General features: G+C 64.5%; 58 protein-coding genes (1 of these 58 cut by a window edge). 26 read left to right on the plus strand and 32 right to left on the minus strand.

What is annotated here, in order from left to right:
- Positions 1-147 precede the first annotated feature (147 nt).
- On the plus strand, positions 148-957 hold the full coding sequence (locus E3O25_RS12320) for an aminoglycoside 6-adenylyltransferase (protein WP_092112951.1): 810 nt from the start codon (positions 148-150) through the stop codon (positions 955-957).
- Between the two features lie 125 nt (positions 958-1,082).
- Here the strand turns inward: E3O25_RS12320 and E3O25_RS17535 are convergent, their stop codons facing one another.
- The 3 genes from E3O25_RS17535 to E3O25_RS12335 all read right to left on the minus strand — a co-directional run bounded on the left by E3O25_RS17535 (position 1,083) and on the right by E3O25_RS12335 (position 3,426).
- Positions 1,083-1,958, minus strand: coding sequence for a helix-turn-helix transcriptional regulator (locus E3O25_RS17535; protein ID WP_241988586.1), 876 nt, complete (start codon positions 1,956-1,958; stop codon positions 1,083-1,085).
- A 255-nt stretch (positions 1,959-2,213) separates the two neighbouring features.
- Entirely contained in the window at positions 2,214-2,405 is a 192-nt protein-coding gene (locus E3O25_RS12330) for a hypothetical protein (RefSeq protein ID WP_092112954.1), read from the minus strand.
- A 436-nt stretch (positions 2,406-2,841) separates the two neighbouring features.
- Positions 2,842-3,426 (minus strand): recombinase family protein, encoded by a 585-nt coding sequence (locus tag E3O25_RS12335; protein WP_134361286.1) that lies wholly within the window; start codon positions 3,424-3,426, stop codon positions 2,842-2,844.
- A gap of 817 nt (positions 3,427-4,243) precedes the next feature.
- On the opposite strand from E3O25_RS12335, the gene E3O25_RS12340 reads away from it, so the two are divergent.
- The 5 genes from E3O25_RS12340 (at position 4,244) to E3O25_RS12360 (ending at position 8,257) form a co-directional block, all read left to right on the plus strand.
- Positions 4,244-4,669 (plus strand): hypothetical protein, encoded by a 426-nt coding sequence (locus E3O25_RS12340; protein WP_241984094.1) that lies wholly within the window; start codon positions 4,244-4,246, stop codon positions 4,667-4,669.
- Between the two features lie 229 nt (positions 4,670-4,898).
- Positions 4,899-5,657: a hypothetical protein gene (locus tag E3O25_RS12345; RefSeq protein WP_134361287.1), complete on the plus strand. Its 759-nt coding sequence runs from the start codon at positions 4,899-4,901 to the stop codon at positions 5,655-5,657.
- Positions 5,654-6,187, plus strand: a complete 534-nt coding sequence (locus E3O25_RS12350; RefSeq protein WP_092112962.1) for an RNA polymerase sigma factor — start codon at positions 5,654-5,656, stop codon at positions 6,185-6,187. Before E3O25_RS12345 ends, E3O25_RS12350 begins: the two co-directional genes overlap by 4 nt.
- 557 nt (positions 6,188-6,744) lie before the next feature.
- Positions 6,745-7,338: an RNA polymerase sigma factor gene (locus E3O25_RS12355; protein WP_092112965.1), complete on the plus strand. Its 594-nt coding sequence runs from the start codon at positions 6,745-6,747 to the stop codon at positions 7,336-7,338.
- Entirely contained in the window at positions 7,304-8,257 is a 954-nt protein-coding gene (locus E3O25_RS12360; protein ID WP_134361288.1) for a hypothetical protein, read from the plus strand. Before E3O25_RS12355 ends, E3O25_RS12360 begins: the two co-directional genes overlap by 35 nt.
- Before the next feature lie 559 nt (positions 8,258-8,816).
- Here the strand turns inward: E3O25_RS12360 and E3O25_RS12365 are convergent.
- The gene (locus E3O25_RS12365; protein ID WP_134361289.1) at positions 8,817-9,212 is read right to left on the minus strand and encodes a hypothetical protein; all 396 of its coding nucleotides are present in this window, start codon (positions 9,210-9,212) and stop codon (positions 8,817-8,819) included.
- 158 nt (positions 9,213-9,370) lie between these two features.
- Here E3O25_RS12365 and E3O25_RS12370 point away from each other — a divergent pair, with 158 nt between their 5' ends.
- Positions 9,371-10,003 carry a LysE family translocator gene (locus E3O25_RS12370; protein ID WP_134361290.1) on the plus strand — a complete coding sequence of 211 codons (633 nt, stop codon included), beginning with the start codon at positions 9,371-9,373 and terminating at the stop codon, positions 10,001-10,003.
- 227 nt (positions 10,004-10,230) lie between these two features.
- Here the strand turns inward: E3O25_RS12370 and E3O25_RS12375 are convergent, their stop codons facing one another.
- The 5 genes from E3O25_RS12375 to E3O25_RS12395 all read right to left on the minus strand — a co-directional run bounded on the left by E3O25_RS12375 (position 10,231) and on the right by E3O25_RS12395 (position 13,934).
- Complete coding sequence (locus tag E3O25_RS12375; protein ID WP_092108203.1) at positions 10,231-10,542, minus strand: transcriptional regulator; 312 nt, start codon at positions 10,540-10,542, stop codon at positions 10,231-10,233.
- Positions 10,532-11,002: a hypothetical protein gene (locus E3O25_RS12380; RefSeq protein WP_092108205.1), complete on the minus strand. Its 471-nt coding sequence runs from the start codon at positions 11,000-11,002 to the stop codon at positions 10,532-10,534. Before E3O25_RS12380 ends, E3O25_RS12375 begins: the two co-directional genes overlap by 11 nt.
- 723 nt (positions 11,003-11,725) lie before the next feature.
- Entirely contained in the window at positions 11,726-12,619 is an 894-nt protein-coding gene (locus E3O25_RS12385; protein ID WP_092108207.1) for a dihydrodipicolinate synthase family protein, read from the minus strand.
- Between the two features lie 101 nt (positions 12,620-12,720).
- Complete coding sequence (locus E3O25_RS12390) at positions 12,721-13,377, minus strand: GNAT family N-acetyltransferase (protein ID WP_134361291.1); 657 nt, start codon at positions 13,375-13,377, stop codon at positions 12,721-12,723.
- A gap of 116 nt (positions 13,378-13,493) precedes the next feature.
- Positions 13,494-13,934: a VOC family protein gene (locus E3O25_RS12395; protein WP_092108211.1), complete on the minus strand. Its 441-nt coding sequence runs from the start codon at positions 13,932-13,934 to the stop codon at positions 13,494-13,496.
- Between the two features lie 177 nt (positions 13,935-14,111).
- Between E3O25_RS12395 and E3O25_RS12400 the strand changes: the two genes are divergently transcribed.
- The gene (locus E3O25_RS12400) at positions 14,112-14,657 is read left to right on the plus strand and encodes a hypothetical protein (RefSeq protein ID WP_134361292.1); all 546 of its coding nucleotides are present in this window, start codon (positions 14,112-14,114) and stop codon (positions 14,655-14,657) included.
- Positions 14,658-14,666: 9 nt separating this feature from the next.
- Positions 14,667-15,215 (plus strand): hypothetical protein, encoded by a 549-nt coding sequence (locus E3O25_RS12405; protein WP_092108215.1) that lies wholly within the window; start codon positions 14,667-14,669, stop codon positions 15,213-15,215.
- A 166-nt stretch (positions 15,216-15,381) separates the two neighbouring features.
- Here E3O25_RS12405 and E3O25_RS12410 read toward each other — a convergent pair whose 3' ends face one another.
- The 4 genes from E3O25_RS12410 to E3O25_RS12425 are packed head-to-tail and all read right to left on the minus strand — an operon-like array spanning position 15,382 to position 19,555.
- A complete protein-coding gene (locus E3O25_RS12410) occupies positions 15,382-15,774 on the minus strand; it encodes a RidA family protein (RefSeq protein WP_092108615.1) in 393 nt (130 codons plus the stop codon).
- 16 nt (positions 15,775-15,790) lie between these two features.
- Positions 15,791-16,342 (minus strand): dihydrofolate reductase family protein, encoded by a 552-nt coding sequence (locus E3O25_RS12415; RefSeq protein WP_092108217.1) that lies wholly within the window; start codon positions 16,340-16,342, stop codon positions 15,791-15,793.
- A 37-nt stretch (positions 16,343-16,379) separates the two neighbouring features.
- A complete protein-coding gene (locus tag E3O25_RS12420) occupies positions 16,380-17,306 on the minus strand; it encodes a Ppx/GppA phosphatase family protein (protein WP_092108219.1) in 927 nt (308 codons plus the stop codon).
- Positions 17,307-17,332: 26 nt separating this feature from the next.
- Complete coding sequence (locus E3O25_RS12425) at positions 17,333-19,555, minus strand: hypothetical protein (RefSeq protein WP_134361293.1); 2,223 nt, start codon at positions 19,553-19,555, stop codon at positions 17,333-17,335.
- A 211-nt stretch (positions 19,556-19,766) separates the two neighbouring features.
- Between E3O25_RS12425 and E3O25_RS12430 the strand changes: the two genes are divergently transcribed.
- The gene (locus tag E3O25_RS12430; protein WP_092108223.1) at positions 19,767-21,224 is read left to right on the plus strand and encodes a glycoside hydrolase family 1 protein; all 1,458 of its coding nucleotides are present in this window, start codon (positions 19,767-19,769) and stop codon (positions 21,222-21,224) included.
- 10 nt (positions 21,225-21,234) lie between these two features.
- On the opposite strand, the gene E3O25_RS12435 is transcribed toward E3O25_RS12430, so the two are convergent.
- Both E3O25_RS12435 and E3O25_RS12440 read right to left on the minus strand, forming a co-directional pair.
- Positions 21,235-21,969, minus strand: a complete 735-nt coding sequence (locus tag E3O25_RS12435; RefSeq protein WP_134361294.1) for an ABC transporter permease — start codon at positions 21,967-21,969, stop codon at positions 21,235-21,237.
- Positions 21,966-22,715, minus strand: a complete 750-nt coding sequence (locus tag E3O25_RS12440) for an ABC transporter ATP-binding protein (RefSeq protein WP_134361295.1) — start codon at positions 22,713-22,715, stop codon at positions 21,966-21,968. Before E3O25_RS12440 ends, E3O25_RS12435 begins: the two co-directional genes overlap by 4 nt.
- A 218-nt stretch (positions 22,716-22,933) precedes the next feature.
- Between E3O25_RS12440 and E3O25_RS12445 the strand changes: the two genes are divergently transcribed.
- Entirely contained in the window at positions 22,934-23,500 is a 567-nt protein-coding gene (locus E3O25_RS12445; RefSeq protein WP_092108227.1) for a LemA family protein, read from the plus strand.
- Positions 23,501-23,511: 11 nt separating this feature from the next.
- A complete protein-coding gene (locus E3O25_RS12450) occupies positions 23,512-24,396 on the plus strand; it encodes a M48 family metalloprotease (RefSeq protein WP_092108229.1) in 885 nt (294 codons plus the stop codon).
- Between the two features lie 5 nt (positions 24,397-24,401).
- Here E3O25_RS12450 and E3O25_RS12455 read toward each other — a convergent pair whose 3' ends face one another.
- Positions 24,402-25,622: a winged helix-turn-helix domain-containing protein gene (locus E3O25_RS12455; RefSeq protein ID WP_134361296.1), complete on the minus strand. Its 1,221-nt coding sequence runs from the start codon at positions 25,620-25,622 to the stop codon at positions 24,402-24,404.
- 114 nt (positions 25,623-25,736) lie between these two features.
- On the opposite strand from E3O25_RS12455, the gene E3O25_RS12460 reads away from it, so the two are divergent.
- Entirely contained in the window at positions 25,737-27,146 is a 1,410-nt protein-coding gene (locus E3O25_RS12460; protein WP_241983886.1) for an AI-2E family transporter, read from the plus strand.
- 3 nt (positions 27,147-27,149) lie between these two features.
- Positions 27,150-28,385 carry a threonine ammonia-lyase gene (gene ilvA / locus E3O25_RS12465; RefSeq protein ID WP_092108233.1) on the plus strand — a complete coding sequence of 412 codons (1,236 nt, stop codon included), beginning with the start codon at positions 27,150-27,152 and terminating at the stop codon, positions 28,383-28,385.
- Positions 28,386-28,583: 198 nt separating this feature from the next.
- Here the strand turns inward: ilvA and greA are convergent, their stop codons facing one another.
- Together greA and E3O25_RS12475 are read right to left on the minus strand one after the other, a co-directional pair.
- A complete protein-coding gene (gene greA / locus E3O25_RS12470; RefSeq protein ID WP_092108235.1) occupies positions 28,584-29,075 on the minus strand; it encodes a transcription elongation factor GreA in 492 nt (163 codons plus the stop codon).
- 95 nt (positions 29,076-29,170) lie between these two features.
- Positions 29,171-29,659, minus strand: a complete 489-nt coding sequence (locus tag E3O25_RS12475) for a DUF4307 domain-containing protein (RefSeq protein WP_092108237.1) — start codon at positions 29,657-29,659, stop codon at positions 29,171-29,173.
- Between the two features lie 81 nt (positions 29,660-29,740).
- On the opposite strand from E3O25_RS12475, the gene mca reads away from it, so the two are divergent.
- Positions 29,741-30,607, plus strand: a complete 867-nt coding sequence (gene mca / locus E3O25_RS12480) for a mycothiol conjugate amidase Mca (protein ID WP_241983887.1) — start codon at positions 29,741-29,743, stop codon at positions 30,605-30,607.
- Entirely contained in the window at positions 30,604-30,861 is a 258-nt protein-coding gene (locus E3O25_RS12485) for a hypothetical protein (RefSeq protein ID WP_092108239.1), read from the plus strand. The genes mca and E3O25_RS12485 overlap by 4 nt, the downstream gene beginning before the upstream one ends.
- A gap of 14 nt (positions 30,862-30,875) precedes the next feature.
- Here E3O25_RS12485 and E3O25_RS12490 read toward each other — a convergent pair whose 3' ends face one another.
- Complete coding sequence (locus tag E3O25_RS12490) at positions 30,876-31,577, minus strand: hemolysin III family protein (RefSeq protein ID WP_092108241.1); 702 nt, start codon at positions 31,575-31,577, stop codon at positions 30,876-30,878.
- Positions 31,578-31,646: 69 nt separating this feature from the next.
- Between E3O25_RS12490 and E3O25_RS12495 the strand changes: the two genes are divergently transcribed.
- The 3 genes from E3O25_RS12495 to E3O25_RS12505 all read left to right on the plus strand — a co-directional run bounded on the left by E3O25_RS12495 (position 31,647) and on the right by E3O25_RS12505 (position 35,200).
- Positions 31,647-32,432, plus strand: a complete 786-nt coding sequence (locus E3O25_RS12495; RefSeq protein WP_092108243.1) for an isoprenyl transferase — start codon at positions 31,647-31,649, stop codon at positions 32,430-32,432.
- A gap of 64 nt (positions 32,433-32,496) precedes the next feature.
- Complete coding sequence (locus E3O25_RS12500; protein ID WP_134361297.1) at positions 32,497-33,618, plus strand: aminotransferase class V-fold PLP-dependent enzyme; 1,122 nt, start codon at positions 32,497-32,499, stop codon at positions 33,616-33,618.
- 271 nt (positions 33,619-33,889) lie between these two features.
- Complete coding sequence (locus tag E3O25_RS12505; RefSeq protein ID WP_241983907.1) at positions 33,890-35,200, plus strand: PhoH family protein; 1,311 nt, start codon at positions 33,890-33,892, stop codon at positions 35,198-35,200.
- 58 nt (positions 35,201-35,258) lie between these two features.
- On the opposite strand, the gene E3O25_RS12510 is transcribed toward E3O25_RS12505, so the two are convergent.
- The 5 genes from E3O25_RS12510 to xseA all read right to left on the minus strand — a co-directional run bounded on the left by E3O25_RS12510 (position 35,259) and on the right by xseA (position 39,549).
- A complete protein-coding gene (locus tag E3O25_RS12510) occupies positions 35,259-36,683 on the minus strand; it encodes an aspartate ammonia-lyase (RefSeq protein WP_092108247.1) in 1,425 nt (474 codons plus the stop codon).
- Positions 36,684-36,750: 67 nt separating this feature from the next.
- A complete protein-coding gene (locus tag E3O25_RS12515) occupies positions 36,751-37,401 on the minus strand; it encodes a carbonic anhydrase (RefSeq protein ID WP_092108249.1) in 651 nt (216 codons plus the stop codon).
- Positions 37,398-38,051 (minus strand): DUF4245 domain-containing protein, encoded by a 654-nt coding sequence (locus E3O25_RS12520; RefSeq protein ID WP_092108251.1) that lies wholly within the window; start codon positions 38,049-38,051, stop codon positions 37,398-37,400. Before E3O25_RS12520 ends, E3O25_RS12515 begins: the two co-directional genes overlap by 4 nt.
- Positions 38,048-38,302 carry an exodeoxyribonuclease VII small subunit gene (locus tag E3O25_RS12525; protein ID WP_092108253.1) on the minus strand — a complete coding sequence of 85 codons (255 nt, stop codon included), beginning with the start codon at positions 38,300-38,302 and terminating at the stop codon, positions 38,048-38,050. Before E3O25_RS12525 ends, E3O25_RS12520 begins: the two co-directional genes overlap by 4 nt.
- 5 nt (positions 38,303-38,307) lie before the next feature.
- A complete protein-coding gene (gene xseA, locus E3O25_RS12530; RefSeq protein ID WP_134361298.1) occupies positions 38,308-39,549 on the minus strand; it encodes an exodeoxyribonuclease VII large subunit in 1,242 nt (413 codons plus the stop codon).
- A 147-nt stretch (positions 39,550-39,696) separates the two neighbouring features.
- Here xseA and E3O25_RS12535 point away from each other — a divergent pair, with 147 nt between their 5' ends.
- Positions 39,697-40,737 (plus strand): 4-hydroxy-3-methylbut-2-enyl diphosphate reductase, encoded by a 1,041-nt coding sequence (locus E3O25_RS12535; RefSeq protein ID WP_092108625.1) that lies wholly within the window; start codon positions 39,697-39,699, stop codon positions 40,735-40,737.
- 36 nt (positions 40,738-40,773) lie between these two features.
- Here the strand turns inward: E3O25_RS12535 and E3O25_RS12540 are convergent, their stop codons facing one another.
- Positions 40,774-41,364, minus strand: a complete 591-nt coding sequence (locus E3O25_RS12540) for a DUF6264 family protein (RefSeq protein WP_134361299.1) — start codon at positions 41,362-41,364, stop codon at positions 40,774-40,776.
- A gap of 39 nt (positions 41,365-41,403) precedes the next feature.
- The gene (fbaA, locus tag E3O25_RS12545; RefSeq protein ID WP_134361300.1) at positions 41,404-42,429 is read right to left on the minus strand and encodes a class II fructose-bisphosphate aldolase; all 1,026 of its coding nucleotides are present in this window, start codon (positions 42,427-42,429) and stop codon (positions 41,404-41,406) included.
- A gap of 208 nt (positions 42,430-42,637) precedes the next feature.
- Between fbaA and glpX the strand changes: the two genes are divergently transcribed.
- Positions 42,638-43,570, plus strand: coding sequence for a class II fructose-bisphosphatase (gene glpX, locus E3O25_RS12550; RefSeq protein WP_092108627.1), 933 nt, complete (start codon positions 42,638-42,640; stop codon positions 43,568-43,570).
- A gap of 100 nt (positions 43,571-43,670) precedes the next feature.
- Here glpX and rmuC read toward each other — a convergent pair whose 3' ends face one another.
- Positions 43,671-45,110 (minus strand): DNA recombination protein RmuC, encoded by a 1,440-nt coding sequence (rmuC, locus tag E3O25_RS12555; RefSeq protein ID WP_092108262.1) that lies wholly within the window; start codon positions 45,108-45,110, stop codon positions 43,671-43,673.
- Positions 45,111-45,182: 72 nt separating this feature from the next.
- Positions 45,183-45,797, minus strand: a complete 615-nt coding sequence (locus tag E3O25_RS12560; RefSeq protein ID WP_092108264.1) for an exonuclease domain-containing protein — start codon at positions 45,795-45,797, stop codon at positions 45,183-45,185.
- A 76-nt stretch (positions 45,798-45,873) separates the two neighbouring features.
- Here E3O25_RS12560 and ychF point away from each other — a divergent pair, with 76 nt between their 5' ends.
- From ychF to E3O25_RS12585, 5 genes are all read left to right on the plus strand, one after another.
- Entirely contained in the window at positions 45,874-46,947 is a 1,074-nt protein-coding gene (ychF, locus tag E3O25_RS12565; protein WP_092108266.1) for a redox-regulated ATPase YchF, read from the plus strand.
- A gap of 200 nt (positions 46,948-47,147) precedes the next feature.
- Complete coding sequence (locus tag E3O25_RS12570) at positions 47,148-47,822, plus strand: SDR family NAD(P)-dependent oxidoreductase (RefSeq protein ID WP_092108268.1); 675 nt, start codon at positions 47,148-47,150, stop codon at positions 47,820-47,822.
- 96 nt (positions 47,823-47,918) lie between these two features.
- The gene (locus E3O25_RS12575; protein WP_174721742.1) at positions 47,919-48,137 is read left to right on the plus strand and encodes a DUF4177 domain-containing protein; all 219 of its coding nucleotides are present in this window, start codon (positions 47,919-47,921) and stop codon (positions 48,135-48,137) included.
- 116 nt (positions 48,138-48,253) lie between these two features.
- Positions 48,254-48,823, plus strand: coding sequence for an HhH-GPD-type base excision DNA repair protein (locus E3O25_RS12580; RefSeq protein WP_134361301.1), 570 nt, complete (start codon positions 48,254-48,256; stop codon positions 48,821-48,823).
- Positions 48,824-48,832: 9 nt separating this feature from the next.
- The gene (locus tag E3O25_RS12585; RefSeq protein WP_134361302.1) at positions 48,833-49,552 is read left to right on the plus strand and encodes a DUF2461 domain-containing protein; all 720 of its coding nucleotides are present in this window, start codon (positions 48,833-48,835) and stop codon (positions 49,550-49,552) included.
- A 75-nt stretch (positions 49,553-49,627) separates the two neighbouring features.
- Here E3O25_RS12585 and E3O25_RS12590 read toward each other — a convergent pair whose 3' ends face one another.
- From E3O25_RS12590 to E3O25_RS12605, 4 genes are all read right to left on the minus strand, one after another.
- Complete coding sequence (locus E3O25_RS12590; protein WP_092108629.1) at positions 49,628-50,425, minus strand: hypothetical protein; 798 nt, start codon at positions 50,423-50,425, stop codon at positions 49,628-49,630.
- 100 nt (positions 50,426-50,525) lie between these two features.
- The gene (locus tag E3O25_RS12595; RefSeq protein ID WP_092108276.1) at positions 50,526-52,862 is read right to left on the minus strand and encodes a hydantoinase B/oxoprolinase family protein; all 2,337 of its coding nucleotides are present in this window, start codon (positions 52,860-52,862) and stop codon (positions 50,526-50,528) included.
- 52 nt (positions 52,863-52,914) lie between these two features.
- Complete coding sequence (locus E3O25_RS12600; protein ID WP_092108278.1) at positions 52,915-55,041, minus strand: hydantoinase/oxoprolinase family protein; 2,127 nt, start codon at positions 55,039-55,041, stop codon at positions 52,915-52,917.
- A 2-nt stretch (positions 55,042-55,043) separates the two neighbouring features.
- Positions 55,044-55,507, minus strand: the 3' portion of a protein-coding gene (locus tag E3O25_RS12605) for an acetone carboxylase subunit gamma (protein ID WP_092108280.1). Its footprint extends 4 nt past the window's final position; the window shows 464 of its 468 coding nt (coding positions 5-468); the start codon falls outside the window, past its right edge — the gene reads right to left on this strand; the stop codon is at positions 55,044-55,046.

The raw sequence follows: 55,507 nt of genomic DNA on the forward strand, positions 1-55,507 counted from the left end.
GAGCCCAAAGCACCTCTCCACTGCGGCATCGTTTCTGGGTTTGCACCAAAAGGGAGTCCGAAACGTAGAGCCGTACGCGTCCCGCAAAGGGTTCCCCTTGTGGCCGGCCGGTGCTGCTGGGTGCGGACTCTGTGGAAAGCTGGAGGTGTGGAGTACGACAACGCAATCGACACGCTGACCGCCTGGGCGCAGATAAGCGAGAACGTGCGCGCGATGGTGATGACTGGATCCGCAGCCGCGCACGAGACGCACCCCCTGTCGGATCGCGATATCGAGATCTACGCCACGGACCCGGCACCGCTCCTTGCAGACGATTCCTGGTGGGATCAACTTGGGGAGGTGCTCGTTGTCGAACGCTTGGCAACCCCCGGTTGGCACCCGGCCCGCTTGGTTTACTATGTCGGGGGCAAGCTGGACTTGACTGTCATCAGGGCTGCCGTGCTGCCGATGATCCGCCATGAGCGGCCTTTCACCTTCCTCGTGGACAAAGACGGTCTTTCCGGCTCACTGCACGTGGCTGCGGTGAGGTCTTCATTGCCCGACGAGGCGGCATTTCAGGAGCGACTGAACTGGGGGTACGCGGCCGCGCTGATGTGCGCGAAGGCAATCGTCCGAGACGAGCTGTGGTCCTGCAAGATTCGAGACAGAGACCTGAAAGCGTCACTGCTGACCTTTATCGAGTGGGATCATTGCGTGCGCCACGGACTTGACTACGACGTGCGCTTCCTGGGGTCCCGCATGCGGCAATGGATGGACGCCGACGTGCAGCTAGCGCTTGAACAGTGCTGGGCACATTTCGACGTCGTGGACTCTGCCAAGGCCCTGCACGCTTCGATCGCCTTGTTCGCCAGGCTTGGCAGAAGTATCACGGATGGCCTTGGCTTCCGGTCCTTCAACCACGACCGCGTCCACCGCGAAGTCGAAGTCATCCTCGCCATGCAGCCGGATCCCCGCTAGAGGATCCACCGGAACGTTTTGCGCAAAGGGTTCCCCTTGCGGACGTCCCGTCTGTCCCGAACATTGCACTCCACTGCAGACCGGGGCGGCCGTGGGACAGAAATCGGGATGTCGATGCCCCGTGATCAGCGCAGTAGCCTGCTTTGGTAGGCGTGAGCGACGATTTGTGCCCGGGATGTGAATCCGAGTTTGGTGAGAATACTGCTGAGGTGAGTTTTGACCGTTGACTCGCCGATGTGAGCGCTGTGGGCGATGTCGCTGTTGCTCAGCCCTCGGGCAGCCAAAAGGAATATTTCCCGTTCGCGCGACGACAGGGCGGCGATTGAATCCCAACTAGCGGCATCTGGGTGCGGGCGATTGGGATCAGGGGCGTAGATCTCTGTGTCGGCCGCGGCCGCGCCCGTGGGAAGTTCGCTGGATGATTCTTGTTCGGGACGCATGGCTGGTACTCGAAGTCGCGATCCGATATGCCAGGCGCCCAGCGTCAGCAGAAGGCCCACCACCGACCAGATGAGGAATCCTTGAACGACTTCGATGTTGGCCGCTTCCTTTCCGTTGATGGTTCCCCACACCCCGGACATTGACAGGAACGGAACGTTCAGTAATGCGCTCACGGCAACGCTGCAGACGATGGACAAGCCCAGCAGTACACGGCGCGTGTTGACCCGGCTAAAGGCGCTGATGCCAACAACAAGGAAAACAAGGGCAAGATAGGCAACCCAGCTGACCTGGCTGAAGCGCGCCGGCCAAAACAGGAGTTGCAAGACCAGCAGGCCCCCAGTCAATGACAGAGCGGTGCCGGGTCGAACCCGGCAGAGCGCGATGGCCAGTCCGAAGCCCGCCGCAATAAACACCGCGTACGGATTCGTCAGGAACGTGTCCGTTCGCGACGGGACGTAGTCGACAATGCGGTTTGACGACTGCACAAACCACGCAGTGAAGAACAACGCCCCGAGCGCTGGCTCACGGAAACGGACCAAGTGTGCACGAATCTTCGTCATGCTATGACAGTAGATGCCGCAGCAGCGCTTCGACGCACAGGGGCGAGGCTTTCCTCACTCTGGGAGATGCCTCTCCTCCTTCTGGGGGATCCCTCTCCGCCGAAGGAACGAGAGACCGAGGCCTTCCCGTCCCGCTGGGGGTCCCGATACGGATGTCCGTTCGGAGTCTGTCTTTCCTCGATCAAAACCAACGCCGTTCTGCCGTGTCAGCTGCCCTGCTCGGCCTAAGCTGCGACATGGTAGCCGTGTGAACCCTCACTGCCGCGCATGGAAAAAACCAAAGGAACTTAGCGTCCACAGCGGCCCAACGAGAGTGGCAATGACGATGGCCACCATAACGATCCGAAGAAATCTATTCCGGTGGCGTTCCCTCACGACGACACCGACCAGCAGCAGTGCCGTGAATAACCCGAAGAGAATGACGCTCATCACGAGGGTGAAGTTCATTCCTACCCCGTCTGTGCAGCCCTCCGGCGGGGGAAAGACCGCTGGACACTGGAGCGTCGCCGGCTGAAGTGCCGAGGTTATCCAGAGGGAAGCAGCGACGACTATTGCGGCCGGAACCGTCCAATGCCATAAGGGGCGCGCAATACCTGGTGCCTTCGGTGAACGCGTCATCCACTCAAGATAGCGGGCGACGATGGCTTTGGTCGCTGACTCCATTTTCGGCCGGAGTTAGCAATCGGTCCGTTCGCAGAACGACGATTGCTATGGATAGCGAGACGGCGACGCGCTATTTCGCGGATTCGTCGCGCGACCAATCTTTCTGCAGATGACGGGCGCGCAGACGCACTCCATAGAGGTCTACAAGATCGAGCGTCCCGTTAAGGGTTCCCGTTGCCGGACCAGCTGGTCCGGCAACGGGATCCAAATTAATGGTCCCTCAGCGGTTCGAATCGAATTGACGTTGGATAGTTCGGTAGACGGTCGACCGCGCGACGTTGAAAAGCTCCGCCAGTTCCGCGCTGGAATGAAGGCCGGCGTTGTGGACTTCGACCAAGTGCTTCTGCTGCGGCACCGACAGCTTGGGCTGCTTACCGCGAAGATGCCCCTTCGCTTTAGCCGCCTGCATTCCTTCCCGCGTTCTCGCGCGAATCAGATCCGATTCGAACTCGGCGACCATCGCCAGAATATTGAAGAGGAGACGCCCGACCGGGTCGTTCGGATCGTGTACCGCTCCGCCGATACTGAGCTTGACGTCTTTGGCCGTGAGCTCGTCGATGATGTCTTTCGCGTCCCGGAGCGACCGTGCGAGTCTGTCGAGTTTCGCCACGACCAGGGTGTCGCCAGCACGGCAGGCGGCCAGCGCTTCGCGAAGTCCCGGTCGGGCCCGGTTCGTTCCGGTCAGACCATGATCGGTGTAGATCAGTGATGATCTAACGCCCAGACGTTCCAGGGCATTGTGTGGGGCGGTGAGATCTTGTTCTTCGGTGGACACGCGTGCGTATCCAATCGGTAATCCATCCATGGCGAAACCATCCCGCTCGGCTCAAAGTGAGTCAACAATCGTCGCAGTCGGGATCCCCCCTTGCGGTCCTGTTCGGCCACCCAACAAAGCCAGTGGGATGGTTTTGTTGTTTCGTTTGAAGTCATTCTGAGACAGGAGAGAAACAACTGCATTGACACTTGCGTTGCCCTCGAGTGGTAGCGCTGACCCCGTTTCGCCGTGTGAGCTAATCTTTTACCCATGGATAGGGTGCCGGCTACTTCGCAACTTCGAACGGAGGTCAGCAGCGTCCTCTTTGAGCTCGTCGGAGCGACCGCCGCTATTTCACTCTTCGTTGCGACAAACGCGCCAGCCGAGAAGAGCACAGGTGCAGCGCTTGGCGCCTTGCGCGAATGGGGCACAGCTGGCGCTGCGGAGATGTCCCTAAGGGGCTCATCTTTTTCCTAGATTGCGGGTTGCGATCACCTCGAGGCATTCGCAGTGGTGTTGCGAAACCCTCGATCGCCAACAATGTCCCTGGCGACGCTGGCGCGGGGTGCCGTGGAGTCCTGGGCCCGGGCGTGGTGCTGCGTCCTGCCGTGAGCGTGATCGCTCGGGCGCCCAATAGGACAGCTCGCTGATCCAGCGGTGCACCTGGTCGCGGTCGATCTCAGCAAGGTCAGATGAGAACCGATAATTTGCATTCATCGTTCCATCTAATCGTGTTGATACAAGCCGTGCTGAGTTCGGTCAACTGGACCGACCGCCGAATCCATTTGCGCTTGGCGAGGATCAAGACGAACGAGCGCCCCGTAGGGGTTCGGCATTGGAACCGTCGTGTGGCCGATATGGTTGCGGAATGGACACTACTCAGCGGCTGCAATATCGCTGGGCGGCCGGGCTGCTCCTAGTTCAAGGCGTCCTTATGGAGGGGCTCGTCTTCATTGGCGTCCTTGTCCTCTTGGCTCTCAGAATTCCGCAAACGACCATCGTCGAAAATGCCGATGTTTTCGCCCTTCTCTATCTGCAAGAAAACCTCTATCTCATGATGGCTATGAGCGGGATTTTCGCGGCTCTGCGCGTGCTGGGCGCGGTCGGGCTTCTGAGGAACAGATTGTGGGGCCTTGCGCTTTCCTTGATCAATTGCGTTGTGACGCTGGCGCTGATGGTTTTCCTGCTTCCCGCTGGCCTGTTAGACGGGGTGTTGTCGGGCACAGCCTTGGTGCTCATACTCTTTGCTCGCTTCGGCCAGACGCCAGATGGACGACCGAAGCTGATTCTCTGAATGGCGGCCTACGCCGTCTAAGTGGAAGTCTGACGGACCGTCTCGCAAGACGTTCCCCGTACGGGCAACTCGCACAGCGAATCGACTTGAGGGATCACGCTTCAACGCGGCCGGTGGGCGTCCCCCTTTCGAGACGCGAAGTTGTATTCGCCGATTTCATGGGTGAGTGTCACACTTTGACCTCGGCCGGTCATGTCCTAGGTATAAGGCTGATGAGAGGACGAGGTTCATGGCAATCACCGAGAACGAACTTGACGGGCGACTGCGAAACGGTCGAATAGTAGTGCTACGGGACGAGATTCTTCCACCTGGAGTGGTATCTGCGCTCATTTCCGATACGCGTGCCACCGCTCGGAGTCGAGCACTTCGTACGCGGGTCACGGCAGTAACGGCAGCGGGTGCGATAGTGCTCAGCGGTTTTGTGGCTGGACCAGCCACCGCCGACATTGTGCAGAAGTTTCTAGCGCAAACCGTCTTGAATCCGGATCTCGATAGTGTCGCCAGTCCGAGCGAGAAAATGATCGATACCGGCGCATCCGATTTCCCCGAGTACGCGGCCTCGATCTATCCCCAGTGGCTGCCGCTCGCGCCCGGTCAGACACAGCAAGGGGTTATCGCCCAAGTCGTAGCGCAACAGGCGGCCAATCCTGCGCTGACCCCGGAGCTAAACGTGCAGCGCAGTTTTGAAACCATCGTATACACCACGTGGATGGGGGAATGGATCGCCGCCCACGACGCCGGCGATCAAACCAGGATGACTGCCGCCATTGCCGTATTGGAGGACACCCCAACCTGGCCGGCACTGGTGGCCACGGACGGCGGTGGTGTTACTAAGCTGATGGCCGGATTCGTAGCTGAAATGGCCGACGGCGACGCTGAGGTCGCGCAGGCCGCAGCTCAATATGACGGCAACCCGGCCTGGGACGGAATCGACCGTGATGCCCTCATTGTGGAGCTCTTCACCAAATACATCCCTGAGGCGCTGTGAGCACCGTTGAGGGAATCGATGGGCTCGTATTCGTAGACAAGGTCGTGCTGGTCGGGCCCCTTCAGGACGTAATGCGGGAACTGATACCGGACCTTCTCGGCTATTTCTTGAATCGGTTAGATGATCGTGAGGATGCCGCAGACGCGGTAGCAGACACGCTGCTTGTTCTGTGGCGGAAGGAGCGCGCGGTGCCCGCCGGCACCGAAGATGCACGACGATACGCGTTCGGCGTGGCACGCAAGATTCTCGTCACCGCGCGACGTGGTCGCCGGCGCCACACGGCCTTGGCCGACCGGCTACGTGTCCTAGTTCGCGAGGAGATTATCCCCGGTCCTGAAGTTGACATCGACCTTCGAACAGCTCTCGGCAGCCTGACCGATCGTGACCGCGAGCTGGTTTTGCTGGTCGCGTGGGAAGGTTTCTCGGTCGCCGACGCCAGCCAGATTCTTGGCATCCGACCGGATGCCGCGCGAGCACGCTACTCGCGGGCACGTGCCCAACTCCGTGAAACACTTGGCGCGACACCATGACGTCCCCGCGAGAGCAGCCTCGGCTGCCGAGCCGCACGACGTTTTCAAACCCGACTGGGGCAGCTGGGGACAGCCCAATTCGGCCGGATGACATCGACCTGCCAGCCGCCGTCTCCATTGTTATCGCGACATGGTGAGACGCCTCGTACGATTCGCCGGTCTGCCCAGACTAGGCACTCCGGAGTCAGACCGAACTCGGCCGCGTCCCGTAGCAGGTTCGGCTTGCGGGCACCGAGCGTCGGCGTTGAGCGGTGCTATCAGATCGCATCGCCGAAGGAAAAGAACTGTCTTGGAACCTGAGTTTCTCAAAACCCGTGGGACACTCTGGAAGATCCGCAGGCACGTCCAATCGGCCGGCGTACCATTGTCCCCGCTTTGCGGATGCAATTGGGCTTGCGGTTGTGCGCGCCCATGAGCCCAGTGGTGCAGCACCTCCAAGGGGCAGTATCGAGTTCATCGATGCTTGGACGAGCCCGCGGGAGAACGCCTCCGCGCGTGGACGCTCGCGCGCAGCAAGATTGGTGTGAACCCAATCGATTGAATCGAGCAATACGAATATGAGCCCTGATAACGACGTAATAGAGCGGTCGGCGCGTGAGCCGGCCGTGTTCGCGACGTTGTACGACCGTCACGCGTCATCAGTTTTCCGGTATGCCGCACAGCGGCTGGGCGACCACGCTGCGGACGATGTGATGTCGGAGACGTTCCTGGTGGCATTCGAACGGAGGTCGGCCTACGACTTGACGGTGGTCGATGCGCGCCCGTGGTTGCTGGGTATTGCCACGCGACTGATGCGGAAGCATGTCCGCTTGGAGGCGACGGCGTGGAAAGGGATGATAGCGGACCTCACGGCGCAGATCGTCCCCGACCTCATCGACCTGGCCGGCGCACGTATTGACGCTCACCGCCTCACCCAGCGGTTGGCGAAGGCGCTGCGGCGACTGCCGGAGATCGATCGCGACACCCTGCTGCTATACGCCTGGGGCAACCTCGACTACGCCTCGATCGCCACAGCGATGGAAGTACCGGTCGGAACAGTGCGCTCACGACTGAATCGGGCACGGCGCCAACTGCGCCGTGCCGCAGGCATCGAAACCCTCGAACAGGAGACGGACTATGGACGAACTGACACTGCTCCGCAACATGCGTGACGACTCGCGCGAACCGAGCCCGACGGCGTTGGCTGCGGGGCGGGCAGCGCTTCTCGGCCGCATCGCGGACGACGCGACTTACGCGACGGCGCAGCATCGAAAGAAGCGGCGCTGGATGCCGCGGCTGACCGGGGCTGCTGCCGGAGTGGCCGCCGCGATGACGGGCGTCCTTGTGGTGGGCAACGTCACCTTGAGCGCGCAGTCGGCCTACGCGAGTGACGTGCTGCGTACCGCGGCCACCCAGACCATCCAATATGCAGATCTTGTGGCTGGCTCCGATCAGTACCTTCGTTCGCACACGCACGCTCGCTGGGGGGTCTGCGATGCGACCGGATGCGAGCCGAACGATCAGATCATGGACGTCTACATGCCCGCCGATCCCGAGGCGGAATGGACGCTCTACCGCGATTGGGGCAACATGCCTGGCGTGCTCACCGGCGAGTCGATCGAGACAACCCGAGCGGTCGACGGCCGATTCTATGACCCAGGGCATTCGTGGGTGAACGTCGACTATGCGGACATTCCCCTCGACGGCGCAGCAGCGTATGAGTGGATCGACGCTCAGTACAACGGTGGGTCGGCCTCCCGGGACGAGGACAACTTCGTGCGCATCACAGACATCCTCCGGTCCGGCCTAGTTCCGGCGCCACAACGCGCAGCTCTCCTCGACGCGCTATCTCGTATTTCCGGAGTTACGGCCACCGACAACGTCGCGAATCTCGACGGCGTGACAGGAATCGCGATCGGCCGGAACGAGATGCTCAGAGCCGGGGAACGCCAAGAAATCATCATCGATCCCGACACCGGACTCGTCATTGGTGAACGGGCCATGAGCGGCACAACTCTCTTCGGATGGGGAGTCAACGAAGAGATGTCGCTGACCGCGATCGAGACGACCGTTGTGGACACGGCGCCATGAACACTCCGAGCCACGAGGTAAACCCGGCCGCAGTTGATCTTCCGCCGACGTACTCTATCTTGGTCCCTCTTCCGTCGGCTCCGGTGACGACAACTACCCGGCGGCGTTGACCGCCGACGTGGCCTAGCATTTGGAATGGCTTTAACTCGCACAGCTTCCGCTCTGCGGGTTACCCAGGTTCTTGTCAACGGGCAGGAAGAGGTCCTACTCGCCATTTTTGCAGACGCTGCGAGCAGGCGGCTCTCAGCTTCGCTCCTTTACTCAGCGATGGGCGCATGCGCAGACAGCCGCCTGACTCACCTAAAGTCCACGACTGCAGTCACCGTCCCGCAGAGGGTTCCCCTTGCGGGAGCTTCTCAGGATCGGCGCGCCGCTAGATAATGGCCAATTCGAACTGCCGATTCACCGTCCGATTCGGCGTCCCCTTGCAAGTACCTCTCTTGGCCGACGTCCGGCCCGGGGACCAGGCGTTTGGCGCCCGCAGGGCGTCCAGGTGGGGAGAGGCCTGCACCGCCCGATCGGATGCTAATTGCGGTCCCCGCTCTGTAGGAAGCGACACTCACCTATCCTCGCCCAATTTCTTGTGGCGAAATGAAATTCCTTCGCTCGCGAAGAACATGACGAGCGCGATGACGGTTCCCATCCCTATAAGCGCCCACCCAGGGACATACGACGGATCTCTGAGTACGCAGTCGGCTCCGATCAAGGCGGCAACAACTCCGAATGCGCATCCAACCACCACAGCAACACGGTGCTCGCCAGTCGCCCTCTTTTCATTGGGTCGAACGTTAGGCGGTGGAAAAACGAGAAAGCCCAGACACGACGCCAAGCCGCCGACTACCCACATCACGTCTGCAGCAATGTTCCCGTCGTCGAGTATGCGCCGAATGGCGATGGAACCCATGAAAAAACCCAAAACCACAATCAGAAACCCCAGGTACGGGCGAAAGTTCACGGGTTACCTCCACAAGGACATGCTCCCAATCGGCGTTCTCTTCTGAAACTTCATGCTTATGCTCCTCCCACCAAAACTGTGAGTCCCAAGGGCTGGCGGGCGCCGTCTAATGCGCTCGCGTAGTCAATGGCCACGGGGTTTGCACGTAACATGATGCGGTGACGATCTCGCAAGCGATACTCGGATTTGCGGCAGTAGCCGCGATCCTCACGGTCATTCCCGGACTGGACACGACTCTGGTGCTTCGCTCTGCGCTCGTGCGGGGCCGACGTCAAGCCGTCGCGACAGCCTTCGGAATCGCGACCGGCGCGCTCATTTGGGGCGCGGCCGCAGCGCTGGGGGCCGCCGCGCTGCTCGCGGCCTCTCACCTCGCGTACCAAGTGGTGACCATCGGCGGCGCGCTCTATATGGGGTACCTCGGCGTCAGCATGATCGTCAAGAGCTTCCGCCGCACGGGCAATGGTCACGCCGATGCTCTAACCGAATCGGCCTCCCTTTGGCGATCATTCCTTACCGGCACGTGGACGAACCTGCTCAACCCCAAGATCGGCGTGTTCTATATCGCCACCATCCCTCAGTTCATTCCAGAAGGCGCCTCCCCACTCGCTATGGGCCTGCTGCTATCCGCCGTTCACGCGCTCATGAGCCTGGTCTGGTTCGCCATCATCATCATCGGCGCGAATGCCGCGCGCCGATGGCTGGCCCATGCCCGAGCGCTTCGCATTATTGACCGGTTTGCAGGAACCGTGCTCATCGGATTTGGTGCCACGCTCGCCCTCGAGCACCGATAGGCAAGCCCTCCCCACCTGAACTTTGTCGGCGAGCGAGCGGACGTTCCAGCTGCCCCTGAAGATCATTCCCTCCAACGCACGATGCTGTGCCCTGATTCAGTCTCAACCAGAGATTGATCAGGTTCGTCCACTTGTCGGATCCGCCACGGAATCTGCCGATGACGAAGAACGCCGGCGACTAGCGTGGGAATCGACTCCGCCCGTACGGGGTCCGGATTGCGAACACATTAGAGCGCTTCCGGTCTAGCGAGCTCCCGCAGCGCTGTAATGTGCCCGTCAAATGCCGTGCGCCCTCGACATGTAAGCGAAACGGTGGTGGTGCGACGTGAGTCCGCTCGTTCAGGCGATGTCTGCTTCGAGGTGTGCACGTAGCCGAGTTCGATCAGGTTGCGAATCGTTTTGGAGAGGTTCGCTTCGCTCACATCGAGCGTATCGACGAGGGTGCTGAAACTGGCGGCGTCCAGCGGACGGAGGAGCGCACAGAGCCGCAGCCGTGTGCGTGCATGGATCGCCTCATCGAAGCGTGGGTCAGCGGGCACGTCTCAGGTCCCGAGCGTATGCCTTGTCGTAGATCGCGACGCCGACGAGCATGAGTATGAACCCGGCGGACGTGGAAGCGATGATCCAGGAGCGTTCGCCGATCATTGCGAGGGCGAGGGAGGTGACGAAGGCTGCGACTATCAGGGCGCACAGTGCGATCAGCACTGCCAGGCTCACCGGACCGGCCGGGCGGTTGGTCGAGATCCCGGTCCGCTTGCGAAAGGCGTGATCGATGCCGACGAGGGCGATGGTGGCAAGCGCGGTTACGACGCTCATCGGGCCAGCCACGCCCGCCGCCGGCGAGGCGACTACTGCGGCAACCGCGAGAGCCTGTGCCGGAGCGGCCCACCACGTCTCAGCAGTGAACCGAGCTGCCAGACGGCGGCGATCGCCGTCGATCATGCCGAGCGCCTCGCGAGCGAACGCGGAGTCTGGCTCGTCGAAGTAGGCTCTGTCCATGCAATCAAGTGCATCACTTGCCTACTAGTTATGCAACTCCATTCGACTTCGAGTCTTGCGTTGAAAACGGTGTCAGTGGCCCTTACGCGTGTGGGACATTACCGGACGCTAGTCCCGCTAGTTCGCGTAGATGGGGCTTGCCCGCACGGAGAAGCGCGGTCAGTCCGTCGAGGTGCGAGTGCGCGCTGATACGCCGGCCTTTTGGCCCCTCGCGGAACTGCTTGCCCTGACGTACGGGCCGCCCGCCGTGCGGGGGAGCTGGGGGACGCTCCGGCAGACATCGATGTACTCCTCGTCGGCAACCCGCCCCGTGGTGCTGTCAACGAGGCGGCACGCCTCGCCGGCACCAGTCTGGGGCGCAGTCTGGGGCGCGAAGTGAACGTGCGAATCGTGAGTGCGGCCGCGTGGGAGGCTGCCAGCACGGACCCGTTCTTGCGCACCCTGACCGAGCGTCCGATTGTGAGCCTTGAACTTCGGGAGGAAAACCCATGATCAACCGTGGGGACCGCGGTAGAGCCGAGGTTGACTTGCTTGTCAACCAAGGCCGCCGTACGCGGGTCGCTGCCAATCGTGACCTTGGCGAACGTCACCTAGCGCAGGCGCAGGTGCACCTCACGGCAGCAGTGACCCTGCGCGACCTCGATCCCGCCGGCGCGTTCACCCTCACATACGATGCGGCGCGCCTCGCGCTCGCGGCCAGGTGTCGTCTCCGAGAGACATGTGTCAGTCATCGAGCCGCAGCTCGTCAACGAGCTGCGCGACGCGTGCCCGCGCGACCGGCCCGAGTCCCTGCACCGGGCGGGGCAGACAGTTGGCTGCGACGAGCCCGAGATGCTCTGCGATCGCCGCGGTGACGCGATAACTGCCGTGGGCCGCAAATAGCGCCCACAGCGGTTGCAGCCTGGCGGATTCAGCCGAAGCCGCCGCGTGGTCACCGGCGAGTGCGGCACGGGTGATTGTCAGAGCGGGGACGGGAAGGGTGCCGCCGATAACGGAGTACCACGCGTCACAACCGGCGTTGAGTCCGGTCGCTGCGAAGCTGTCGCCCGAGACGCCAACCGTTACGGTGCCGGGGATCTGGTCACGGATCGTCCGCACGCGCGCGGCCGCGTCGTCAGGATCGGCTGGGACGCCGGGAATTTTGATTGATGCCACCTGCGGCAAGGTCGCAATCCGCGCGTAGAGGTCATCGGTGAACGTGACGTGTGTCGTGCCGGGATTGTCGTAAACCACAAGTGGCACGGATAGGTCGGCGGTGACATCTTTGAACAGGTCGAAAACTTCGTCGTCCCCGAGTGCTTGATAGGTGACCGGGGCGAGGAGGACCGCCCTCGCGCCGGCCTCCTGCGCGTCTTCCGCTAACTTCTGCACCTGAGAGGTTCGCAGAGCGCCGATCCCTACGATGACCGGAACCAGGCCGGCATGCCGAACAGCGACCTGAGCGACGCGACGCCGCTCCTCTCGATCGAAATACATATACGAGCCTGTCGATCCGAGCGCGGTGATCGAGTCGACTCCTGCAACGGTCAAGCGTTCGAGCAGACGGGTGTAAGCCGCCTCGTCGAAGGCGTCATCGCGGAGAGGGGTATGTGGGAAAGCACTGAGGCCGGTGAACATCGGCACTCCAATCCTGGGGTGTGAGAGTCGTTTGGGTGGTCGGGGCTGTGTGACGGTGCGGGATCCTGACGTTGGGGCCGAGCCGGCTCAGGTGCCCGGGTCTAGGGAGTCAGCCCCAGGAAAGCCCGCAGATGGCTGGCCCCGTCGACGGCGAGCGGATGTCTGGGTCGACTCAGTGTTTCAGCGGTCAGAACTAGTTTCTGACTCACCGCGACTTCAGCGTCGCGCCGTTTGAGGCGGTCGACGCCGTTATCGCGGTAGCCAACCTTGCGCGATACCGCGAACGACGCGGGATTGTCGGTAAAGACCGCCGAGGTGACCTCGGCGGCCTCGAGGTGATCGAACATGAAGGCTGCAATGGTTTGACGCATCAGCGTTCCGATTCCACGGCCGTGATGTCTTCGGCCCAGCCACGAACCCGTCTCGCCCGTTCGAGTGACCGGATAGTCCCTGGTGGAGATACTCTGGCATCCGACAACTTCGCCGTTGAACCGGACCGTGGTCTCCAGCGTCCAGGACGCTGGCTTCATCCCCGCTCGCTGCGCCCAGTGATACTGCATGAGCCGCAGCCGCACCTCGTCAGTCGAGCCCAGGGTCCACGGAAAACCGAACGGCATCTCGGTCGGCGCATGAATTCCGGACTGGGCGAGCGCGACAAGGTCTGGTAGGTCGGAGTCGCGAACAGGGGTCAGGGTCACCGGGCCACAGGTGATCGTAAGTCCAAACGGCGGCCATAAGTCTTCTATCGGTTCTGGCATTTCATCAGCCTATTGGTCTTCAAAGGTGAGCCTCTGGTCGAACGGGAGGCCCTCGAGGACCCGGCGCCCAGGGCTACTGAATCTTTCGCTTCCACACTTTTGGCGCGGTGGCGACCTCAGCCGATTCGCTCGGCCAAAGCGACGATAATTCCTTCCGGGCCGCGCACGTAGGCCATACGCCAGACTCCCTCATACTGGCCGATGCCGCCGACCAGCCCGTACCCCTCCGAGGCCAGCCGATCAACCTGCGCCTGGAGGTCGTCGACTTCGAAGGACAGGCTGCGCAACCCGAGCTCGTTCGCCATTGCCGCAGGCGATCCGCGCTCAGGGTCGGGCCGCACAAAACTGGACAGTTCTACACCTGTATCACCGTCGGGTGTGCGCAACATGACGATCTCTGTGCGGGAATGCGGGATTGCGATCACCGTATCGATGAAGTCACCCTCCACGAACGTTCTGCCCGCGATCTCGAGGCCGAGTCCGACGAAGAACTCTGTCGCCAGGTCGAGGTTCTGAACGGTGACGCCGACGTGGTCAAACCGAAGGATTCGCGGCATGGGCTGAGCCTCCAATATCTCGTTCGACACGGTTACGACGGAGCCTACGTCGAAATCAGCACGATTCGTTCAGCGCGATTAGTACTGTCGCGATCAGTGCGCCAAGATCGACGTGGGGGCATTGTCGTGTTTGCCCGTTTCTGCGGGTTTCACTTCGCCGCGAACTTTGGGGATGACATGGAAGTTGCACAAGCTCAGGCCGACGTACGTCGCATCTACCGCGCCGGATTTCCAGGGCCGTTGGTTTCAGCCATAGTTTGGGCCGCGGCCAGTGTGGTCTTCACGTGGGGGTCGGTGGCTGCCGGCATGGCTGCGCTGTTCTTCGGTGGCATGTTGATCTTCCCGCTGAGCACCCTGCTCATGAAGCTGTTGGGCGGCCCGACCGCGTTACCGAAGGGGCATCCGTCAGCAGCGCTGGCTTTGCAGTGCGCGCTTACTGTGCCGCTCGGACTGCTCCCGGCCATCGTGCTCGGCAGTTATGAGCCTGTTCTCTTCTTTCCCGCGGCGCTTATCGTCGTTGGAGCGCACTATCTCGTCTTCATCTCCCTCTACGGCATGCGCATTTTCGCGGTTCTGGCCGGCGTGCTGATTGTGCTGGGAGTGAGCGCACTCTTTTTTGCGCCAGAATTCGGAGCCATCAGCGGCTGGCTGGGTTCCGGGGTCTTCCTGCTCTTCGCGGTGCTGTTGTTTCGGGCGCAGGACGAGGTGAGCGTCATCGGGTAGATTCGGCCCATGACGAAACCACAAGGCGTCGGCCCGTACGTGAAAGTGACGCAACGCGGGTGGCCCGAGTGGGTTGCCTTGATTGACGGGTTCGGCGGCAGGGAACTGGCTCATCCCGACATCGTGCCGCTCGTGCAGGATGCGATCGCGCATCTGGATCTGAAGAACCACGGGTGGTGGGCGCAGGGCATCACGATCGCATACGAACAGCACATCGGGCGCCGCATCCCTGGACAGCAAGGGGACGGCACGTTCGCAGCCAGTGCCAGCAAGTCGGTATCGGGCTCGATGGATGCGGCGATAACCGCTTGGATAGCCCTGGTCGCCGGGCGTACGTCGTTCAACGGGCTTGACGTGACGGATGAGCCCACCACTTCCGCGACCGCCAAGTGGCGTTATTGGCGTTGCCAATTAGAGGATGACTCCCGGGTCAATGTCACCGTCAACGAAACGGCGTCCGGCAAGTGTCGCGTTGCGGTGCAGCACAGTCAACTTGTCTCGCCCGAGGCGGCGGCTGAGTGCAAGACCTATTGGAAGACTCAACTCGCAGCACTCTGATCACGGCAGCGCCGCCGTGGTGAGTCTCGGTGCAGTGTCGACGGGGTCGAGGGTGTCGCACGGGGTGAACTTGCCGAGGCACTCGGCAATTTCGACGTGCGCAGAACACCTCGAACTCGGCCCGCTCCTCGGGGGTGGAGGGCCAGTAGCCGCGAGACCAAAACTTTTAGCGACCGGGGATCGAGGCCACCGCGTCGATCTCGACCAGCGCGCCTGCTCGCGCCGGGGTGACGGCGAGCACCGTGACGGCGGTGCGGCGATCTCCCCAGACCGCTGCGGTGGCGGCGTAGGCTTCACGGGGGTCGATGCCCGTGGCGAGATAAACCGTCAGTTTGACCACGTATTCGGGGCCGGTCCCAGCCTCGGCCAGCACGGCAAGCACGTTGCGCAGCGCCTGTTCGGTCTGCGCTCCCAGCCCGTCGAGCAGCGCGCCCGTGCTGTCGATACCGTTCTGACCGCCAACGTACAGTGTCGGTCCCGCCAAAGCGATCATGCCCTGCGCGAAGGCTGGACTGCGAAAAAGCCTGGGTGGGTCGATCGGTGTGGGGTGCGAAGTCATCGTGGTGTCCCGTGCGTCACTCGGCACGCAGGCCGTAGGTCAGCAGAGCATTGCCCTTGCTCGTCATCAAGGACTTCTGCAACGTCAGCCGGGTCAGGGGATCGGTTGGTTCGAACAGATGCCGACCTTCGCCCGCGATGACGGGGTGCGTCATCACGGTGAGGGAATCCAGCAGGCCAGCGAAGAATAGATGACGCACCAGCGAAATGCCGCCGACCAGCGAGATTTCGCCGCCCTCGGTGTTCTTCAGGTCGGTTACGAATTCGTTGAGATCGCCGGTGATCAGCGTGGAATTCTGCCAGGTCAGGTCCCCGGTCAGGGTGCGCGAGGCGACAAACTTCGGCACCGGATTGATGAAGGCCCCGAACGGGTCGTCATTCTCGGCGTTCGGCCAATAGTCTGCCCACTGTTGGTAGCCGACTCGACCGAGCAGCACCGCGTCGACGCGGTTGATCATGGCGGTCATTTCTCTGCCCAGCTCCTCGTCGAAACTGTCGAATTGCCAGAGATTCGGCGACTCCACCACGCCGTCGAGGGACATGAACAGGCCGGCGGTTAGTTTTCGCATCAGAGTTCTCCCAAAGTCGGTGAAATGCTAGTACCGATCAGCGCAGTCGGTCGAGATAGCGCAAAATGACACCCTCGCGCAGCGCCCACGGCGATACCTCGAGTTCCGTCGCTCCGAACGCCGCCATCGCCGCGCCGAGCACAATCCCTCCGGCGACGATCTGAAAGGTGCGGTCGGCGGTGATGCCGGGCAGGGCTGGGCGGGCTTCGGCTGGAATGCGTGCGAGACGGGGCACCCAGTCGTCGAGTTCGGTGCGGCCCAGCCGCAGTCGATCCGCGGCTCCGACGCCGTCGGACGTCGTTCCGGCCAGGCGCGCCAGTGAACGAATCGCCTTCGACGACCCGACGATGTGCTGCGGCGCCGGCAACTGCGCGAACGCACCCACCGCATCGCGCAGAACGGATGCCGCGTGCCCCCGAAGCGCAGACACCTCCTCCGGCAGCGGCGGATCGTGGTGCAGAAACCCGATCGTACTGCGCCCAGCGCCGAGCGGGAGCGACACGGCGACATCGGGAAATTCACTGCCGCCGGCCGCGATTTCCAGCGACCCGCCGCCGATGTCGAACAGCAGAATATTGCCGGCCGACCAGCCATACCAGCGTCGCACCGCCAGAAAAGTCAGCCGGGCCTCGTCTTCGCCCGACAATACCTGCAGGGCGACACCGGTCTCGCGTTCGACCCGGTCCAGCAACTCCGGGCCGTTGGTCGCATCGCGCAGTGCCGACGTGGCGAACGGCAGCAGTTCATCGATATTGTGCCGCTGGGCGACATCCGCTGCGTGCTGCACGGCGGAGAGGACTGCAGCGACACCCTCATCGTTGATGGCACCGTCGGGTGTGATGTAGCGCATGAGACGCAGCACGCTCTTGTCGGCGGCCATCGGCACGGGCGGAGCGCCTTCGTGCGCGTCGACGACCAACAGATGGACGGTATTCGAACCGACGTCGAGAACTCCTAGGCGCACATGTGTACGTTACAGCCTGCGGCGCCCTAGCGTTGGCTCGGTGCCACGAACCGCTGCCACGCCCACGCGCTGGCACAGAGCGCGGCGAAGGTTGCAGCGGCGATCCAGAGAGCCATCCCGGTTCCCTCGCTCTGCCATTGTTCGACCATGGGGGCGAGCGCCGCAAACAGAATTCCATAGCCGACGACGGTCAGGCCGGTCCACACGAGCGGCGACCAGGCCAGAATACGTCGCCCACTGGTATGGCCGACGGGCACCAGAATCAACACCGCTGAGCCGATTGCGGCCAGCACGATGGTGTTGCCCGTTTCCGCAGCGAGTGACGTGGCGAAAGTGCTCGCGCCGGGCAGCAGCGATCCCAGCGACCAGGCGAGCACGGCGAGCGAAGTGAGAGCGCCCACCCGCACGGCGGCGAGTTGGCCGCGCTGCGCAGTCGTGGGTTGTTGGGACCGGGGCTGCTGGGGCTGGAGCTGCGCGCCGGCCTGGCCACCGGCATCCGCTGTGGCGGTCATCGTGACGCTGCCGAGCAGACCGAACAACAGGGCGGGATGCACGTCGAACACCCGGGACGCGATCGCGGCGGCCGCGATCAGCAGCAGATAGCGCGGCAGAAAGGTGACCGTTCCGTGCAGCCGCAGCACGCGCGAACACCACCACAGCGGAACCAGAATGGCCACCGCGTTTACCAGAACCAGCCCGATGACCACGGCCACGAGCAGGCGCAGGTAGGCCGGCTGATCCACGACCGGCCCGGAGAGCATGACGAACGTCGCCGCGGCCAGCAGCGCGGCGCCACCGCGCAACCAGCGGTTGAGGCGCACCGTCGGGGCAACGTCGAATTCTTCGCGAATACGATTCCGTCCTGCCAGGGACGGAATTCCCCGCAGCGGTCGCCCACCGCGGGTGCGCGAGATAGTGCCGGCGAGCAGGCGCAGAGGCACCGCGATCAGCAGCAGGGCACCGACAGCGAGCAAGCCGGCCTGCAGCCAGGGAAACGGCGATCCGGTGCCGGTCGGGCCGATGGCCGCCGCAAACCGGGTCGGGTCATTCCACTGGCCGGGAAAAGCGGATGCCCCAACCTCGCCTGGCTCCGCAGCCTCCGGATCGGGAGAGTCGGCCTGCGGCCCCGGCGTCGACGACGGCGACGGCGGGGCCGTCGGGCCGGGCACAGCCACCGAGCTATCCGGTGATGGCGAGGCCGCTGGGCTCGGGGTCGGCGTGACCGGTGGCGTTGTCGCGTCGGACTCAGCAGGCGTCGGCGTCGTTTCGGCGATGTAGCTGACCGACCGGGGAGTGCTGCCCGCGCCGACGTTGCCGGCGACATCTTTCTGCACGGTGACGACCGAGTACGACCCGGCGGCCACGCCGCCGGCCGAGCAGCTCCAACTTCCTCCGGTCACCACAGCGGAGCAGACCGAGTACGCGCCGGCGAAGACCGTGACCGTTGCACCCGTTTCGCCGGTTCCGGTGTACTGGGTGCCGGCGATCGGAACCTGCGCACCGACACCGGGAGCCGTGAGGACCGGGGCATCCGGTGCGGTGACGTCGAACACGATCGTGACCGGCGCGCTCGCGTTCGACGATGACGGTTTACTGAACGACGAGGTCTGGCTCGCCGTGACGCCCCGGCTGCCATCGCTCAGACCGGAGAACAGGCAGGCCCAGGCGCCGGAACTGTCGACAGTACTGGTGCAGGTGTCATCGTTGGGCAGCGTTGCGGTCACGATGGCCTGGGGGTGCCCGGTTCCGCGCACCCAGCCGTTGGATTCCGGCCCGGTCAGGCCGCCGAGCACTGTCGGAGCGCCGAGCACGGCCACGGCGATCTCATCACTCAGCCCCGGAGCACCGGTCACGACGACGCGCAGCGTGATCGTGGGGCCGTTCTGCAGATAAACGTTGTCGCAGCTCCACGAAGTCGACGAATCGCCGACGATGCACAGCGGGTCCCCACCGCGCGGCGAGAGCAGCTGGATCTCCTGGTTGGCCGCCTTCGACCCGGACACTGTCGTGCGATTGCTGCCGATGAATTGGGCGTCGCCTGGGGTTTCGATCTGCGGACTCGTCCCGGGCGTGAGGGTCGCGTTCGGTACTGGGTCCTCGGTCGCCGCCGACGTCGACTGCGCCGCGGCCGGAACCGGAGCTTCTTCGGCCTGGGCGGTCGGCAGCACCGGCGCCGCGAGGGCCAGGGCACAGCCGAGCAGCAGGGCCGCGACCCATGCCAGGCTGCGCGAGTGTCGCGGGCGCGTCAAAGCGCCCGATCCCTCGATTCGAGCCGACTCAAACACCGCTCACCCCCTGCCCCAATTTGAGGGGCAGACAGCGCGAAAGTCAACCGTCCACGCCCGAAATGACGGAACAAACCCCGGGAATTCTTCCAGGCGCCTCCGCCCGCCCGAAACGTGACACCCTTAACGCGAAGCGGATGCCCAGCCCGAGACCGCCGAGGAAAGCCGCACCCTGATGAATCCCACGCCCAGCTCACCCTCCTCCCGCGCCGTCGCCGCCCGCGACTGGGAGCACCGCGCCGGTGAGCTCGGCGATCGCCTGCCGACCGGGTTCGAGGTGGCCGTGGCCACCTCCGCCTTTCAGGTTGAGGGTGCCGCCCGTGACGGTGGCCGCGGCGACAGCGTCTGGGATGCCTTCAGCCAACAGTCCGGGCGCATCCGCGACGGCTCCAACGCCTCCGTCTCCGCCGACCACGTGAAGAACTATGCCGACGATACCGCCCTGTTGCGCGACCTCGGCGTCGATTCCTACCGGTTCTCCTTCGGCTGGACCCGGCTGCAGCCGGACGGTCGCGGGGCGCTGCACCGCAACGGACTCGCGTTCTACGATCGTCTGCTCGACGCGTTGCTGGCCGACGGCATCCGTTCAACCGCCACGCTCTCGCACTGGGACACCCCGGCGGCCCTGCGCGGCGGCTGGCTGAACCGCGACACCGCCGGTCGCTTCGCCGACTACGCCCACGCGGTGGGGGAGGCGTTCGGCGACCGCCTCGACGCCTGGATCACCCTGAACGAGCCAGCCACGGTCACCGCGAATGGCTACGCCCTCGGCACCCACGCGCCCGGTCGAGCGCTGCTGTTTGACGCGTTACCGAGCGCGCACCATCAGCTGCTCGGGCACGGACTCGCGGTGCAGGCGCTGCGCGCCGCCGACGTGCGCGGGCGCATCGGCTTGGTCAATTCGCACACCCCCGTGCAGTCCGCAACTGATCGGGACCAGGACCGTTCCTATGCTGCGCTCTACGACCTGATGGTGAACCGCCTCTTCGCCGACCCGGTGCTGCTCGGTCGCTTCCCTGACCCGCTCGAACCGTTCGCCGTCGAGCTGCGCAGCATGCTCGAGACCGACCCCGCCGACCTCCGCACGATTCACCAGCCGCTTGATTTCTACGGCCTGAGCTACACCGAACCCGCCCGCGTAAGCGCCGGCCCGACGGTGCGCACAACCCCCGAGGGCCAGCCCATTCCCACCCCGTCGTGGCCGTTCCACTTCGAACCGTTTCGCGAACACCCCACCACGTCGACCGGCGCCGTCAATGCACCGGAATATGTGGCCGTAGCGCTCGCCGAACTGGCCGGTCGATATGCCGACCTGCCTCCCGTCTACCTCTCACTGGCCGGCGGTGCCTTCTTCGATCAAGCGGATGCCCGCCACCAGGTGCACGACCCCGCCCGCATCGACTACCTCGCCGAACACCTCGTCACGGCCCTCGACGCGACCGTGCCCGGAGCCTCGGCCGAAGCTATCGACCTCGCCGGCGTCACCTTCTGGTCACTGCTCGACGCCTTCGAATGGGATGCCGGTTACACGCAGCCGACCGGCCTCGTGCACGTCGACTTCACGGACGACCGCCGCACGCGCACCCCCAAGCAGAGTTTCCGCTGGTTGCAGCACGCCCTGGCCAACCGCTGACGCAGACGAGTCAGAGTGTGCGGCGCCGCAGCGTCACCGACCCCAGCACGACCGCTCCCACGATCCACGCGCCGATGATGAGCAGCTCCCCGCCGACATAGGCGGCGTCCTGCGCGTCGGTTGCGACCGCCTGCAACGCGTCGATCGCGTGTGACAGCGGCAACCAGTCGCTGATGGCACGCAGCACATCGGGCAGCTGGTCACGCGGCAGAAAGATACCGCCGAGCAGAATCTGCGGAAACACCAGCGCCGGCATGAACTGCACCACCTGAAATTCCGTGCGGGCGAACGCGCTCGCGAGCAGGCCGAGCGTCGTGCCGAGCACCGCATCGGCGACCGCGACCGCAAGCAGCAGCCAGATCGATCCGCTGATCTCGAGCCCGCACACCCACACCGCGAACCCCACGGCCACCGAGGACTGCGCCACCGCGAGCAGCCCGAACGCCAGCGTGTACCCGAGGATGAGGTCGCCCTTGCCGAGCGGCATCGACAGCAGGCGCTCGAGCGTGCCGGTGCGGCGCTCGCGCAGGGTCGTGATGCTCGTCACCAGAAACATCACGATGAACGGGAACAACGCGATCATGCCCGGCCCGATCGTGGCGAAGACGGGCGTGTCAGAGAAAATCCAGGCGAGCAGCCCGATCAGCAGGCTCGGCACCACGAGAAGCAGCGCGATCGTGCGCGGGTCGTGCCGCACCTGGCCGAGCACCCGGCCGGCCGTCGCGAGCGTTCGCTGCGGGTTCATGAGTCGCTCCGGTCGCTCGAATCAAGCGGATGCTTCCGGATCAGCGCCAGGAACGCCCCCTCGGTATCCTCGGTGCCGGTCGAAGTAAGCAACCCCGCCGGGGTGTCATCGGCCAGGATCTCCCCGTCCCGCATCAGCAGCAGCCGGTCGCACCGGCTGGCTTCGTCCATCACGTGGCTCGAGACGAGCAGGCTCGTTCCCGCGGCGGCGAGCTGGTGGAACAGGGTCCACAGTTCCACCCGCAGCAGCGGATCGAGGCCCACGGTCGGTTCGTCGAGCACGAGCAGGTCGGGGGACCCGAGCAGAGCCGCGGCCAGAGACACTCGGCTGCGCTGCCCGCCGGACAGCGATCCGACCAGCTGTCCCGACTGGTCCGTGAGGTCGGTCAAGGACAGGACCCGCTCGACATCGCTGCGCGGAGCGGCCAGCACGGCACGAAAATACTGCAGGTTCTGCCGCACGGTAAGGTCGTCGTACACGCTCGCATCCTGCGTCACGTAGCCCACCCGGTGCCGGAGTGACGCCGACCCGGCCTCCTGGCCGAGCACCGTCACCGTGCCGGACTGCACCACCTGCACGCCGACGATTGTTCGGAGGAGGGTGGTCTTGCCGCATCCGCTCGGGCCGAGCAGTCCCACTACGACGCCGCGGGGAACACTGACCGACAACCCGTGCAGCACCGGATGTTTCCCCCGTCGCACGTGCAGATCGGTCACCTCGACCGCGGCGGCGGATTTGTTCACCATGATCGAACTCTCCGCCGCTGCACCCTCCATGTCAAGCTGACAACGCGCGATTTCCTGCTTCCTCGTGCGCCCAGAGCTTGCTTGGAGTGTTATGGGAAGCGGGTGGGAGCCTCCGGGGTCGCGGTTAGTATAGGCAGGTACGCACGGGGGGTCGTTTTGGCCAGTTCATGTCTCCGTGCCAACCTACACATCGTGCCAATTTGCAAGGAGACGCTGCCATGGAATGGCTCATCCCGGTTTTGATCGTTGTCGCACTCGTCGCCATCGTGGGTATCTACCTGTGGTCGACGTACAACTCCCTCGTGACGCTCAACGTGCGCGTCGACGAAGCGTGGAGCGACATCACGGTGATGCTCAAGCGTCGTGCCGACCTGCTGCCCAACCTGATCGAAACGGTCAAGGGCTACGCAGCACACGAGAAAAGCGTTTTTGAGAACGTGACCAAGGCTCGGGCCGAGACGCTGTCCGCGCAGGGCCCGGCCGACGCATCCGCTGCTGAGAACCACATGCAGACCGCGCTGAAGAGCATCTTTGCCGTGGCCGAGGCCTACCCGCAGCTGCAGGCCAGCCAGAACTACCTGCAGTTGCAGGGCGCGATCGTCGACACCGAAGACAAGATCCAGGCCGCACGCCGGTTCTACAACGGTGGCGTGCGTGAGATGAACACCAAGATCAAGGTGTTCCCGAACCACCTGTTCGCCGTCAACCTCGGTTTCACCGAACGCGAATTCTTCGAGGTGGCCGACTCCGCAGCGATCGCGGAGCCGCCCCGCGTGCAGTTCTAACGGAGCACTAGATGTACAGCGCGATCGCCAAAAACAAACGCAATACCGTCTTCATCATCATTTTCTTTCTCGCCCTGATCACCGGCCTCGGCTGGCTGGCTGGCGTGGCCTACGGCATGAACGGGTATACCGCCCTCATCCTGACGCTCGTGATCGCCTCTGCCTACGCGTGGTTCCAGTACTTCGCGGCGGGTCGGCAGGCCATCTCGATGAGCGGCGGAATTCGGGTCAACAGCCAGTCCGATCACCCGCGGCTGTGGCGTACGGTCGAGAACCTGTCGATCACCACCGGCACGCCGATGCCGGAGGTTTACATTATCAACGACCCGGCGCCGAACGCGTTCGCCACCGGCCGCGACCCCCAGCACGCGATCGTCGCCGCCACCACCGGCCTGCTCGACATCATGGATGACGCCGAACTCGAGGGTGTGATGGCGCACGAGATGGGCCACGTGCGCAACTACGACATCCGGCTGTCGATGATCGTGTTCGGCCTGGTCGTCGCCATCGGATTCGTGTCTGACATCTTTCTGCGCATGGCTTTCTTCGGCCGTAACAACAACAGCAACGGCAACCCGGTCGTCATGGTCTTCGGACTCGTCGCCATGATCGTGGCTCCGCTGATCGCGACGGTCGTGCAGCTCGCCGTGTCCCGGCAGCGTGAATACCTGGCGGATGCGACGGGGGCGTTGACCACGCGCCACCCCGACGCCCTTGCTTCGGCACTGGCCAAGCTCGGCGAATATGGCCGCCCGATGAAGAAGCAGAACACCTCGATGGCTCACCTGTGGATTGCTGACCCGCTCAAGAAGGGCGCCATGGCGAAGCTGTTCGCCACCCACCCGCCCCTCGAAGACCGCATCGAGCGTCTCACCGCTATGGGCAGCAAATTCTGACCTGACTACCGCAGCTCGGCGGCCAGACCGTCAGCCAGGTTGCCTCGGGGAACGACAACGATTTCATCGAGCCCCTGCCACGCAGCCGCCTCCCGCAGTACCTGTGCGAGCCGACCGGCAGCATCCGCTGGGGCAGCTGGTTCGGCCCAGGCCGCCTGCACCCGCAGCACTCCCGCCTGGCGGTCGTTCTTGAGGTCGACCCGGCCGACGACCGTGTCGTCGAGCAAAATAGGCAGTGAGTAGTACCCGTAGATCCGCTTGCGTTCCGGCGTGTAGATCTCGATGCGATAGTGAAAGTCGAACAGGCGTAGGGCTCGGGCGCGTTCCCAAACCACCGGGTCGAACGGCGACAATATGGCCTGGGCGTTCATCGCCCGGGGTAGCCGTGCATCCCGATGCAGCCAGGCCGCACCAGCCGCGCCGCGTGGCCCCCAGCCGGGAACCTCCACCGCAAGGAGTTCGCCGGCCTCGGTCAGCTCGCGAACAGCCAGCAAGGTCGGCGCTGACTTCAGCCGAAAGTAGTCCGCGAAGTCCTTGACCGTGCCGATGCCGTGAGCGCGAGCCGAGCGGCGCACCAGCTCGCGGTGGGCATCCGCTGTCGAAATAGTTTGCCCGAGCAATTCGGCAGAAAACACCTGCTCCGGCAGGGCATACACCCGTTCGAAGCGGATGCGCCCAGCGCTCACCACCTCGCCCCACCGGAACAGCACCTCGAGCCCGGTCTTCACGTCGGACCAGCCCCACCACGGCCCACTGCGTTTGTTCGCGTCGTGCTCGATCTCGCTGGCCCGCATCGGCCCGTTGGCGGCCAGTTCGGCCAGAAGCCAGTCGAGCATCGGCTGGTTGGCTTGCGACCAGGCCTCCGGGGTGCGGGCGGAACGGTCGCGATACTGCTGCATGCGCCAGCGGAACAGCGGCCACACGTCGATCGGTAGAAAAGAAGCTTCGTGCGCCCAGTATTCAGTGAATCGAGCCTCCCGCCCGGTCGTGAGGCGGTCAAGCTGTGCCTTGTCGTAGGGGCCAAGTCGGCTGAAGGCCGGCATGTAGTGGCTGCGTTCGAAGACATTGACCGAATCGATCTGCAAGAGTTCGAGCCGGTTCACCAGGGCGGTCAGCTGGCGGATGCCCGCGGCAGTGGTCGGGCGCGCACCGAAGCCCTGTGCGACCAGCGCAATTCGCCGCGCCAATGCGGGCGAGATCGTCGCAGGGGAGACTGTCTGAACCATCGTTTCGACTCTATCCGGCGAATTGTTTGCCCGCCATGAGGCTGCCTCATTATCCGTGACGTTGCTCCGGGAGTGGCGCGTCATGCGGCCACGCCGCAGTCCTAGACTGATCGGGTGAGTGAATCTACGGGCAATCCGGGCGCACGCGCTCTGTTACGTCTGCGCCGGCGGCGCACCGCTGAGCGCGCACGCGCCAACACCGATCCGGCCGGATCCGACCTCGTCCTGGCCCCGGTGGAGGTACTCACGCCGAAACCCGTGTCGAATGGTGTCGACGAAAACCTGCCGTCGGGCATCCGGTTGGCCGGTGCGTGGTCCTGGCGGTTGATTGTGATCGCTGCGGCCATCGCCATTTTGATCTTCCTGGTCATTCAATTGCGGCTCATCGTCATTCCGCTTCTCGTCGCGGTGCTGGTGTCCGCCCTGCTCGTTCCCCTCGTCGCCTTTCTGGTGAGACACCACTGGCCTAAAGGGCTCGCCGTTGCGACAGCGATGGTTAGTACCCTCGTGCTCGTCGCCGGGCTGGTCACCCTCGCCTCCACGCAAATCGCCGAGGGCACCGTCGGCCTGACCGACCGCCTCAACCGGAGTTTTGACAGCCTGAAGTCCGTTCTGGCCGCTTCTCCGCTTCAATTGTCAGAGTCTGAGATCAGCGACTACCTTCAGCAGGCATGGACAGCCATCCAGAATGACAGCGCGGTGTTCATCAGCGGTGCACTCTCGGTAGGAAGCACTCTCGGGCACCTGCTCACCGGGCTGCTGCTCGCCCTGTTCAGCCTGCTGTTCATTCTCATTGACGGCAAAGCGATCTGGGGCTGGATTGTGCGATTCTTTCCCCTGCGTGCCCGTGCCGCTGTCGATGGAGCCGGCATCGCCGGCTGGACCACCCTCGGCAACTTCGCTCGCGTGCAGATTCTGGTCGCGTCGATTGACGCGGTCGGTATCGGAGTCGGTGCCGCCCTGCTCGGAGTGCCGATGGCCATCCCGATCGGCATCCTGGTGTTCCTGGGCTCCTTCGTTCCCATCGTCGGGGCGGTAGCCACCGGTTCTGTTGCCATCGTCATCGCCCTGATCTTCAACAACTGGGCCGTCGCCCTCGCCATGCTCGGCGTCGTGCTGCTCGTGCAGCAGGTAGAAGGACACGTTCTGCAGCCTCTGATCATGGGAACCGCCGTCAAGGTGCATCCGCTTGCCGTCGTGCTCGTGGTCGCCGCCGGAGCTCTGCTCGCCGGAATTCCGGGGGCACTGTTCGCCGTTCCGATCGCAGCGGTGCTGAACGCAATGACGAGTTATATCGCCGGCGGCACCTGGCGCTCGAGTCCGCCGGCGGCGGTGTCTTCGACCGGATCGGTGTTGTGGCAGACGGTGCCGCAAAGCCGACCGGGTTACCGACCGACGGGCGCACCGGCTCGCACCGCACGAATGCGGCCGCAGAGCATCCGCACAACCCGAAACGGGTCCGCTCGCAGCACGCCCTCAGATTTGAGCGCACCTCGCGCCCCGCACGACAGTTCGGAGAACTAATCCATGCCAGAGACCACCCTCGCCGCGCCCACCCTCGCCGAATTCGAAGCCGCGCGCGCGGTTGTCGCCCGGGTCGCCGATGTCACCCCGATGGAGAGCTCGCGGTACCTCGCCGACGTACTGGGCGCGCCGGTGTACCTCAAGTGCGAAAACCTGCAGCGCACCGGTTCATACAAGATTCGCGGCGCCTACAACCGCTTGTCCAAACTCACCGACGCGGAGAAAGCACGCGGCGTCGTTGCCGCTTCGGCCGGCAATCACGCCCAGGGCGTGGCCTTCGCCGCGCGCGAGCTGGGAATCAAAGCCACCATTTTTATGCCGGTCGGCGTAGCGCTGCCCAAGCTGTCGGCCACGCGTGACTACGGTGCCGAGGTGATTCTGCGCGGCACGACCGTCACCGAACCGCTCCTCGCGGCAGCTGAATACGCACGCGAGACCGGCGCGATCCTCATTCCGCCGTTTGACCACGCGGATGTTGTCACCGGGCAGGGCACTCTGGGGCTGGAAATCCTCGACCAGGTGCCCGATCTTGACACGGTCGTCGTTCCTATCGGGGGCGGCGGGCTGATCTCCGGTGTCGCCAGTGCGCTCAAGCAGCGTGCCGCCCGGGACGGACGCCACATCCGGGTGATCGGGGTGCAGGCCGAGAACGCAGCCGCCTACCCGCCGTCCCTCGAGGCCGGTGAGGCCATGATGATCAACATCCTGCCGACCATCGCCGACGGCATCGCCGTAGCCAAGCCCGGACTGCTCAACTTTGAAATCGTGCGCGACACCGTCGACGAGATCGTCACGGTCAGCGAAGATGACACAGCGCGGGCGCTGCTCGTTCTGCTTGAACGCGCCAAGCTCGTCGTCGAACCGGCCGGAGCCGTAGCCGTCGCCGCTATCCTGGCGGGCAAGGTCACCCCGACCGGGCCGACCGTCGCCATCCTCTCCGGCGGCAACATCGACCCGTTGCTGATGCAGCGGGTGATCAGCCACGGCCTCGCCGCGTCGGGTCGTTACCTGACCCTGCGCATCATGCTGCCGGACCGCCCGGGCCAGCTGGCCCGCATCTCCGAGCTGCTCGCCGAGGCTACCGCCAACGTCATCGAGGTACTGCACACTCGGCACGGGGTCGGTCTGCGGATCAGCGAGGTCGAACTCGATGTCAGCGTTGAGACGCGGGGCCCAGAGCACCGCCAGCACGTCGTCGACACCCTGCGCGCGGCCGGCTACGACCCGCAGATCGACTAGTCGCGCTCTTTCGGGCGCCGTCCCGGCCCGTTCGCGTGGCGAATTCAGGAATTCCGCCAGCAGATACTGTGACCACCCTGTAAGCACGACAGGCACCCGGGCATTTTGGCACAGAATTCCTGAATTAGCCACGGCGGACGCCTACCAGCGCGCCGGAATTCGGGGCCGCACGAGAACCGGAAGGCCGGTTACAGCAGATCAAGCTCCGGTGAAGGTCTCCACATTGGAGATCTCGACGGTGATCTCCTTGCCGTTCGGCGTGGTGTAACTCGTCTTCGCGCCGACCTTGAGGCCGATAATCGCGGTGCCAAGCGGGCTCTGCTCGCTATACACATCGAGGTCGCTGTTGGCGGCAATCTCGCGGCTGCCGATGAGAAAGCGGCTCTCGTCGCCGGCGATGGTGGCCGTGATCACGGTGCCCGGCATGACGATGCCGTTGCTCTCCGGGGCGTGACCGACTTCGGCGGTGCGCAGCAGCAGGGTGAGCGTGCGGATGCGCGCCTCCATCTTGCCCTGCTCTTCCTTCGCCGCGTGGTAGCCGGAGTTCTCCTTGAGGTCGCCCTCTTCCCGGGCGGATTCGATCTTCTTCGCGATGTCGATCCGGCCAAAGTTGCTCAGTGTCGCCAGTTCCGTTGCGAGGCGGTCGTGGGCCTCCTGAGTTAGCCAGGTGACCGTTGTGTCGGTTGTCACGAGTGATCTCCCTTAATGCGCTCGAGCGCGGAAAGGCCCGGAGGCCGCGCAGATACGGTCGACGCCCCGACGATTGTCGAGGCGAATACGTCAGTTTAGGTCAGCCAGCACTCGTAAATCAAACCCGTGTTGCTCAGGTCCGTGGTGCGCAGAAGCTCGGTGAACGAGCGGTTGTACAGCGTCGACGGCGGCAGATCGATGATCTTCCAGCCGACCACAGAATAGCTCTCGTTGAGGGCCTGAACCGCGCAACTCGCCGTGCGGTTCACCGGAAGCGCCACCTCGAAGGTGACGCTCACCGTGTGCTCGTCGATGATGGTGTGCCCGATATCGCGCGCCTCGATTTGAGTGGATGCTCCATCGAGCCCGGTCCACAGCACCCACGCTCCCAGCACCAGCACAAAAATGCTGCCCAACCCCCACAGAATTCGACGGTCGCGTCGCTTGCGGGAGGGCGTGCGCCCATACCGGGATTGAATCATTCCGCTCTCGATCGGCGCTGGGGCGGCCAAGTCATCCGATTCGTCGAGGCGGTTGGGCTCGGGGCTCGGTTGAATTCCGGCAGGCGTGCTGTTGAGGGGCACTGGTGATTCACACTTTCACGGGAGCGATTAGGCTGGTAACTAGGTTATCTGGCCTAAGGTTATCCGGCATTCCTGAGGAGTATGGTGACGCTGCGATTGATGGCTGTGCATGCCCATCCCGACGACGAGTCGAGCAAGGGTGCTGCGACCTACGCCTACTACCGCAGCCGCGGCGTCGAAGTGCTCATTGTGAGCTGTACCGGCGGTGAACGCGGCAGCATCCTGAACCCCGCCCTCGAGGGCCACGCCATGGCCGACCGAGACATGGCGGGCCTCCGCCGCGTCGAGATGCTGGCCGCACAGCAGGCCCTCGGTGTGCAGCATCGCTGGCTCGGCTTCGAAGATTCCGGCATGAATGACGACAAATCGGTGCCGCCGAACTCCTTCGCCGCTATCCCGCTGGAATATTCGGCCGAACCGCTCGTCACCCTTGTGCGCGAGTTCCGGCCCCAGGTGCTGGTCACCTACGACGAAAACGGCGGCTACCCGCACCCCGATCACATTCGTTGCCATGAGGTCTCCCTCGAAGCGTTCCGCGCAGCCGCCGACGCCGACCGGTATCCGGAATCCGGTGCGCCGTGGCAGATCGACAAACTGTACTACGACCGCATCTTCAACCTCGAGCGCATCGACGCGATGTACCTCGCGTTGAGCGTGGCTGAGCCGGATTCTCCGCTCCTCGAACCCCTCGGCGCGGCGCGGGAACGTATGGAGAATTACCCGAATTTCGCCACCACTCACGTTCCGGCCGGGGACTTCCTCGAAGTGCGCGACGCGGCCCTGCGCGCGCACGCGAGCCAGGTCTCACCCGACAGCAGCTTCTTCTTCTGGCCCAACGATCTCGTGCGCGAGGCCTGGCCGTACGAAGACTTCCAACTCGTCGAATCGAAAGTAGACACCGTCATGCCCGAATCTGATCTCTTCGCCGGAATTCAGGACGACGAATGATCTCGCTGATCACCGTCGTGCTCGCCGCCACCCCCACCCCGGACCCTGATTTCGACCCGAACACGGTCACCCCCGGGGTCGTCGGGTTCGTGGTCTTCTTCCTGATCGCGGTGGCTACCCTGCTGCTGTGTCTCGACGTTGTCCGGCGCATCCGTCGCACCACCTATCGCGCAGAGATCAAGGAACGCCTCGACGCCGAACTCGCGGCCCGCGACGCCGAACCCGACGCACCGCGCGACGACAAGACCGAGTAGTCGCACTTGCCCCGTTACGGGTAGAGCGGATGCGTGGCGATCAGCAGGATCGCCGCGAAATGACACAGAAATGCCACAACCGTGAGGGTGTGGAAGATCTCGTGGAAGCCGAAGACCCCCGGAACCGGGTTGGGCTTCTTGAGCCCGTAGACCACCGCACCGACCGTGTAGCAGAGGCCGCCGACCAGAATTAGCGTCATCATGGTGGCGTTGGCCTGGAAAAAGTCCACGATGAACAGCAGCGCGCCGTAGCCGAGCACCAGGTAGAGCGGCACGTACAGCCAGCGCGGGGCGTGGATCCAGAACACCCGAAAGAGGATGCCCAGCCCGGCTCCGCCCCACACCAGCCAGAGCAGCAGGGTTGCCTTCTCCGGCGGCAGCGCGAGCACGGTGATCGGTGTGTACGATCCGGCGATTAGCAGGAAGATGTTGGCGTGGTCGATGCGCTTGAGAATGATGCGGGTGCGCGGCTGCCAGTTGAACCGGTGATACAGCGCCGAATTGCCGAACAACAGCATCGAACTGAGCACGAAGACGGCCGAACTGATCTTCGCCGCCGAGCCTTCGGCGAGAATCAGCAGCACAATGCCGGCCACGATCGTCACGGGAAAAGTTCCCGCATGAATCCAGCCGCGCCAGGTCGGTTTGACGTCCTCCGGATGGGCGTCAGCCGCCTCGATCAGTGGCAGATTAGGGATATCGTGCTCGGTGGCCATGCTGCAAGGATACGACAGGGCCAGGCCCGCGTGCCCCGAACCCTCGCCGGAGTGGACTAGCGTAACTGTGTGCAGAAACCCCAAGTCCCCTCAGCGCGCGGCCTCCTCTACAGGCTCTATCAGCGTCGGCTGAAGCGCGGGCTGACGACGGAGCACCTGCCGCGCCACGTGGCCATGATCATCGACGGAAACCGTCGTTGGGCCCGGCAGCTGGGCTTTCAAACGGCCGCACACGGGCACCGGGCCGGTGCCGCCAAGATGCGCGAATTTCTGGAGTGGTGTGACGACCTCGGAATTTCGGTCGTCACCCTGTACCTGCTTTCCTCCGACAACCTCACCCAACGCCCGAGTGACGAACTCGCCGATCTGATCGAGATCATCGCCGATCTTGCCGAGGAACTGTCGCACTACCGCAATTGGCGGGTGCAGCAGGTGGGGTCGAAGGCCGGACTGCCCCTTCCGCTGGTCGCAGCGCTCGATGCAGCGGATGCCCGCACGAGCGGTCATTCCGGACTGCACGTTAATCTCGCGGTCGGCTACGGCGGCCGAACCGAGATCACCGACGCGATGCGCAGCATCGTCGCCACCCACCACGCGCACGGCGGCACGCTGGAGGACCTCGCGGAGACCCTCACACCCGAACTGATCGGCCAACACCTGTACACCGGTGGTCAGCCAGACCCCGACCTGGTCATTCGCACCTCGGGCGAGCAGCGGCTGAGCGACTTCATGCTCTGGCAGAGCGCGCACAGCGAGTTTTACTTCGTGGAAGCCCTCGGACCAGACCTTCGGCAGATCGATTTTCTGCGGGCTCTCCGGGATTTCTCGCGGCGCCAACGTCGGTTCGGCGGGTAGACCGCGTCTCTTGGGGCGACACAGCTGGGGGAGTATTTTTTGACAACCGATTGGACCAGCTCCTATGACTTCACTCCTGAGCTTCACCGACGGTTTTCGTGACGAGCCCGGCTACCTCGACTTCGGCCGCGTCGGCCCGCTCTCCGAGGTAGTCGTCGCCGAGACGCTCGGCCAGACCGAAGTGCTCTCCCGCGCCCGCTATGGCAGCCTCGACCACCTCGTCGAGCAGGATCTGCGGGCCCGCACCGGGGTATCCGCTCTCACCGGCTTCACGCCGGACCAGGTCGTGCTGCAGTCCAACACCAGTTCGGGACTGATGCAGGCCATGTTCGGCCTGACCGGCAGCGTGCTGCTGTCCGCCGGGGATTTTCCCAGCGTCCCGTTCGCGGCCGTGCGGGCCGCCGAGGCCCTGCACGTGGTCACCCCACTCTGGTTGGAGACGTTGCAGGGCCGCGTCACTCCCGGTCAGATCCGCGACCAGCTCACCCCGGCTGTCGCGGCCGTCGCGGTCTGCCTCGTCGACTCTCGCACGGGGTACCGTGCCGATCTCGACGGCATCCGCCAAGTCATCGGCGACCGACTGCTCATCGTCGATGCCATCCAGGGCTTCGGCGTTGTCGACGCCGCCTACGAAGCAGCGGATGTCGTCGCCTCCGGTGGTCAGAAATGGACCAGAGCCGGCTGGGGCACCGGTTTTCTCGCCCTCAGCGATCGAGCGCTCGAACGACTCGTTCCGGTGTACTCCGGCTACGTCGGCACCGATACCGACGACCCCTGGGACGAAGTCCCCCCGCCCAGCCACAGCGCCCGTGCGTTTCGGGTGACCAATGGTGATGCTATCGCCCAGGCCCGGTTTGCCGCCGCCCTGGAACAGACCAGTGATGTCGGTGTGGACGTGATCCAGGCCGCCATGAATGACAACGTCTCCCAGATCATCGAACTCGTCGACGAATTCATCATCGACATCGTCTCGCCCCGCGATGCGCGGGAACGCGCCGGCATTGTCGTGCTCGAGCCGCCGGCGGAATTACTGACCACCCTCGTGGCGAGCCTGCACAACCACGGCATCACCGCGACCACCCGCGGAACCACCGTGCGATTGAGCGTGCACGCGGCCCTCGATCCCGATACGGTGACCATGCTGAGGGGTGCCCTCACCGCCTACGCTCTCGCAGCCACGTACTAACAATCTTCCGGTGTAGACCGAGGGTCTGCCCCAACGTCAGGTGAACGACAGATTTCCGTGGGCGTGTCGGGTTCCCTTTTGCACCCGCAAGACGTAGCGTCTCTTGCATCAGGTACGGCACCTGATCGAGACGGCCATATAAGTACGGCTCGAGAATTGCTTGATGGCCAGCTCGCCAAAGTGATCCGCGTCCTCGTGGCGCAGGGTGGGAGTGGCTGTGACCGACGTTCGAAATGACGGCGCGAGAACCGACCTTAATGCGACTGACCGGGTGAAGACATCCGCTTCGCAAACCGAGCGCACCTTTGTGCTGGACACCTCGGTGCTTCTGTCAGATCCGAAAGCGATTTTCCGCTTTGCCGAGCACGCTGTGGTATTGCCCGTGGTGGTGATCAGCGAACTGGAGTCCAAGCGCAACGACCCGGAGATCGGTTATTTCGCCCGGCAGGCGTTGCGCAACCTCGACGAGCTGAGGCTCAAGCATGAGCGCCTCGACTTCCCGATTCCGGTCGGCGAGGGCGGCAGCCTGCGAGTAGAACTGAACCACTCCAACATGTCGGTGTTGCCGTCGGGCCTGCAACTGGGCGACAATGACTCCCGCATCCTCGCCGTGGCGCTCAACCTGGCCAACGACGGGATGACCGTGACCGTCGTCTCCAAGGACCTGCCGCTTCGGGTGAAGGCTGCGTCCCTCGGCCTCGCTGCTGATGAGTACCGGCACGAACTCGCCGTGGATTCCGGCTGGACCGGCATGGACGAGATTACCCTCAGCGCTGAGCAGATGAGTGTGCTCTACGACAAGGAGACACTCGACTCACGCACGGTGCAGGACATGCCGATCAACACCGGCCTGGTCATCCACTCCGACCGCGGGTCGGCCCTCGGCCGGGTCACCGGCCGGGGCACGCTCAAGCTGGTGCGCGGCGACCGGGACGTCTTCGGACTGCACGGCCGCTCGGCGGAGCAGCGGCTCGCCATCGACCTGCTGCTCGACCCGGAGATCGGCATTCTGTCGCTCGGCGGGCGGGCCGGAACCGGGAAGTCGGCGCTCGCCCTGTGCGCGGGCCTGGAAGCGGTGCTGGAACGCCAGCAGTACCGCAAGATCATGGTGTTCCGGCCGCTGTATGCGGTCGGCGGCCAGGACCTCGGCTTCCTGCCGGGGGACCAGGGCGAGAAGATGGGGCCGTGGGCGCAGGCGGTCTTCGACACCCTCGGGGCGATCGTGTCGGAGAATGTGGTCGAGGAGGTGATGGAGCGCGGCATCCTCGAGGTGCTGCCGCTCACCCACATTCGTGGCCGCAGCCTGCACGATGCCTTTGTCATCGTCGATGAGGCGCAGTCACTCGAACGCAACGTGCTGCTGACCGTGCTGAGCCGCATCGGTCAGAACTCGCGCGTGGTGCTCACCCACGACGTCGCCCAGCGGGACAATCTGCGGGTCGGCCGCTTCGACGGCGTGGCCAGCGTGATCGAAACGTTGAAGGGGCATCCGCTGTTCGCGCACATGACCCTGACCCGTTCGGAGCGCAGCGCCATCGCAGCCCTCGTGACCGAGATGCTGGAGGGCAACGAAGTCATGTAGCGGAAGACAGCAAACCGCCCGGCTCCTGTCAGAGGCCGGGCGGTTTGTCTTGCTGCTGCTACTTCTTCTGCGGCGGACGCGTCATGCTGAGCACGTCGAGGGCCGTGTCGAGCTCGGCGAGCGTCAGGTCACCGCGTTCGACGTGGCCGAGGGCGATGACCGACTCCCGCACGGTGAGGCCTTCGGCCACGGCCTTCTTGGCCACCTTGGCGGCGGCTTCGTAGCCAATGACTCGGTTGAGCGGTGTGACGATCGACGGCGACTTCTCGGCCAGCGCACGCGCGTGCTCGAGGTTGGCGACGAGGCCGTCGACGGCCTTGTCGGCGAGCACGCGGGTCGCGTTGGACAGCAGACGGATCGACTCGAGCAGAGCGGTTCCCATCACCGGGATGCCGACGTTGAGCTCGAACGAGCCCGAAGCGCCGGACCAGGCGATGGTGGCATCGTTGCCGATGACGCGGGAGCACACCATGAGCACGGCTTCCGGAATGACCGGGTTGACCTTGCCGGGCATGATCGAGGAGCCGGGCTGCAGGTCGGGGATGTTGATCTCGCCGAACCCGGTGTTGGGGCCTGAACCCATCCAGCGCAGGTCATTGTTGATCTTGGTCAGCGAGACGGCGATGGTGCGCAGGGCGCCGGACGCGTCGACGAGGCCGTCGCGGTTGGCCTGGGCCTCGAAGTGGTCGCGCGCTTCGGTGATCGGCAGTTCGGTCTCGGCGACGAGCAGTTCGATGACGAGCTGCGGAAAACCGTAGGGCGTATTGATGCCGGTGCCGACCGCGGTTCCGCCGAGGGGAACCTCGGCGACGCGCGGGAGTGCCGTGCGGATGCGCTCGATGCCGAGGCGCATCTGGCGGGCGTAGCCGCCGAACTCCTGGCCGAGGGTGACCGGGGTGGCGTCCATCAGGTGCGTGCGGCCGGCCTTGACGGCCTCTTTCCACAGTTCGGCCTTGGCCTCGAACGCGACGGCGAGGTGATCGAGCGAGGGAATGAGCTCGTCGATCAGGGCGCTCGTGACGGCGATGTGCACGGAAGTGGGGAACACGTCGTTGGAGGACTGGCTCGCGTTCACGTGGTCGTTCGGGTGCACCGGGCGGCCGAGAGCGCGGGTCGCGAGGGTCGCGATGACCTCGTTCATGTTCATGTTCGACGAGGTGCCGCTGCCGGTCTGATACACGTCGATCGGAAACTCCGTGTCGTACCGGCCGGTGATGACCTCGTCGGCGGCCGCGGCGATCGCGTCAGCGATGTCCGCATCGAGCACCCCGAGCTGGGCGTTCGCGAGTGCCGCGGACTTCTTGATGCGAGCCAGGGCCGCGATCTGCGCGGACTCCAGTGTGGAGCCCGAGATCGGGAAGTTCTCCACGGCTCGCTGCGTCTGGGCACCGTAGAGCGCGTCCGTTGGAACGCGGACCTCACCCATCGTGTCGTGTTCGATCCGGTAGCCGGCGTTTGCGGAGGTGTCCACCACTGTGTGCATTCCCTTTCGGTGCTGTATGAGGGTCGTGCTGTGCGCAACGGGTGCGCGATAAAAAAACTCCGTGGGTCTAGAGGAGACCCACTCGGATGTGAGGATCGGCGTGCCCTTCGCGAAGAACGTAGTTTGCACCGACGATAGCCAATGTACCTTCTGCGATGGCCGCGCTGATCACCTCGGACTGTTCGAGCAATTCGGTGACCGTGTCTTTGAGGTGTTCCCGGCCCACCTGACCGGCATCGATCGTGGTTGGCTCGACGAAAGCGGATGCCGGCTGCCCGCTCACGCGCCGCACCGCCGGGACGATCTTCTCGATCACGTGCGCGATATGAACGGGCAGGGCCGGGGCATCCGGGCTTTGCGAATCGATCGCGGCGCGCACCGCACCGCACTCGTCGTGGCCGAGCACCAGAATGAGCGGAACGTGCAGCACGGCTACGGCATATTCGAGCGAACCGAGTACGGATTCCGAGATGATCTGGCCGGCGTTGCGCACGACGAACAGGTCGCCGAGGCCCTGGTCGAAGATGATCTCGGCGGCGAGGCGGGAGTCGCTGCAGCCGAACAGTGCGGCGTGCGGGGTCTGCTGGCCGACGAGCTCGGCCCGCCGGTCGACATCCTCGCGGTGGCGGGGGGTGCCGGCGACGAAGCGCACGTTGCCTTCGCGCAGTTCGTTCCAGGCCTCGGCCGGCGATGGGGGAGTCGTCCAGGTGCGGTTCATTCGGCGGCGTTTTCTGTCACGTTGGCGGCCAGCGCGGTCGCGAGGGTCTCAAAGTCGCCGGTGGGTGCCGTGCCGATCAGCACGTAGGTGCTCGCGCCGGCGGTCGTGACCAAGGCGTAGTCGAAATTGCCTCGATCAGCCTCCGCCGCGCTGTTGCGGTAGACGTCCCAGGTGACGCCGGCGATGCTGGCAGTGTCGACGACGGGCGAGTCGGGGAGTTTTTGGGCGAGCCAGGTGGGGTTCGCATCAAAGGCCTGGCTCATACCGATGAACTGGTTGTCGGGGGTGAGCAGTCCGATGTACCAGGACGGCACCTGGCCGTTGGTTCCGGCCTGCCACTCGGCGATGTTGGCGCTCCACCCTTCGGGCAGCTCGGGGCTGGCGAGGGCATGGTCGACGACCGGTTGCAGTTGGGCGGCCACACTCGCATAGTCGATGTCGCGGGTGATCGGGTTGTCGTTGCGCGGAACCAGGAGAACGAGCACGAGTACGGCGCCCACCGTCACGAGCAGGGAGAGCACCAGGTTGTTCACCGTTTTGTGCGAGCGGTACTTGCGCGAGTTCTCGGCGAGTCGCTCGGCGGTCTCCTGCGGAGTCTCCGGCCGGCCCAGTTCGGCGACGACGCGCGGCGGCTTGGGGGCGCGGTTCATCTGGTGGTCGCGGAATCGTCGCTCGCGGGCGTCGTCGCTGCCAGACGGGCGGCATCGAGTCGGGCTTTCGCCCCGATCAGCCATTCTTCGCAGCGGTGGGCGAGGGCTTCGCCGCGCTCCCACAGCGCGAGCGACTGTTCCAGCGTGCTCGAACCCTGTTCGAGCTCGTTGACCACGCGGATGAGCTCATCGCGGGCCTGTTCGTAGCTGAGTTCACTGGTGTCTGCGGCAGGCGAGGTCATGGCATCCATTCTATTTAGGTCAGGGCGGTGGCGGGCACGGCGGCGGGCACGGCAGCGTTCGCGGTGGCGGGTACCGTGCCGCTGGCCAGGGTGAGTAGCAGCTCGGTGCCGGCCGGGGCGTCGCCGGCGCTGCGCAGCACCTGCCCGCCGGGCAGCTGGGCGATCGCGTAGCCACGATCGAGGGTGCCCTGCGGCGACAGCGCGCGCAGCTGGGAGCGCAGTTCCACCACGGCGGACCCGGCGCGCTCGAGAACGCGCCCGGTCAGTTCGGCGCCGCGAGCCACATAACGGGTGAGGTCTTCACTGCGGGAGTCGATGATCCAGCGCGGGTCGACGAGCGCCGGTCGGCTGCGCAGCTGCGAGATCCGGTCGATCTCCGATGAGAGGATGCCGGTGAGCCGGCTGCTCAGGCGTGCCCGCGCCTGCTGCACCCGGTTCAGTTCGTCGCTGACGTCGGGAACGACGCGCTTGGCGGCATCCGTCGGGGTGGAGGCTCGCAGATCGGCCACCTCGTCGAGCAGGGGGCGGTCGGCCTCGTGCCCGATCGCGCTCACCAGCGGCGTGACGCAGGCGGCTGCGGCGCGCACAAGACCCTCATCGCTGAAGGTCAGCAGGTTCTGAAAGTCGCCGCCGCCGCGGGCGACGATGATCACATCGACCTCCGGGTCGGCGTCGAGCCTCTGGATCGCGCTGGTCACCTCACCGACGGCGCGATCGCCCTGCACCGCAGCGTGCGCAACCCGAAAGTTCACGGCCGGCCAGCGCAGCTGGGCGTTGCGAATGACATCTTTCTCAGCGTCGGAGTCCTTGCCGGTGACGAGTCCGATGCAGTGCGGTAAAAACGGCAGCCGCTTCTTGCGGGAGGCGTCGAACAGGCCCTCGCTCGCGAGCTGCTTGCGCAGCCGTTCGAGCCGTTCGAGCAGATCACCGAGCCCCACATGCCGCATCTCGAAGGCTTGCATGGTGAGCGTGCCGCCCTTGACCCAGAAGTTGGGCTTGACCAGCGCGACGACGCGGTCACCGGCCTTGAAATCGTTGCCGAGCTTGGCGCGCACCGACGACCAGATCGTGAAGCTCACGGTGGCGTCTTCAGAAAGGTCTTTGAGCTTGCCGTAGACGTTGCCGCCGCTCGCGCCCCATTGGGTGATCTCACCCTCGACCCACACCATGCCGAGACGTTCGATATAGCCGCGGATTTTATTGGAGAGCAGGGCGACCGGCCACGGTGTTTCGACGGTGGCGGGGGCATCCGTCATGCGGTGGTCCTGGTGTTGCTGCTGATCGTGGCGCTGGCGTGGGGCACAGGCGGGTCCTCCCAGAGTTCTTCGGTCGTGCGTGCGTAGACTGAAGCGGTGAACACCAGCATGCACACCCAAACTAAGCCGACCGCTATCGGCCTGGGTATGCCGCGCATTCCCAGCGCTCGCAACAGGCTTAAGGATACCCCCGTGGTCGGACACAAGCGGGTGCTGCTCGCCGCCCCGCGCGGTTACTGCGCCGGAGTCGACCGAGCGGTCATCGCCGTTGAGAAGGCGTTGGAGCACTATGGCGCCCCGGTCTACGTGCGCAAGCAGATCGTGCACAACATCCACGTGGTCTCTGAGCTCGAGAATCTCGGCGCCATCTTCGTCGACGAGGTTGACGAGGTGCCGCACGGCGCGCACATTGTCTTCAGCGCCCACGGCGTCTCCCCGGCCGTCGTCAACGCCGCAGCCGAGCGTGGACTGCAGGCCATTGACGCGACCTGCCCGCTCGTGACCAAGGTGCACCGCGAAGCCGTGCGCTTCGCCCGTGACGATTTTCAGATTCTGCTGATCGGCCATGAAGGCCATGAAGAGGTGGAGGGCACCGCCGGGGAAGCTCCGGAGCACACCACCCTGGTCGGCAGCCCCGACGAAGCCGACACCGTCGTGGTACGCGATCCCGACCGCGTGGTCTGGCTGTCGCAGACCACGCTCAGCGTCGACGAGACCATGGAGACCGTGCGTCGGCTGCGGGCGCGGTTCCCCAATCTGCAGGATCCGCCGAGCGACGACATCTGCTACGCCACCCAGAACCGCCAGGTGGCCATCAAGAAGGTCGCTCGCGACTCCGACCTGGTGATCGTGGTCGGTTCCGCCAACTCGTCCAACTCGGTGCGCCTGGTCGAGGTCGCCTTGGAATACGGCGCGAAGGCGGCGTATCGCGTCGACTTCGCGAGCGAGGTGAAACAGGAATGGCTCGACAACGCGACGACCGTCGGGGTGACGAGCGGGGCATCCGTTCCCGAAGAACTCGTCGACGAATTGCTCGAAGCTCTCGCCGACGCCGGCTACAGCGATGTGGAACAGGTCAAGACCGCCGAAGAAGATCTGATCTTTTCGTTGCCCAAGGAGCTGCGAAAAGACCTTTCCGGTGAAACGGATGCCCGCGCATTCGGCGGGCGCGCCGCCGCCGCTGAATAGACGGGCGAGTAGAAGCCCAAGTCGCCGGCGCGGCCGTTACTGGCGGCTGAGGAACTCGATCAGGGTCGGGTCGTTGAGCATTGCGGCGAGCATGAACGCGAACAGTGCCACGATCGACACCGCTCCGCCGATAATGGGCAGGTAGAAGGCTCGGCGGTGTTGCAACAGCAAGCGCACTGATACCGCGGTGGTAGCCAGCCAGACGAACACAACGAGAATAGCCCCCGCCGTTGTCAGTGTTCCGATGCCGGCCGCCGGCGTATACGTCCCGAGGTTCTGCTGCGTGTAGATCAGCTGCATAGCGTCGGGGAGCGCCCCGAGCGAAAACGCGCCGTACAGGGTGACGAGAAGCCCGAAGGTCAGCAATCCGATCGTTAGCGGCCGGTCCCAGCCGGGCGCGGTGCGTTGGCCGGTTCGCCTCGACGGTGGCGGCGTCGCCGGGAAGGCCGGATGGTTCCTGAGGGGTGGTGTACCCGCTCCCGCCCCGGCGGTGGGGGAGGGAGCGGGTGCAGCCCGGTCTTCGTCCTGCGGCGGTTGCCAGGTCCAGCCTTCAGGGGCGAGTTCGCCGTACTGTGGGCGTGGGCGCGGGTCTTTCGCGGGGGGAACGGAGTCCGGCTTCTCGGTCATAATTCAACTACTGTCATTGCTCTAACTGTTGTCGTTGCGCTAACTGTTCGAGCGCCCGGCGGAACCGAGCTGGCGGGTGGAATCGACGACGCGGGCGGCCATGGCCGACTCGGCCACCTTGCCCCAGGCGCGCGGGTCGTAGACCTTCTTGTTGCCGACTTCGCCGTCGACCTTGATCACGCTGTCGTAGTTCTTGAGCATGTAGTCGGCGATGGACCGGGTGAAGGCGTACTGGGTGTCGGTGTCGATGTTCATCTTGACGACGCCGTTGGCGACGGCTTCAGCGATTTCGGCGTCGGTCGAGCCGGAACCGCCGTGGAAGACCAGGTCGAGCGGCAGCGCAGCGAGCCCGAATTTGGCCGAGAGCCCGGTCTGAATCTCCCTGAGCAGTTCCGGGCGCAGCTTCACGTTGCCGGGCTTATAGACGCCGTGCACGTTGCCGAAGGTGAGAGCGGCCATGTAGCGGCCCTGCTCGCCGAGGCCGAGGGCCTCGACCATTTTGATCGCGTCGTCGAGGGTCGTGTAGAGATTCTCGTTCACGTCGGCCTGTACGCCGTCTTCTTCGCCGCCGACGGCGCCGATCTCAACTTCGAGAATGGCGTTGATCGCGCGGGTGCGCTTCAGAATGTCGGTGGCGATCTCCAGGTTCCTGTCCAGCGCGATGGCCGAACCGTCCCACATGTGCGACTGGAAGATGGGGTGGCCGCCATCGGCCACCGCCGACTCGGAGGCTTCGATGAGCGGAATCACGAAGTCACCCAGTGCGCCCTCCGGGCAGTGATCGGTGTGCAGTGCCACGGTGATCGGGTAGTTGTCGGCGACGGAGTGCGCGAACCGGGCGAAGGCGAGTGCGCCGGACGCCCGGTTTTTCACCGTGTGGCCAGCGAAGTAGTCGGCGCCGCCGGTGGTGACCTGGATGATGCCGTCGGATCCGGCTTCGGTGAGGCCCTGGAGAACGGCATTGATGCTCTGCGACGATGACACGTTGAACGCCGGGTAGGCGAACCCGCCCGTCTTCGCTTTGTCGAGCATGGCGGCGTACTGGTCGGGGGTTGCGATGGGCATTGCTTCTCCTCGAGAGTGTGCGGGGGTGTGACCCGAGTCTAGCCAAGCCCGCCTCGGTGCGGTCGGTCGCGATAAGGTGACTCGGGCGGACAATCCGCGCGACCCGCCGCGCATCCGTCGTATTCGAAGTCGAACTAACGTCCGGGAGGACCTTTTGAACAGCACCGAGACCGCCACTCTCTTTCAACACCCCGACCGTAACCTCGCCATGGAGCTCGTGCGTGCCACCGAGGCCGCCGCCATCCGCGCCGTGCCCTTCATCGGCCGCGGCGACAAGAACGCCGCAGACAAAGCCGCCGTCGACGCCATGCGCGCCTTCCTCGGCACCGTCAATTTCGACGGCCTCATCGTTATCGGTGAGGGCGAAAAAGATGAAGCCCCCATGCTCTTCAACGGTGAGCACGTCGGCAACGGCCGCGGCCCGGCCTGCGATATCGCCGTGGACCCCATCGACGGAACCAGCCTCACGGCCGCCGGCCGCCAGAACGCCGTCTCGGTCATCGCCGTCTCGGATCGCGGCACCATGCTCGACGCCTCCTCGATCTTCTACATGGACAAGATCGTCACCGGTGCGGCCGGGCGCGGCGTCGTCAGCCTCGACCAGTCGATCGCCGACAACATTCGCGACCTGGCTCAGGCCATGAAGAAGCCGATCGGTGAAATGACCATCGCCGTACTCGACCGCCCGCGCCACGCCGGCCTGATCGATGCGATTCGCAGCGCCGGCGCCGGAACCCGCCTCATGCTCGACGGTGACGTGGCCGGCGGCATCAACGCCGCCCGTTACGAGACCCGCATCGACATGTGCGTCGGTATCGGCGGAAGCCCGGAAGGCATCACCACGGCCTGCGCCCTCAAAGCGCTCGGCGGTTACATGCAGGGACGCCTCGCCCCCAAGGACGACGCGGAACGTGCCCGCGGCGTCGCGGCCGGCCTCGACATCGACAAGCTGCTCGAGATCGACGACATGGTCAGCGGCGACAACACCTTCTTCGTGGCAACCGGCGTCACCGATGGCGGACTCGTCGACGGTGTGCGTCGCAAGGGTCCGATGATCCGCACCGAGAGCATCGTTCTGCGTTCGCGTTCGGGCACGGCACGTCGGGTCATCGCGGAGCACCTCGCCGAGAAGTGGCTGTAAGCGCTACTTCCCCGGTGTAACCGAAACTGCACGTCCCGGTCTGTTCGTTCATGCTCGGGGCGTGCAGTTGTTGGTTTGCACCTCTGACGTCGTGGTCGCCCTACACGTGGACCTCGTAATCAGATTCGTCGACATCAGCGAGACGCCGGTTGATCACGCTGTGCCTCGCCTCATTCAACTCGGCACCGTTCAGCTCAACGTCGTCCTGTCGAACGGGCAGGTCCAGCTCGTCGGAAACGGATGCCGGCGCCTCCAGCTCGGGCGCGGTCAGCTTGCGCGGGGAATCGTGGATGATCGCCGGTTCGGTGAGCAGCCCGATCTTGGTCTGATCGATCCCGGGAAACTGCCGGGCGGTCACGAGTACCCGGGACTCCAACGAGTTGGCGAACTTGTTGTAGCTGTCCACCGTGCGCTCGAGTGCTTTGCGCAACGATTCGGCGTGCCCGCTCAGCGCACCGAGCCGCTGGTACAGGGCATTGCCGAGGTCGAACAGCTTCTGCGCCTCGTCGGTGACCGCCTGCTGCTGCCAGGTGAACGCCACCGTCTTGAGCACCGCCCACAGGTTCACCGGCGATGCCAGAGCCACCCGCTTGCTGAACGAGTAGTCGAGAATCGACGGATCGGCTTCGAGCGCCGCCGACAGCAGCGACTCGCTCGGGATGAACGCGATCACGAACTCCGGGCTCGCATCGAAGCCTTCCCAGTAGGTCTTCTTGGCGAGCGCATCGATGTGGGCGCGCACGGCCTTCACATGCTTGTCGATCAGCAACTTGCGGCGTGCGCCCTCCTCGCCGGTGGCGGTATAGGGAATGGTGCTCGCTTCGATGTAGTGCTCGAGCGGCACCTTGGCGTCGATTGCGATCGACTTGTTGCCGGGCAGGCGCACGACCATGTCGGGGCGGCCGAGGCCGGCATCCGTTGTGATGTTGGTCTGGGTGTTGAAGTCAACATACTGAGCGAGGCCGGCCGCTTCGACCACGCGCCGCAACTGGGTCTCACCCCAGACGCCGCGGGTGCTGTTGGAGCGCAGCGCGCTCGCGAGCGACTCGGTGGTCACCCGAAGTTGCTGATCGGAGATCTGTGCCTGCTTGAGCTGCTCAGACAGCGAGCCGTACTGTTCGCTGCGCTGCGTCTCGAGCTCGGTGACCTTCTCCTGCATGGTGCGCAGGGTCTCCCGCACCGGGCTGAGTGCTTCTAACACGAGGTGTTCCCGCTTCTCCCGCTCGGACTGCAGCTGCTGGTCGGAGCGCTGCCGTTCAACTGTTTCGCGCGCCGTGGCGCGGTCGTGGTCGATCTGGGCGGTGAGGCCATCGACCGTTGCGAGGGCAGCCGACAATTCGCTCTGCAGGGCCGCCCGCACGGTTGCCTCGCTCGCCCGGGCCTCGGCGAGAGCAACCTGGTGACGTGCCTCCACCACGGCCGGGTCGAGGGCCCCCTCGGCGGCACCCTCGGTGCGACGACGTTGCAGCAGCATGGCCGACAGGGCGCCCACAGCGGCACCGACGATCAGACCGACAATCAAACTCAGCAGTGGATCCATGCATTAAGTCTGCCAGCGCCCACCGACATTACCGGAATGACACTCGGACCAGCCGAATTGCTGAACAAGAAGCTAGTTGAGCGCCATCGGCCCGTGTGTCGACGCGTGCTCCTGGGTGGCGACCGGCCCGATCACGCCCACCTTGACCCGGGTCACGTGGGCGAGCTGCTCGAGCGTGTCGGCCTCGTGACGTGCGGCCGCGTGAATCATGATGGCCGCGCAGGCCTCGGCGTCAGCGAGCGCGTTGTGGTGCGAGAAGTCTTCAAAGCCCGCCGCCATGGCTGCGACCGGTAGTCGATACGACTCCAGGTGGTAGGTGCGGCGGGCCACCTGCAAGCTGCAGATGTAGCGAAAGTCGGGCACCGGCTGGCCCGTTACGAGCGACGCCGTCTTGATCACGCCGAGGTCGAAACCGGCGTTGTGGGCGACCAGATAATCGTCACCGACGAAGGCGACCAGCTCGGGAAGCTGCTGCGCCCAGGTGGCCGCACCCACGACATCCGCTGCGATGATGCCGTGGATGCGGGTGTTCCATTCCGAGAAGGCATCGTGGCCGGGCGGCGGCTGAATGAGCCAGTAGGCCGAGTCGACGACCACGCCGTCACGCACTTTCACCAGGCCGACCGAGCACGCCGAGGCGCCCGAGGAGTTGGCGGTTTCGAAGTCGATCGCGGTGAAGTTCAGCACATCTTATGGTCTCACGGGCCACCGACACGAGACGCCGACACGGCCTGCGGCGGCGCGGCCGGTAGAATAATCTCTCGTGGCTCTTACTATTGCAATCGTCGGACTCCCCAATGTGGGCAAGTCCACCCTCTTCAACGCCCTGACCAAGAACAACGTGCTCGCAGCGAACTACCCGTTCGCAACGATTGAGCCCAACGTTGGAATCGTGAACCTGCCCGATTCGCGCCTGGCCGACCTCGCAACCATCTACGGCAGTAAGGCCCTGCTGCCGGCCCCAGTGTCGTTCGTCGACATCGCCGGCATCGTGCGGGGCGCGAGCGAGGGAGAGGGGCTCGGCAACAAGTTCCTCGCCAACATTCGCGAAGCGGATGCCATCGCCCAGGTCATTCGCGGATTCGCCGACCCCGACGTGGTGCACGTGGACGGCAAGGTCAACCCGGCCGGCGACATGGAAACCATCAACACCGAACTGATCCTCGCCGACCTGCAGACCCTCGAGAAGGCTGTGCTGCGCTTCGAGAAAGAGGTCAAGGGCCGCAAGCTGCCCGCGATCGTGCTGGAGACCGCGCTCAAGGCGCAGGCCATTCTCGACGGCGGCCAGCCGCTGTCGTCGGCCACGCTCGATATCGAGCCGATTCGTGAGCTCGGCCTGCTCACCGCGAAGCCGTTCATCTACGTCTTCAACGTCGACGAGGCGGTGCTGCAGGACCAGGCCAAGCTCGACACCCTCGCTGCGCTCGTCGCTCCGGCGAACGCCGTGTTCCTCGACGCCAAGCTCGAGAGTGAGTTGAGCGAACTCGACGCCGAAGACGCCGCGGAGATGCTCGCCTCGACCGGTCAGGCCGAGAGCGGTCTCGACCAGCTCGCCCGCATCGGCTTCGACACCCTCGGCCTGCAGACGTACCTCACGGCCGGCCCGAAGGAGTGCCGCGCCTGGACCATCCACAAGGGGTGGACCGCACCGCAGGCCGCCGGAGTCATCCACACCGACTTCCAGAAGGGCTTCATCAAGGCCGAGATCTTCTCCTTCGACGACCTTATGGAAGCCGGATCGATCGCCGAGGCCCGCTCCAAGGGCAAGGCCCGCATCGAGGGCAAAGAGTATGTCATGCAGGACGGCGACGTGGTCGAGTTCCGCTTCAACGTCTAGCGTTATTGACGCGATGCGTTATGCACTGATCGTGTGATCAGGTCATTCGGTACCACAGGCACTGCAAAGATCTGGCACGAGCAGTATGTCAAGGGTGTCATGGGGTGAACTGGCCGATTCGCCGTCGAGTTCAGGTTCAACGTCTAGGCTCGAGCTCGCCTCATGCATCACCACAGCATCATCGACAGAAGGAGCCTACCGTGCCCGTCATTGCCATCATCGGAGCCGGACCAGGACTCGGCGCAGCCGTTGCACGCCGGTTCGGGCGCGAAGGCTTCTCCATCGCCCTGATCGCCAGGAACCAGTCGAAACTAGACGTCATGGCAGCCGAGCTCACCGCTGTCGGCTTCACCGCCAGTGCGTACGCTGCGGATGTCCGCACGCCGGCGTCGCTCGAAGCTGCCCTTGCGCGTGCCGCGGCCGAGCTCGGGCCCATCACCGCACTGCAGTACAGCCCACTTCCGTCCCGTGAGTATCTGAAACCGGTGCTCGACCTGACTCCGGAGCTGGCCCTGGAGGCCCTGCAATTCTCGGCCCTTGGGCTCATCCACGCGGTGCGTGCGGTGCTCCCGACGATGCGGCAGGCGGGTAGCGGCAGCATCATCATGATCAACGGCGGCACCTCCGTGAAGGCCCGCGCTGGATTCGCCGGGACCTCGATCGCCTTCCCCGCCGAGAGCGCCTACGGCGAGATGCTCCACGATGCCCTCGAGGACGAGGGCATCCGGGTCAACCAACTGGTGATTCCCGGCGGCATCCCCCAGCTTCAGTTGCCCAACGGCATCGACGACGTCGCTGATCGCATCTGGGCCCTCCACGCCAGTGCCGGTCCGTTCCGCACCATGCTTATCCCCCTCGAGGACGGACGGGAGTAGGGCACGCAGAAGTATCACACGCATCTGAACCTGACCGGGGCCTGTATTATCCCTGATAACACTCCGATTTGCGGAGTCGTGAAAGGTGAAGTGCAGATGGCCGCAAATGGAATGTACGTCGTGCTCCAGATCGTGCTCAAAGAGAAATTTTTGGGTACGGGCTCCGGAAATCTCACGGAGTTGGAGGACTCAATCAACAAGCAGGCTGCGCTCGGCTATCGACTGCACACCATTACAACCGCGGCGGCGGGCAGTAAGGGTTTCGGCGGCGGCGACCGTATCCAGGCGACGCTGGTGTTCGAACGGATCGTGTAGCGTTCGCCGCTCGGGTAAGAGCGAATCTGAAGGCAGGGCGCCCTTGCTGCACGTCAGAGGCGCGCCCCTTCGGCCGGTTTGAAACGCTGACGCCGGCGCAGTGCCACAATGGGCGCATGACCACACTGCACCTCACCGGCGATGCCGCTGCCGACGCCCTTCTCAGCGAGAACCCGTTCGCCCTGCTCGTGGGCATGCTGCTCGACCAGCAGATTGCCATGGAGACCGCCTTCGCCGGCCCGGCCAAGATTCGTGACCGCATCGGCGCCCTCGTCCCTGCCATGATCGCCGACTACGAAGCGGATGCCTTCATCGACGTGTTCCGCCAGTCGCCGGCCGTGCACCGGTTTCCGGGCTCCATGGCCAAACGCGTGCAGGAGGTCGCCGCGGTCATCGTGAGCGACTGGAACGGCGACACGGCGTCGATCTGGACCGCCGACAATCCCACCGGCGCCGAGATCCTCCGACGGCTCAAAGCCCTGCCCGGGTTCGGCGAGCAGAAGGCGAAGATCTTTCTCGCACTCCTCGGCAAACGGTTCGGGGTCGACGCCGACGGCTGGCGCGAAGCATCCGCACCCTACGGCGAAGACGGTGCCTACCGGTCGGTGGCCGACATCGTCGATCCCGAATCGCTGACTCGGGTGCGCGCGACCAAGCGGGCCGCAAAGGCAGCCGCGAAGGCGTAGTCTCGCGTGGTGGGCCCTCATTTTAGCGAACAGACATTCGACTTTCTCGACGAACTCGAGCATCGCAACGAACGCGAATGGTTCCAGGAACACAAACCGGTCTACGAAGTCGAGTTGAAGGAGCGGATGCTCGCCGTCATCGAAGTGCTCAACCTGGCGCTGGGCGAATTCGCCGCTGACTGCGTGCGCCCACCGAACAAGTCCATGATGCGCATCTACCGTGACGTACGGTTTTCCAACGACAAATCACCGTACAAGACTCATCTGGCCGCGCACTGGCCGCCCCGCGGGCTGGAGAAGGCGGGCGGAGCCGGATACTTTCTCCAGGTGGGCGTGCACGGCGTCATGCTGGCCGGCGGCGCTTATAGTCCGCAACCGCCGCAGCTGCGCGCCATCCGTGACTATGTGCTGGACCACCACCTGAAGCTGCGCTCCCTGCTCGCCACGCCCGCCCTCACGACGATGGCGCAGCCGTTCGGCGGTAACAAGCTCATCCGCCCGCCGCGCGGATTTCCGGTCGAGCATCCGGCGGCCGACCTGCTGCTGAACCGCAGCTGGGCGCTGGTCGCCCACCTGCCCGGCGATGTGGCGCTCGATGAGAATTTCACCGACCTGGTCATCGAGCGGTTTCGGGCGTTCGCGCCGGTCGTTGATTTTCTCAACATTCCGCTGGCCACCGCCACCCCGCTCGAGCAGGAGACCGCGACGGGCCGGCGACGCTTGGCCTGAAACCGGCAGAGCGGATGCCGCGGGCCGCGATATCTCGCGACCGGCGGCATCCGCTTGAGAGCAGCGCCGTGATGCTCAGATCAGCGCCGTGATGCGGCTCAGGACCTGCTCCGGAACCGCCTGGTGCGGCACCTCGCCCACCAGAAAATCGCCCTCCGGCAGCGGGTCGGCGTCGGTCGACCAGAAGTCCGTTCCGATCACCGCCCCGCGCAGCGCGCTGCCGTGCAGCTCGACCCGATCGTCGTGCCGCTGGCCGAGCGCCCACCGGTAGTGGTCGGTCACGTTGGCGATCGGCGAGTACGTCGACAGCGGCACCGGCTCAAGAACGGGGCCGCGGTCATCGAGCAGAACCGCGATCAACGGAAGCGCGGCGAATCCGCGCAGCCAGTCAGCGACATACATCGAAGCGTTCTCGGCATTATCGGCGTCGAGCGCCAGGACGTCGTCCGACCCTGAAAACGGATGCGTGCGCGCCAGCCACTGCATCGGTGACGGAATCTGCAGAACGACCGGCACCCGCTGGGTTTGACTGAACACCGTAGCCAGTTCGACGACGGATGCCGTCGTCTCCGCATCGTTCAGCAGGGTGCGCAGTGCATAGCCGGTGCGGGATTTCGCGCCCATGGCGGACTGCAACGCCGGATCGGCGGCGACCCGCTGGGCGTAGTACCGGTCGAGGCTGAGCAGCGCCAGGTCAGACCCCAGCACGCCCTGAACCTGGCCGAAGAAATTCGCGTAGGCCATCGGCTCCTGCCACGGCACCGGCTTGCCCTGCAGAAAGACGGTTTGGGCATAGTCATGGCTGTCGAGCACCACCGCTCGGCGGCGGCCCGAGGTTGGCTCAGCGAGGAGGTCAGTCAGCGAAAGTGTCACGGTGTCTCCCATCAATCAAGCAATCAGTGAATCACGTCGTTCGAGCAGCGGCTGCGGGGCCGTAAGGAGACGGCCCCGCAGCCGGGTCAGCGGGTGTTGATCAGGATTTGTGCTCGACCACCTCGCCGTATTTCTCCTCGAGTTCCCGCACACGGGCCTCGAGCTTGCTGATCTTGAGCACCCGACGATCGGGAACCATGATCAGCGGAAGGTCCTCGAGCCTGCCCTTGACCCGTTCCGGCTCGAGTCCGCCCCAGTGGGTGGCGATGAGGTTCTCGTCGTCGTCCTGACCCCACGACCCGAAGTACAGCAGGTCGGCCGGCGGCTCTTCCTTCACGAAGTTCTTCACGAACTCCTTGTAGGGCGTGCCGCGGGAGATGCGGTCGCGGCGCATCTGCGCCCGCAACGCCACCGTCTGATCCTCGTGCACCACGTAGGTACCGGGTTCCCAGACCACGCCGTACATGGTCGAGGCGGTGTGGGCGCTGATCCGGTCGAGTTCGAGGTCGGTCACCACGAGCTCGGGGTCGCGTTCGAGCACATCGCCGTAACCACCACCGGCTCCCTGGGCGATCATGTAGAGCTCGCCCTCCTTCGCCACGTCGAACTGCAGGCCCATGTGCGCCGACTGATAGTCGCCGCCCTCAAACGGCTGCTCGTTCATCACTCGTTCCATCGACAGGTTGAACTGGGAGGGATCCTTCTGGATGATGTCGTAGATGTTGACGTTCTTCACCATCGCGAGCGGGTACACCGGGCAGCCGTAACCGCCGAACATGCCCGGCACCGACGAGAACTTCGACCCGCTCGTGACGGTCATGAAGCCCCAGCTGGGGGTGCCGCGAGAGGCGACGATCATCTCGTACCCCATGCCGCCGCGAAACTTGCCGAAGCCCTGGTTGTCGCGCACCAGACGCTTGCTGACGAGCTGGAGGAAGGGGACTTCTTCTTCCATCACTTCCTGCTCGCCGATGTCGGCCATGGCGCAGAACAGCGGGGCCACCGCGTCTTCACCATCACGGAACGCCTTCGCGCCGCCGCCCATGCCGTTCAGGTCGGCGCACAGGTTGCCGACCTGCTCGCCGTTCTGTGTGGTGCCGCCCCAGAGAAAGTCGTTGATCTGGTTGAACCAGGGTGCGACGACGTTGGAGTATTTCTGCGGTGACGAGAACTGCATCTTGGCAAAGGCGGTCTGCAGGGCCGAGAAACCGCGGAAGGAAGCCTGCAGCGACTGACCCACGGGAGCGTCGTAACCGGCATCCGCCCAGCTGTGTTCTTCGGTGATGACCTCGATCGGTGACAGGGCTCCGGTCGAGCGGGGCAGGTCGGGCCACCAGTACGACAAAATGGCCTGCGCCATGAACGACTTGGTCGAGGCGAGGGGGGAGTTGATGGCGCGGTTGAGAATCTCCGGGCCGGTGCCGGTGAGATCCACGATCATGCGTTCGCCCTTGATGGTGATCTTGCAGGCGAACTTGATCAGGATGTTCTCTTTGAGGGTCGAGTCGACGAACTGGTTGAAGGTCACGGTGCCGTCGGGCAGTTCGCCGATGCGGCGACGCACCTCGGTCTCGACGTCTTCCACGGTGACCCGCAGCGAGGCGACGAACGTCTCCTGCCCGACCTCGTCGATCAGCCGGTCGACGGTGTCCATGATGCGCTTGACGGCACCCATCTTCACCTTGATGTCGGCGAGCATGAGCTTCGGGTCACGCGTGGAGTGCTGCAGAAAAGTCAGCAGGTCGCGGCGCAGGTGACCCCTCTCCACAATCTTGATCGGCGAGGCCCGCAGGCCGTCGTCGAACGGGGTCTCGGAGCCGCTGGGCATACCGCCGGGTTCGCAGGCGCCGTTCTCACCCTCGTGAATGGTCGCACCGACCCAGGCGATGATGATACCGCCGCGAATGACCGGCACCAGCATGGACTGGTCGGTGTTGTGCACCATGCCGAAGCGCGAGTCGTTGTGGAAGAAACCGTCACCCTCGTTGATGCCGACGGTGGGTTCGTCCTTCCAGTTCTTCATGATGTAACGGATGGGGTGGTGCAGCACCGCGGAGAAGGCGATCACGCCTCGGTTGGAGAGGTAGGTGACGTCGCCCTCGGCCGTGTAGACGGCGCAGGACAGGTCGGCCCACTTGGCGCCGGGCGCCGCGCCCATGCTCTCGCACATCTCGAAGGCCTCGTCGAGGGCGCCGGCCAGGCGCTTACGGATACGGTCGATCTCGAGTGGGTCGATGCCCTGCGCGATGCATTCCTCCTCGTAGGCGGTGCGCGGCATGATCTCGTGGTGGCGCATGATGGCCGGGTCAGGTCCGAGGAAGAGGGTCGTCTCGTCCATGAATTTGTCGACCCACTGCTGTTCCTGGTCGGTCAATAGCTGGGTTGCGTCGTCGTCGTTTCCGCTGGTGGGCACGAACTCGTCGGTTGTCAGTGTCATGGTGCTCAAGCTCCTTTGCTTATGCGAGGTGTTACGGGGATGAGGGAAGCGGTCAGTCGCTGAGTAGCCATACGGCACCCTGCACGGTCGGTTCCAGGCGCCAGCCCGGCTCAACCAGATAGGTGGTGTTCTCGGTCGTGACGATTGCCGGCCCGTGAATCACGTACTCATGTTTGAGCGCCTCGGCGTCGTAGACGGGGGTGTCTACCGCTCCGGTTATGCTCGTGAAGTGCACCGAGCGGTGGGAGACCGGAGCCGGCTTGGTCTTCTCGCCGCCGATCTTGATCGACTCGAACTGGATGACCTCACCCTCGATGTAGGACGCAACCCGAATCGTCTGCACCCGGATGCCCGCCTCCGGTGCCTGCGTTCCCTCGCCATAGCGCTCGCCGAAGATCTCGGAGAAAGTCTTGATCAGGTGCAGCACGTCGGCGACCCCGTTGACCCGGTTGATGTCGAACGCGACGGCCGTCGTGACGAGCTGGTTGCCGTAGCGCATGTCCATTTCGAGGCGGTAGCGAACATCCGCTCGGTCGTAGCCCTGGCGCACGAGGTCTTCGGCGCCCTTCGCTTCGAGTTCCTCGATGTAGCCGTTGAGCGCGTCGTACTGGTTGTACAGGCTTCGTTTGATCGCTTCGTAGAGCACGACGTAGGCGCTGCGCTCGTGAATGTGCAGCGGTCGCATGTTGCCGGCGCCGAGCGCTGAGAACACCGACGCGAACGGCGGGAACAGAATGCGGCTGATGCCGGCGCTCGCCGCGATGCCGCAGGCGTGCAGCGGGCCGTTACCGCCGTAAGCGAGCATCGTGTAATCCTCGATCAGGCCGCCGCGCGAGCGCAGCTCCTTCTCGATGCCGATCGCCATCTGCTCGTCGACGGTCTTCTTGATCACCTTGGCCACCTCGACGGCGTCGAGGTCGAGCTCATCGCTGAGCGTCTCGTCGATGACGTAGATCGAACGCTTCTTATTGAGCTTGATGTGCCCGTTGGCATAGTTGTCGGGGTCGAGGTAGCCGAGCACGAGGTCGGCATCGGTCACGGTCGGGCGCAGCCCGCCACGGTCGTAGCACGCCGGGCCCGGATCGCTGCCCGCCGATTCCGGCCCGATCTGGATGGCGTGGTGGATGCGGTTGTAGGCGGCGATCGAGCCGCCGCCCGCGCCGAGGGTGTTGAGGTGGATCATCGGGGCAGAGACCATCCAGCGCCCAATGGTGGGCTGGAAGTCGTAGTGTCGCACCCCGCCCTCCGGTACCAGGCCGATATCGAAGGAGGTGCCGCCCATGTCCATCGACACGACGTCGCCGAGCCCGGTCGATTCCGACAGGTGCTGGGCCGCGCCGACGCCGGCGATTGGTCCGGAGTGAATCGTCTGCAGGGCATCCGTTGAGTTGGGCTGCGCCATGCCGCCCGAGTTGTGGATGACGAGCATCGGCTTCTCATACCCGGAATCGCGCAGGTTGTTGGAGAGCTGGTTGAGCGCGTGAAACATGGTCTGGTGCAGAAAAGCGTCGACGATGGTGGCCATCGCCCGCACATATTCGCCCTTGCGACCCGACACCTGGCTGCTGAGCAGTACCGGAATTGACCCGAGCTCGTGCGTCGGGTACTCGTCGAGGATGATCTCGAGAATACGATCCTCGTGCACCGAGTTCTCGGTGGCGTTGGTCAGCGCAATGACGATGGCCTCGGCGCCGTTGTCGACGAGTTCACGCACCTGGGTGCGCACATCGTCGTACATGAGCGGCACGAGAACCTCACCGACCGAGTCGATGCGTTCCTTGACCGAGCGGATGAGCCGGCGCGGCACGAGCGGGTCGGGCCGCTGGGCGTCGGGCATGTCGCCCTGCTTGACCCCGTCGAGTCCTTCACCGTAGCCACGGCCGCGGGAGAGCGGGATGGTGTCTTCGAAGCCGTGCGTGACGATCGCGGCGACTCGCGGCCCCTTGCCCTCGATCAGGGCGTTGGTGCCGAGCGTGGTCGCGTAGCGCACCGAGTCGACTTCTTTGAGCGCCGTTTCCCGGCTGATGCCGGCCCGCTCGCACGCCCGGTCGAGCGCTTCGTTGAAACCGAGGGCGAGATTGTGGTGGGTGGTGAGTGCCTTCGACTCGATGTACACGTCATCCCAGACGAAGAAGCAGTCGCTGAATGTGCCGCCGATGTCTACGGAAATTCGTTTCACGGTCAGTGCCCTTCGGTGTGGTCGGCGTGCGAGTGGGAGTGGGAATGTGCGGATACGGAATCAAACCGAGCGCTGAGGTCGGTCTCGGCGTTCTCGCCGGGACCGTAGTTGACGACCTCTTCGGGGTTGCCGCCGTGGGCTTCCCATTTTTCGCGCAGCGAGTCGATGTCCCAGAGCATGTCGACGGTCGGCGGATGTCCCGGCGGCAGGTATTCCGCTTCAATCTGCGTGCCGCAGGTGGGGCAGTAGAACTCCAGAATGCGGCAGAAGGTCGGGTCGGGGGAGAAGGTGAACTCGTACTTCTCCGGGTCGATCACCGGTGGATGGATCTCCCGCGGGTCCCGGTCGTAGACCAGGGTTCCTTCTTTGTAGTTGCCGCGGGCGTCACCGAAGTCGTGGGCGCAGACGCGGCAGATCCAGCGTTCGGTGTCGAGGTCGATCAGCAGGTATTCGGTCATGGGAACGC

Source organism: Cryobacterium sp. TMT1-3, assembly GCF_004402315.1.
GTDB classification, from domain to species: Bacteria; Actinomycetota; Actinomycetes; order Actinomycetales; family Microbacteriaceae; genus Cryobacterium; species Cryobacterium luteum.

What these genes read in the sequence shown, in the direction of transcription:
- E3O25_RS12340 (WP_241984094.1), top strand. Translation starts at nt 4,244, where the DNA reads ATGGACACTACTCAGCGGCTGCAATATCGCTGGGCGGCCGGGCTGCTC.
- E3O25_RS12400 (WP_134361292.1), top strand. Translation starts at nt 14,112, where the DNA reads ATGGAAGTTGCACAAGCTCAGGCCGACGTACGTCGCATCTACCGCGCC.
- E3O25_RS12390 (WP_134361291.1), bottom strand. Translation starts at nt 13,377, where the DNA reads ATGCCAGAACCGATAGAAGACTTATGGCCGCCGTTTGGACTTACGATC.
- ilvA (WP_092108233.1), top strand. Translation starts at nt 27,150, where the DNA reads ATGCCAGAGACCACCCTCGCCGCGCCCACCCTCGCCGAATTCGAAGCC.
- E3O25_RS12330 (WP_092112954.1), bottom strand. Translation starts at nt 2,405, where the DNA reads ATGAACTTCACCCTCGTGATGAGCGTCATTCTCTTCGGGTTATTCACG.
- rmuC (WP_092108262.1), bottom strand. Translation starts at nt 45,110, where the DNA reads ATGGATCCACTGCTGAGTTTGATTGTCGGTCTGATCGTCGGTGCCGCT.
- E3O25_RS12335 (WP_134361286.1), bottom strand. Translation starts at nt 3,426, where the DNA reads ATGGATGGATTACCGATTGGATACGCACGCGTGTCCACCGAAGAACAA.
- E3O25_RS12360 (WP_134361288.1), top strand. Translation starts at nt 7,304, where the DNA reads ATGGACGAACTGACACTGCTCCGCAACATGCGTGACGACTCGCGCGAA.
- E3O25_RS12455 (WP_134361296.1), bottom strand. Translation starts at nt 25,622, where the DNA reads ATGGTTCAGACAGTCTCCCCTGCGACGATCTCGCCCGCATTGGCGCGG.
- E3O25_RS12415 (WP_092108217.1), bottom strand. Translation starts at nt 16,342, where the DNA reads ATGCGAAAACTAACCGCCGGCCTGTTCATGTCCCTCGACGGCGTGGTG.
- E3O25_RS12485 (WP_092108239.1), top strand. Translation starts at nt 30,604, where the DNA reads ATGATCTCGCTGATCACCGTCGTGCTCGCCGCCACCCCCACCCCGGAC.
- E3O25_RS12345 (WP_134361287.1), top strand. Translation starts at nt 4,899, where the DNA reads ATGGCAATCACCGAGAACGAACTTGACGGGCGACTGCGAAACGGTCGA.
- glpX (WP_092108627.1), top strand. Translation starts at nt 42,638, where the DNA reads ATGGAGCTCGTGCGTGCCACCGAGGCCGCCGCCATCCGCGCCGTGCCC.
- E3O25_RS12500 (WP_134361297.1), top strand. Translation starts at nt 32,497, where the DNA reads ATGACTTCACTCCTGAGCTTCACCGACGGTTTTCGTGACGAGCCCGGC.
- E3O25_RS12580 (WP_134361301.1), top strand. Translation starts at nt 48,254, where the DNA reads ATGACCACACTGCACCTCACCGGCGATGCCGCTGCCGACGCCCTTCTC.
- E3O25_RS12435 (WP_134361294.1), bottom strand. Translation starts at nt 21,969, where the DNA reads ATGAACCCGCAGCGAACGCTCGCGACGGCCGGCCGGGTGCTCGGCCAG.
- fbaA (WP_134361300.1), bottom strand. Translation starts at nt 42,429, where the DNA reads ATGCCCATCGCAACCCCCGACCAGTACGCCGCCATGCTCGACAAAGCG.
- E3O25_RS12510 (WP_092108247.1), bottom strand. Translation starts at nt 36,683, where the DNA reads ATGCACACAGTGGTGGACACCTCCGCAAACGCCGGCTACCGGATCGAA.
- E3O25_RS17535 (WP_241988586.1), bottom strand. Translation starts at nt 1,958, where the DNA reads ATGACGAAGATTCGTGCACACTTGGTCCGTTTCCGTGAGCCAGCGCTC.
- E3O25_RS12520 (WP_092108251.1), bottom strand. Translation starts at nt 38,051, where the DNA reads ATGAACCGCGCCCCCAAGCCGCCGCGCGTCGTCGCCGAACTGGGCCGG.
- E3O25_RS12380 (WP_092108205.1), bottom strand. Translation starts at nt 11,002, where the DNA reads ATGGACAGAGCCTACTTCGACGAGCCAGACTCCGCGTTCGCTCGCGAG.
- mca (WP_241983887.1), top strand. Translation starts at nt 29,741, where the DNA reads ATGGTGACGCTGCGATTGATGGCTGTGCATGCCCATCCCGACGACGAG.
- E3O25_RS12405 (WP_092108215.1), top strand. Translation starts at nt 14,667, where the DNA reads ATGACGAAACCACAAGGCGTCGGCCCGTACGTGAAAGTGACGCAACGC.
- E3O25_RS12430 (WP_092108223.1), top strand. Translation starts at nt 19,767, where the DNA reads ATGAATCCCACGCCCAGCTCACCCTCCTCCCGCGCCGTCGCCGCCCGC.
- E3O25_RS12450 (WP_092108229.1), top strand. Translation starts at nt 23,512, where the DNA reads ATGTACAGCGCGATCGCCAAAAACAAACGCAATACCGTCTTCATCATC.
- E3O25_RS12385 (WP_092108207.1), bottom strand. Translation starts at nt 12,619, where the DNA reads ATGTTCACCGGCCTCAGTGCTTTCCCACATACCCCTCTCCGCGATGAC.
- E3O25_RS12490 (WP_092108241.1), bottom strand. Translation starts at nt 31,577, where the DNA reads ATGGCCACCGAGCACGATATCCCTAATCTGCCACTGATCGAGGCGGCT.
- E3O25_RS12355 (WP_092112965.1), top strand. Translation starts at nt 6,745, where the DNA reads ATGAGCCCTGATAACGACGTAATAGAGCGGTCGGCGCGTGAGCCGGCC.
- xseA (WP_134361298.1), bottom strand. Translation starts at nt 39,549, where the DNA reads ATGACGGATGCCCCCGCCACCGTCGAAACACCGTGGCCGGTCGCCCTG.
- E3O25_RS12575 (WP_174721742.1), top strand. Translation starts at nt 47,919, where the DNA reads ATGGCCGCAAATGGAATGTACGTCGTGCTCCAGATCGTGCTCAAAGAG.
- E3O25_RS12525 (WP_092108253.1), bottom strand. Translation starts at nt 38,302, where the DNA reads ATGGATGCCATGACCTCGCCTGCCGCAGACACCAGTGAACTCAGCTAC.
- E3O25_RS12445 (WP_092108227.1), top strand. Translation starts at nt 22,934, where the DNA reads ATGGAATGGCTCATCCCGGTTTTGATCGTTGTCGCACTCGTCGCCATC.
- E3O25_RS12540 (WP_134361299.1), bottom strand. Translation starts at nt 41,364, where the DNA reads ATGACCGAGAAGCCGGACTCCGTTCCCCCCGCGAAAGACCCGCGCCCA.
- E3O25_RS12535 (WP_092108625.1), top strand. Translation starts at nt 39,697, where the DNA reads ATGCCGCGCATTCCCAGCGCTCGCAACAGGCTTAAGGATACCCCCGTG.
- E3O25_RS12395 (WP_092108211.1), bottom strand. Translation starts at nt 13,934, where the DNA reads ATGCCGCGAATCCTTCGGTTTGACCACGTCGGCGTCACCGTTCAGAAC.
- E3O25_RS12440 (WP_134361295.1), bottom strand. Translation starts at nt 22,715, where the DNA reads ATGGTGAACAAATCCGCCGCCGCGGTCGAGGTGACCGATCTGCACGTG.
- E3O25_RS12515 (WP_092108249.1), bottom strand. Translation starts at nt 37,401, where the DNA reads ATGAACCGCACCTGGACGACTCCCCCATCGCCGGCCGAGGCCTGGAAC.
- E3O25_RS12410 (WP_092108615.1), bottom strand. Translation starts at nt 15,774, where the DNA reads ATGACTTCGCACCCCACACCGATCGACCCACCCAGGCTTTTTCGCAGT.
- E3O25_RS12595 (WP_092108276.1), bottom strand. Translation starts at nt 52,862, where the DNA reads ATGACACTGACAACCGACGAGTTCGTGCCCACCAGCGGAAACGACGAC.